General features: G+C 71.6%; 41 protein-coding genes and 5 pseudogenes (1 of these 46 running past the window's edge). 33 read left to right on the forward strand and 13 right to left on the reverse strand.

Features of this window, described 5'->3' with window-relative positions; genetic code table 11:
• From AB0937_RS31285 to AB0937_RS31330, 10 genes and pseudogenes are all read left to right on the forward strand, one after another.
• Positions 1-2,938 (forward strand): amino acid adenylation domain-containing protein (locus tag AB0937_RS31285; RefSeq protein ID WP_366716402.1); only part of this gene is annotated, 2,938 nt, incomplete at its 5' end.
• On the forward strand, positions 2,931-4,382 hold the full coding sequence (locus tag AB0937_RS31290) for a methylmalonyl-CoA mutase family protein (protein ID WP_366716404.1): 1,452 nt from the start codon (positions 2,931-2,933) through the stop codon (positions 4,380-4,382). The genes AB0937_RS31285 and AB0937_RS31290, both read left to right, overlap by 8 nt.
• A gap of 84 nt (positions 4,383-4,466) precedes the next feature.
• Entirely contained in the window at positions 4,467-4,727 is a 261-nt protein-coding gene (locus AB0937_RS31295) for an acyl carrier protein (RefSeq protein ID WP_366716406.1), read from the forward strand.
• Positions 4,724-6,304, forward strand: a complete 1,581-nt coding sequence (locus tag AB0937_RS31300; protein ID WP_366716408.1) for an amino acid adenylation domain-containing protein — start codon at positions 4,724-4,726, stop codon at positions 6,302-6,304. The genes AB0937_RS31295 and AB0937_RS31300 overlap by 4 nt, the downstream gene beginning before the upstream one ends.
• Complete coding sequence (locus AB0937_RS31305; RefSeq protein WP_366716410.1) at positions 6,301-8,142, forward strand: condensation domain-containing protein; 1,842 nt, start codon at positions 6,301-6,303, stop codon at positions 8,140-8,142. The genes AB0937_RS31300 and AB0937_RS31305 overlap by 4 nt, the downstream gene beginning before the upstream one ends.
• Before the next feature lie 2 nt (positions 8,143-8,144).
• The gene (ccrA, locus tag AB0937_RS31310; protein ID WP_366716412.1) at positions 8,145-9,467 is read left to right on the forward strand and encodes a crotonyl-CoA carboxylase/reductase; all 1,323 of its coding nucleotides are present in this window, start codon (positions 8,145-8,147) and stop codon (positions 9,465-9,467) included.
• Between the two features lie 44 nt (positions 9,468-9,511).
• On the forward strand, positions 9,512-9,919 hold the full coding sequence (locus tag AB0937_RS31315) for a cobalamin B12-binding domain-containing protein (protein ID WP_366716414.1): 408 nt from the start codon (positions 9,512-9,514) through the stop codon (positions 9,917-9,919).
• Positions 9,920-10,071: 152 nt separating this feature from the next.
• A pseudogene (locus AB0937_RS31320) lies at positions 10,072-10,463 on the forward strand (methylmalonyl Co-A mutase-associated GTPase MeaB); the annotation flags it as partial.
• A 396-nt stretch (positions 10,464-10,859) separates the two neighbouring features.
• On the forward strand, positions 10,860-11,519 hold the full coding sequence (def, locus tag AB0937_RS31325; protein WP_366716416.1) for a peptide deformylase: 660 nt from the start codon (positions 10,860-10,862) through the stop codon (positions 11,517-11,519).
• Between the two features lie 111 nt (positions 11,520-11,630).
• Positions 11,631-11,917 (forward strand): annotated as a pseudogene (locus AB0937_RS31330) (VOC family protein); the annotation flags it as partial.
• Between the two features lie 87 nt (positions 11,918-12,004).
• On the opposite strand, the pseudogene AB0937_RS31335 reads toward AB0937_RS31330, so the two are convergent.
• Positions 12,005-12,167 (reverse strand): annotated as a pseudogene (locus AB0937_RS31335) (transposase); the annotation flags it as partial.
• A 780-nt stretch (positions 12,168-12,947) separates the two neighbouring features.
• On the opposite strand from AB0937_RS31335, the pseudogene AB0937_RS31340 reads away from it, so the two are divergent.
• The 4 genes and pseudogenes from AB0937_RS31340 to AB0937_RS31355 form a co-directional block, all read left to right on the forward strand.
• Positions 12,948-13,055 (forward strand): annotated as a pseudogene (locus tag AB0937_RS31340) (IS110 family transposase); the annotation flags it as partial.
• Between the two features lie 85 nt (positions 13,056-13,140).
• The gene (locus AB0937_RS31345; RefSeq protein WP_366716418.1) at positions 13,141-14,448 is read left to right on the forward strand and encodes an alpha/beta fold hydrolase; all 1,308 of its coding nucleotides are present in this window, start codon (positions 13,141-13,143) and stop codon (positions 14,446-14,448) included.
• A gap of 32 nt (positions 14,449-14,480) precedes the next feature.
• Complete coding sequence (locus tag AB0937_RS31350) at positions 14,481-15,116, forward strand: MBL fold metallo-hydrolase (protein ID WP_366716420.1); 636 nt, start codon at positions 14,481-14,483, stop codon at positions 15,114-15,116.
• A 45-nt stretch (positions 15,117-15,161) separates the two neighbouring features.
• The gene (locus AB0937_RS31355) at positions 15,162-15,941 is read left to right on the forward strand and encodes an exodeoxyribonuclease III (protein WP_366716422.1); all 780 of its coding nucleotides are present in this window, start codon (positions 15,162-15,164) and stop codon (positions 15,939-15,941) included.
• Here the strand turns inward: AB0937_RS31355 and AB0937_RS31360 are convergent.
• A complete protein-coding gene (locus AB0937_RS31360) occupies positions 15,938-17,824 on the reverse strand; it encodes an SGNH/GDSL hydrolase family protein (protein WP_366716424.1) in 1,887 nt (628 codons plus the stop codon). The genes AB0937_RS31355 and AB0937_RS31360 overlap by 4 nt on opposite strands.
• A gap of 221 nt (positions 17,825-18,045) precedes the next feature.
• On the opposite strand from AB0937_RS31360, the gene AB0937_RS31365 reads away from it, so the two are divergent.
• A complete protein-coding gene (locus tag AB0937_RS31365) occupies positions 18,046-18,453 on the forward strand; it encodes a DUF6278 family protein (RefSeq protein WP_366716426.1) in 408 nt (135 codons plus the stop codon).
• Between the two features lie 140 nt (positions 18,454-18,593).
• Entirely contained in the window at positions 18,594-19,337 is a 744-nt protein-coding gene (locus AB0937_RS31370; protein ID WP_366716428.1) for an amino acid ABC transporter ATP-binding protein, read from the forward strand.
• A 221-nt stretch (positions 19,338-19,558) separates the two neighbouring features.
• Here the strand turns inward: AB0937_RS31370 and AB0937_RS31375 are convergent, their stop codons facing one another.
• On the reverse strand, positions 19,559-21,127 hold the full coding sequence (locus tag AB0937_RS31375; RefSeq protein WP_366716430.1) for a CocE/NonD family hydrolase: 1,569 nt from the start codon (positions 21,125-21,127) through the stop codon (positions 19,559-19,561).
• A gap of 116 nt (positions 21,128-21,243) precedes the next feature.
• Positions 21,244-22,011 carry a hypothetical protein gene (locus tag AB0937_RS31380; RefSeq protein WP_366716432.1) on the reverse strand — a complete coding sequence of 256 codons (768 nt, stop codon included), beginning with the start codon at positions 22,009-22,011 and terminating at the stop codon, positions 21,244-21,246.
• A 104-nt stretch (positions 22,012-22,115) separates the two neighbouring features.
• On the opposite strand from AB0937_RS31380, the gene ggt reads away from it, so the two are divergent.
• Entirely contained in the window at positions 22,116-23,918 is a 1,803-nt protein-coding gene (gene ggt / locus AB0937_RS31385; RefSeq protein ID WP_366716434.1) for a gamma-glutamyltransferase, read from the forward strand.
• Between the two features lie 73 nt (positions 23,919-23,991).
• Here ggt and AB0937_RS31390 read toward each other — a convergent pair whose 3' ends face one another.
• Positions 23,992-26,526 carry an ATP-dependent Clp protease ATP-binding subunit gene (locus tag AB0937_RS31390; RefSeq protein WP_366716436.1) on the reverse strand — a complete coding sequence of 845 codons (2,535 nt, stop codon included), beginning with the start codon at positions 26,524-26,526 and terminating at the stop codon, positions 23,992-23,994.
• Positions 26,527-26,705: 179 nt separating this feature from the next.
• The gene (gene map / locus AB0937_RS31395; RefSeq protein ID WP_366716439.1) at positions 26,706-27,473 is read right to left on the reverse strand and encodes a type I methionyl aminopeptidase; all 768 of its coding nucleotides are present in this window, start codon (positions 27,471-27,473) and stop codon (positions 26,706-26,708) included.
• A 32-nt stretch (positions 27,474-27,505) separates the two neighbouring features.
• Between map and AB0937_RS31400 the strand changes: the two genes are divergently transcribed.
• The 9 genes from AB0937_RS31400 to AB0937_RS31440 all read left to right on the forward strand — a co-directional run bounded on the left by AB0937_RS31400 (position 27,506) and on the right by AB0937_RS31440 (position 38,355).
• Complete coding sequence (locus AB0937_RS31400; protein ID WP_366716441.1) at positions 27,506-27,757, forward strand: helix-turn-helix transcriptional regulator; 252 nt, start codon at positions 27,506-27,508, stop codon at positions 27,755-27,757.
• Between the two features lie 98 nt (positions 27,758-27,855).
• Positions 27,856-29,277 carry a hypothetical protein gene (locus AB0937_RS31405; protein WP_366716443.1) on the forward strand — a complete coding sequence of 474 codons (1,422 nt, stop codon included), beginning with the start codon at positions 27,856-27,858 and terminating at the stop codon, positions 29,275-29,277.
• 169 nt (positions 29,278-29,446) lie between these two features.
• Positions 29,447-30,289, forward strand: a complete 843-nt coding sequence (locus AB0937_RS31410) for a nitrilase-related carbon-nitrogen hydrolase (RefSeq protein ID WP_366716445.1) — start codon at positions 29,447-29,449, stop codon at positions 30,287-30,289.
• On the forward strand, positions 30,286-31,572 hold the full coding sequence (locus tag AB0937_RS31415; protein ID WP_366716447.1) for an aspartate aminotransferase family protein: 1,287 nt from the start codon (positions 30,286-30,288) through the stop codon (positions 31,570-31,572). The genes AB0937_RS31410 and AB0937_RS31415 overlap by 4 nt, the downstream gene beginning before the upstream one ends.
• Before the next feature lie 25 nt (positions 31,573-31,597).
• Positions 31,598-33,163 carry a PucR family transcriptional regulator gene (locus AB0937_RS31420; protein ID WP_366716449.1) on the forward strand — a complete coding sequence of 522 codons (1,566 nt, stop codon included), beginning with the start codon at positions 31,598-31,600 and terminating at the stop codon, positions 33,161-33,163.
• A 155-nt stretch (positions 33,164-33,318) separates the two neighbouring features.
• A complete protein-coding gene (locus tag AB0937_RS31425) occupies positions 33,319-34,161 on the forward strand; it encodes a nitrilase-related carbon-nitrogen hydrolase (protein ID WP_366716451.1) in 843 nt (280 codons plus the stop codon).
• A 94-nt stretch (positions 34,162-34,255) separates the two neighbouring features.
• A complete protein-coding gene (hydA, locus tag AB0937_RS31430) occupies positions 34,256-35,659 on the forward strand; it encodes a dihydropyrimidinase (RefSeq protein WP_366716453.1) in 1,404 nt (467 codons plus the stop codon).
• A gap of 11 nt (positions 35,660-35,670) precedes the next feature.
• The gene (locus AB0937_RS31435; RefSeq protein WP_366716455.1) at positions 35,671-36,693 is read left to right on the forward strand and encodes a TIGR03842 family LLM class F420-dependent oxidoreductase; all 1,023 of its coding nucleotides are present in this window, start codon (positions 35,671-35,673) and stop codon (positions 36,691-36,693) included.
• A gap of 135 nt (positions 36,694-36,828) precedes the next feature.
• Positions 36,829-38,355, forward strand: coding sequence for an NCS1 family nucleobase:cation symporter-1 (locus AB0937_RS31440; protein WP_366716457.1), 1,527 nt, complete (start codon positions 36,829-36,831; stop codon positions 38,353-38,355).
• Positions 38,356-38,382: 27 nt separating this feature from the next.
• Here the strand turns inward: AB0937_RS31440 and AB0937_RS31445 are convergent, their stop codons facing one another.
• The 3 genes from AB0937_RS31445 to AB0937_RS31455 form a co-directional block, all read right to left on the reverse strand.
• The gene (locus tag AB0937_RS31445; protein ID WP_366716459.1) at positions 38,383-39,051 is read right to left on the reverse strand and encodes a hypothetical protein; all 669 of its coding nucleotides are present in this window, start codon (positions 39,049-39,051) and stop codon (positions 38,383-38,385) included.
• A gap of 220 nt (positions 39,052-39,271) precedes the next feature.
• On the reverse strand, positions 39,272-40,159 hold the full coding sequence (locus tag AB0937_RS31450) for a LysR family transcriptional regulator (RefSeq protein ID WP_366716461.1): 888 nt from the start codon (positions 40,157-40,159) through the stop codon (positions 39,272-39,274).
• A gap of 81 nt (positions 40,160-40,240) precedes the next feature.
• Positions 40,241-41,896: an FUSC family protein gene (locus tag AB0937_RS31455; protein ID WP_366716463.1), complete on the reverse strand. Its 1,656-nt coding sequence runs from the start codon at positions 41,894-41,896 to the stop codon at positions 40,241-40,243.
• Between the two features lie 415 nt (positions 41,897-42,311).
• On the opposite strand from AB0937_RS31455, the gene AB0937_RS31460 reads away from it, so the two are divergent.
• The 4 genes from AB0937_RS31460 (at position 42,312) to AB0937_RS31475 (ending at position 47,223) form a co-directional block, all read left to right on the forward strand.
• Positions 42,312-44,138 carry a gamma-glutamyltransferase gene (locus AB0937_RS31460; RefSeq protein ID WP_366716464.1) on the forward strand — a complete coding sequence of 609 codons (1,827 nt, stop codon included), beginning with the start codon at positions 42,312-42,314 and terminating at the stop codon, positions 44,136-44,138.
• Between the two features lie 144 nt (positions 44,139-44,282).
• Complete coding sequence (locus tag AB0937_RS31465) at positions 44,283-45,128, forward strand: inositol monophosphatase family protein (RefSeq protein WP_366716466.1); 846 nt, start codon at positions 44,283-44,285, stop codon at positions 45,126-45,128.
• A 179-nt stretch (positions 45,129-45,307) separates the two neighbouring features.
• Positions 45,308-46,717, forward strand: a complete 1,410-nt coding sequence (locus AB0937_RS31470) for an NAD(P)/FAD-dependent oxidoreductase (RefSeq protein WP_366716468.1) — start codon at positions 45,308-45,310, stop codon at positions 46,715-46,717.
• A complete protein-coding gene (locus AB0937_RS31475; protein WP_366716470.1) occupies positions 46,714-47,223 on the forward strand; it encodes an O-acetyl-ADP-ribose deacetylase in 510 nt (169 codons plus the stop codon). The genes AB0937_RS31470 and AB0937_RS31475 overlap by 4 nt, the downstream gene beginning before the upstream one ends.
• A 13-nt stretch (positions 47,224-47,236) precedes the next feature.
• Here AB0937_RS31475 and AB0937_RS31480 read toward each other — a convergent pair whose 3' ends face one another.
• From AB0937_RS31480 to AB0937_RS31490, 3 genes are all read right to left on the reverse strand, one after another.
• Complete coding sequence (locus AB0937_RS31480) at positions 47,237-48,070, reverse strand: class II glutamine amidotransferase (protein WP_366716472.1); 834 nt, start codon at positions 48,068-48,070, stop codon at positions 47,237-47,239.
• Between the two features lie 174 nt (positions 48,071-48,244).
• Entirely contained in the window at positions 48,245-49,651 is a 1,407-nt protein-coding gene (locus AB0937_RS31485) for a DUF2252 domain-containing protein (protein ID WP_366716474.1), read from the reverse strand.
• Between the two features lie 3 nt (positions 49,652-49,654).
• A complete protein-coding gene (locus tag AB0937_RS31490; protein WP_366716475.1) occupies positions 49,655-50,233 on the reverse strand; it encodes a potassium channel family protein in 579 nt (192 codons plus the stop codon).
• Positions 50,234-50,543: 310 nt separating this feature from the next.
• Here AB0937_RS31490 and AB0937_RS31495 point away from each other — a divergent pair, with 310 nt between their 5' ends.
• Positions 50,544-50,960, forward strand: coding sequence for a hypothetical protein (locus AB0937_RS31495; protein ID WP_366716477.1), 417 nt, complete (start codon positions 50,544-50,546; stop codon positions 50,958-50,960).
• 12 nt (positions 50,961-50,972) lie between these two features.
• Here AB0937_RS31495 and AB0937_RS31500 read toward each other — a convergent pair whose 3' ends face one another.
• Positions 50,973-53,018, reverse strand: a complete 2,046-nt coding sequence (locus tag AB0937_RS31500; protein WP_366716479.1) for a SpoIIE family protein phosphatase — start codon at positions 53,016-53,018, stop codon at positions 50,973-50,975.
• Between the two features lie 152 nt (positions 53,019-53,170).
• Between AB0937_RS31500 and AB0937_RS31505 the strand changes: the two are divergent.
• Positions 53,171-54,001, forward strand: a pseudogene (locus AB0937_RS31505) (alpha/beta hydrolase).
• Positions 54,002-54,209: 208 nt separating this feature from the next.
• Positions 54,210-57,671 carry the 5' portion of a glycoside hydrolase family 2 TIM barrel-domain containing protein gene (locus AB0937_RS31510; RefSeq protein ID WP_366716481.1) on the forward strand. It continues 432 nt past the right edge of the window, so 3,462 of the gene's 3,894 nt are visible here — the first part of the coding sequence; its start codon is at positions 54,210-54,212; its stop codon lies beyond the right edge, outside the window.

Raw genomic sequence — 57,671 nt, forward strand, 5'->3', positions numbered from 1 at the left:
GTTCGCGCACCAGGACGTGCCCTTCGACGCGATCGTGGACCGGCTCAACCCTGTCCGTACCCAGGCCCATCACCCGCTGGTCCAAGTGCTGTTCGCCTGGCAGAACATCACCCTGCCCGACCTGCGCCTGCCCGGTCTGGACATCTCCCCGTTGCGCGCGGACACGCTGACCGCCCGCATGGACCTGACCTTCAGCCTCCGTGAGCGGGTCGACGACGCCGGACGCCCTGCGGGCATCGGCGGTGTGGTCGAGTACCGCACCGACGTCTACGACGCCGGGACCGTCGAACGCCTCATGGACCGCTGGCAGCGGCTGCTCATCACGCTGCTCGCCGACACGGCCCGCCCGGTGCTGTGGGCCGACCTGCTCGACGAGCGGGAGCAGGTGCGGCTGGACGTGCTGGGTCATCGGTCGGTGCTGTCCGAGGCGGCCGACGACCCCTCGATTCCGCAGCTGTTCGCGCAGCAGGTGCGTCGGCGGCCCGACGATGCCGCGCTGACCTTCGAGGGCCGGTCGTGGACGTACAACGAGCTGGACGAGGTCTCGACGAGGCTGGCGCACCTGCTGGCCGACCAGGGCGTGGGCGCCGGTGACCTCGTCGCGCTGCTCCTGCCGCGCTCGGAGCACACCGTGATCGCGATCCTGGCGCTTCTCAAGCTGGGCGCCGCATATCTGCCGATCGACGTCAAGCACCCCGACGAGCGCGTGACGTTCGTCCTCGGTGACGCCCGGCCCGTCCTCGTCCTGACCACGGCCGGCCTGGCCCGTCGCGTCGAGGCGTCCGGGCTGCCGATCGTGGACGTCGAGGACCCGGGGACGGCCGCGCAGCCCACCACGGCGCTGCCGCTGCCGGACTCCCGCCTCCTCGCCTATGTCACGTACACCTCCGGAACGACCGGCGTTCCCAAGGGGGTTGGCATCACGCACGCGAACGTTACCCAGATGTACGCGCCCGCGGAGCGGTCCTACGTGCCATCCCCGGACCAAGTGTGGTCGCTGTTCCACTCCTATGTGTTCGACGTGTCGGTCTGGGAGATGTGGGGCGCCCTGCTGCACGGCGGACGCCTGGTCGTCGTACCCGAGCACGCCGTCCACTCAGCCGACGACTTCCACCGGTTGCTCGTCGATGAACAGGTCACCACGCTCAACCAGACCCCGTCGGCACTGGAAATGCTCGCGCCCGAGGGGCTGGACCGGATCCGCACCATCTTTGTGGGCGGCGAGGCGTGCTCCGCCGCACTCGTCGAACGGTGGGCCCCCGGCCGGTCCGTGATCAACGGATATGGGGAGACGGAGACGTTCTACGCGTCGATGAGCGGACCCCTGCGTCCAGGTCATGGCGCCCCCATCGGTACGCCGGTGCCGGGTGACGCGCTGTTCGTGCTGGACGCGGGTCTGCGCCGGGTGCCGGTGGGCGTCGTCGGCGAGCTGTACGTGGCCGGGCGCAGCGTCGGCCGGGGCTATGTCAACCGGCCCGCGCTGACGGCGTCGCGGTTCGTGGCGTGTCCGTTCGGTCCGGCGGGTTCGCGGATGTACCGCACCGGTGATCTGGTGCGCTGGAACCAGGATGGTGAGCTGGAGTACGTCGGGCGCTCGGACGACCAGGTGAAGATCCGTGGCTTCCGCGTGGAACCGGGCGAAGTGGAGGCGGCGCTGGCCGCCGTGCCCGGGGTGGAGCGTGCCGCGGTGGTGGTGCGGGACACCGATGCCGGCAAGCAGCTGGTGGGCTATGCCGTACCCGCCGACGCGGCCGCGGGGCTCGACGGCGGAGCGGTGCGCGGGGAGGTCGCGGTGCGGCTGCCCGAGTACATGGTCCCGGCCGCGGTCGTGGTCATCGACGCGCTGCCGCTGACCGTCAACGGCAAGCTGGACAAACGGGCGCTTCCGGAGCCCGAGTTCTCCGGCGGCGTCTACCGGGCGCCGGCCTCGCCCACGGAGGAGGTCCTGGCGGGGATCTTCGCGCGGGTCCTCGGCCTGCCGAGGGTCGGCGTGGACGATTCCTTCTTCGACCTCGGCGGCAACTCGCTCTCCGCGATGCGGGTCGTCGCGGCCGTGCGCGAGTCCTTCGACTCCGAGGTCGGCGTGCGTGCCCTGATGGAGGCGCCGACCGTGCGCCGTCTCGGTCTGCAGCTCCACAGCTGGTCCGCCGCAGACGAGATGCCCCAGATCGTGAGGGTGTGCCAGGGCACTGGAGACCCGCTCTTCTGCGTCCACCCCGGTGGCGGCGTCAGCTGGGCCTACCGGGCCCTGGGGAGCCTCTTGAAGCGCCCGGTCATCGGCATCCAGCAGACCGTCGACGACGGTGAACGCCCCCGCAGCGTGCGCGAGATGGCCGAGCAGTACGCCGACCTCGTGCAGTCGATCAAGCCCGAGGGCCCCTACGACCTGCTCGGCTGGTCCTTCGGCGGGGTCGTCGCGCACCAGATGGCGACCGTGCTGGAGCGCCGGGGTGCGGAGGTGCGGCGACTGGTGCTGCTGGACGCGGCGGTGGTGGAGTCCGGCACGACCCGCACACCGGAGGAGGAGTTCGACGAGATCGACGTCCTGCGGTACTTCGTCTCCAAGAACGTCGACCTGCCCGACCCTCCCGAACTGGCCTCCCAGGAGCAGATGGTGGAGTGGATCGAAAGCCAGTCGGCCCTCGGCGCCATGATTCCACCGGCCTGGTTGATCGGCCACGTCGTGCGCAACCTCCGGTACAACTCGGAACTCTGGCACCGCCATACGCCGGACGTGTTCGGCGGCAGCGCCGTGGTGTTCCGGGCCGCCTACGAGAAATCCCGTACGAGCCATTCGCGCGACTGGACGCGTTATGTCGCCGGTCCGGTCACCGAATACGCCGTGGAATGCGGACACAACGACATCCTGAGCACCGATGTGGTGGACGCCTATGGCGACCGACTGCACGCAGAACTGGAAGGTGACGCCGATGACTAGGCCGGGCGAATTTCCCTACGAGGCCGGAATTCATCCGAAGGGGTATACGTCGCGGCCGTGGACGATCAGGCAGCTCGCGGGCCTCGGCGACGGACTGGACACCAACAAGCGCTTCCGCTACCTCCTGGACCGCGGCGAGACCGGGCTGTCCCTGGCCTTCGACCTGCCCACGCAGTTGGGCCTGGACCCGGACGATCCGGCTGCCGTGGGCGAGGTCGGCCGCGCCGGAGTCTCGGTGGCGACCGTCGACGACCTGGCGGCCGTGTTCGACGGGATTCCGCTGGACCAGGTGTCGGTCTCGTTCACCATCAACGCGACTGCGCCGATGATTCTCGCCCTGTGGATCGTCGTCGCCGAGGAATCGGGCGTCGACCCGACACTGCTGCGCGGCACGCTGCAGAACGAGATGCTCAAGGAGCACGCCGCCCGCAAGGCATTCGTGTTCGACCTGGACGACAGCTTCCGCTTCTCCCTGGACGTCATCGAGTACTGCGTACGCCACCTGCCCAAGGTCAACCCCGTGTCGATCTCGGGCGGTCACGCCCGCGAAGCCGGCGCGAGCCGGGCCATGGAAGTGGCACTTGGCATCGCCGACGCGGAGACGTACCTCCAGGGCATGCTGGAGCGCGGATTCACCGTCGACGAGGTCGCGCCGCGGCTGAGCTTCATATTCGGCACCCACATGGAAGTCCTCGCCGAGGCAGCGAAGTTTCGTGTGCTGCGCAGGATGTACGCCACGCGCATGGTGGACCTCTTCGGTGCCACCGAGGAGAAGTCGACCCGCATGCGCATCCAGGTCAACACCTTCGGTTCCGCTCTGGCCGCCAGCGAACCACTCAACAACATCGCGCGCACCACCGTCCAGGCCATGGCGGCCGTCCTCGGCGGAGTGCAGTCGCTGCACGTGTGCGGTTTCGACGAGGCCGCGCAGACCCCCGGGCAGCTGTCGGCACGCGTCGCGCTGCGCGTCCAGCAGATCCTCCTGAAGGAAACCGATCTCGCCCGGCACATCGACCCGCTCGGCGGCTCCGACGCGATCGCCCACATCTCCGACGAGATCGAGGCGGAGGCCGCAGGCTTGCTCGACGACATCGCGGCCCGCGGCGGACTGCTGAACTGCCTGCGCAGCGGCTGGTTGGAGGAGCAGATCGACGACATGGCCTACAACGGCGGCGGCCCCACGGTCGGCGTCGTCGACGCTGAGGAGTCCGAGGAGGAGGACTGGCTCACCGAACGGCAACTGCGCTCCGGCGTCGTTCCAGGGCGCCGCCGGCCCTTCCGGCGGGGGACCTGCGAGGCGGAACTGCGCGCTCTGACCCACGACGTCGCGGCGGGCCGCAACGTCATGGACTCGGTGATCGCGGCAGCGCGGGCGCGGGCCAGCATCGGCCAGATGCAGCGTGCCCTCGCGGAAGGACTCGGCGCGCGGACACCGTGTGCATGACGGTCCGTTGACACCCGTTTTTCCCTTCGAGCCCGCACACACGGACGTGTCGGCGCTCGCCATCCGAGTCGATAGTGAAGAGATATGAACAAGCAGCAGCTGACCGACACCATCATCGCGATCTGGGAGCGGGCCATCGGCGAGGACGGCCTCACACCCGAGGACAACTTCTTCGACCTGGGCGCCGATTCACTGACTGCCGCGAAGATCGTCGCTCTCATCGAGCGCGAATACGGTCTCGAAGCGGAACTGCACCTGATATTCAACAACCCCACCATCGAGGAATTCGTGGACGCCGTCGACGAGGCGCTGGCCGCGATGGCACAGCCGGGAGCCGGCGCATGACCGCGCACAGCATGCGGTCGCTGTGGGGCGGCCCCGTGACGCCGGACTGCTTTCTCACGACGTTCGTCCGCCGCGTCGCCGAGGACCCGCACCGTGAGGCGGTGGCCGACGGCGGACGCTCCTACAGCTACGCCGAGTTGGCGGCCTGGGCCCAGGCGGTGGCGGACGACCTGGAAGCGGCCGGTGTGCGCACCGGCGACCGGGTCGCCGTGACCCTGCCCCGCGGCGCGAGTGCCGTCGCCGCGCTGCTGGGGGTGATGCTGCGCGGCGCCGCCTATGTGCCGCTGGACCCCGAATACCCCGCTGACCGGCTCCAGTTCATGATCGACGACTGTGCGCCGCGTGCCGTCATCGCAGCCGACCACACGCCCGTGCACGCCAGCGGCCCGACGGTGCGCATCCCCCCGGCGCCCAAGGTGCCCGAACCGCTGGACCTGCGCCCGGTCGCCTGCGACCCCGGCCTGCCGGTCTACATCATCTACACCTCCGGATCGACCGGCTGGCCCAAGGGCGTCGCCTTGAGCCACCGCTGCATCGACACCATGGCCGACTGGCAGGCGTCCCACTCGCCGCGCCCCGACCTGCGCACCGCCCAGTTCGCGCCGCTGAACTTCGACGTCGCGTTCCAGGAGATCCTCGGCACGCTCTGCGGCGGCGGCACGGTGGTGATCATGCCCGAGAAGCTGCGGCGCGAGCCGGCCCGGCTACTGCGCTGGCTGGCCGACCAGCGGGTCGAGCGACTGTTCATCCCGTTTGTCGCCCTGCAGATGCTGGCGGTGACGGCGCGGCCCGACACCCTGGAAACGCTGCACCTGGTCGAAGTGAACACCGCCGGTGAGCAGGTCGTCTGCTCGGAGGACATCCGGTCGATGTTCGCTGCCATGCCTGGCTGCCGACTGGTGAATCACTACGGGCAGAGCGAGTCCGCCATGGTCACCTCCCACATCCTGGGACCCGACTCGTATGCCTGGCCCCACCTGCCGCCGATCGGTGTCCCCCTGCCCGGGTGCGAGCTCCTCGTCGACCCGGAGGACCCGGAGACGCCCCACATCGGCGAACTCCTGGTGGCCGGGCATCCGTTGTCGGACGGATACCTGGGGCGGCCGGAGCTTACGGCCGAGCGGTACATCACCATCCCGCCCTCGCCGGCCGGCCACACCCGGGCCTTCCGCACCGGTGATCTGGTGGAGCTCACCGACGAGGGCCTGCGCTTCCTGTCGCGCAAGGACAGCCAGACCAAGATCCGCGGCATCCGCGTGGACCTTCTGGAGGTCGACGCGCAACTGCTGGCCGACCCCGACATCGCCACCGCCGCGACGGCCCTGGTGACGACCCGGTCCGGCCACGCCAGCCTGCGCGCCGCGGTCGTCCTCCGCGCGGGCCGCGCCGGGCCGGTCGAGGCGACCGCGCTGGCGCGGCTGCGCACGGTACTGCCGGAGGTCGCGGTCCCCGTCTCCGTGACGGAACTGCCCGAGCTGCCGAGAACGCCCAGCGGGAAGATCGACCGGGAGGCCGTGGTGACGCTGATCACCGACGATCTCGGCAGGCGCCGGCGCGACCGGGTCGGCCGCGCATGACGACTGTTCTGCACGAACGGCTCGCGGATGCGGGCCAGTACGCCCTGTGGGCGGAAGCCACCATCGATCCGTCCATCAGCGGCGGCGGATACTTCGCCGTGACCTTCCACGGCGCCGTCGACGAACGCCATCTACGTGCCGCCGCGCAGGCGGTGCTGCGGCGGCACGAGCCGCTGCGGTCGGTGCTGCGCCTTGTCGACGGGCGTTTGCACCAGTGCGTCCTGTCGGCGGAGGACACCTGCTCTTTCGCGCGCAGTGACCTCCCCTGTGCGGACGGCGCAGAGAGGGCCGCGGTCCGTGCCTGGCGCGAGCAGCCCGAGCAGCACCGCCGCTGGGACCTGGCCACCGAGGCACCCATCCGCTTCCAACTCCTCACCCATGCCCCCGGCCGCTGCTCCGTTGTGTTCGAGGCCCATCACGCCGGATTCGACGGGCGCAGCAAGTTCATCGTGGCCCGCGACTTCTCGCGCTACCTGGCGGACGCCAGAGCGGGCCTTCCGGTGGACCCTGCGCCACTGGCTGCGCCCGTGACACCGGTGGTTCCCAACGACGTGACCGAGAAGGCCATCGCGTTCTGGCGCGGGGCCGTCGACCGGGCAGCGCCGGTCGCCTTGCCCGAGGGCGGACGCCTGGGACAGCGGACGATCACCTCCTCGCCGACCTTGGAGTTGGATCCGTCCGCGGTCGCCACCCTGCGTACGACGGCCCAGGCGCTGAAGGTGAGCACCTTCACGATGCTCCTGGCGGCGCTGACCCGCCAACTGGCGGTCTACGGCAACAGCACCCCACTGCTGGCCCTGGCCTGCGACGTGAGCGACGAGCACACCCGCCATGTGGCCGGCCTCCAGATCAATGTGGTCCCCCTGGCCCTCGAAATCGTCCGGAATGCGTCGGTCGAACAGTCCGTGGCCACCGCACGCCGGGCGCTCGACCATCTGGCGCGCTACCGCCGGGTGCCGTTCGTCGACCTGGTCGCCGGCGTGCCCGGCAAGCCGCTCGCCCGGCTCGGCACCGAGCTCGGCCTCTCCTTTCCCCGGCCGCCGGCCGGACTGGAGGCGACCGTCCCGGGCCTGCGCACCGCGTGGGACTTCTTCACGCCGAACACCAACGCCACCCTGGCCAGGACGCTGCAGATCCGGGCGGACTGGCCCCGGTGCCGGGTCCGTCTCGACTACCGCCAGGACCTCATGGGAGCGGCGGAGGCCGAACAACTCCTGGCCGACTTCCGCACCGCCGTCTCGGATTTCGCCGCACAGCGCACGGCCTCCTCGGTCGGCCCGGCACGCGCGGACCGCCCGGAGACGGCCACCGACGGAACGCCGTACCTGTGCGCCGGCGTCCGCGCGGGAACCATACGGGACGACGACGCCCCCCATCCGCCGCGCGTGGTGCCCGCGGCAGGCGTCGCCTTCACGGTGCACGGCCGGTCGGGGCAACCGCTCCCGCGCTCGATCGCGGGAACGCTCCACGCCCGGCTGCCCGACGGCCGCGACATACCGACCGACGACTGCGGATACGTCGCCGCCGACGGCCATGTGCGGCTCCTCGGTCCGCGGGACGGCCGGTGGATCCGCACCCGTGGCCTCATCGACGCCTCCGCCGTCGCCCGCGTCGCCCGAACCCACCCCTGGGTCCGGGAAGCGGTCGTACGGCTGGAGAAGGCCCGGACCGAGACCGCGGTCCTCACCGTGACCGGCACCGGCCCGGACGCCCCGAGCGCGCGCGAACTCCGCGCCTACCTGCGCACCTGGCTGCACGGCAACGACCTGCCCGGACGCATCAGAATCCGCCACTCCGACACCCCCGCCACATCAGCCACCCCCACCGAAGAAGGTTGATCATGGACGAGCTTTCCGAAGCAGTGATCGCGGGTGCCTCCCCCGACACACTGGAGCGCCTCCCCGTTCCGGCCGACTACAACGCGGCCTATCTCAGCGCCGAGGACGTGGGCATATTCGCCGGCGTGGAGGACAAAGACGTTCGCAAGTCGATACACCTTGGCCGGGTCCCGATGCCCGAACTCGCTCCCGACGAGGTGCTGATCGCCGTCATGGCCGCGGCGATGAACTACAACACCATCTGGTCCGCGACCTTCGAGCCGCTGCCCACCTTCAACTTCCTGCGCTACTACGGGAAGCAGGGCGGCTGGGCAGCCCGGCACGACCAGCCCTACCACGTGCTGGGTTCGGACGCCGCCGGAGTGATCGTGCGCGTCGGCGACGGCGTGCGGAACTGGAAGGTCGGTGACCACGTCGCCGTGGCGACGGCGCACGTCGACGACCAGGAACCGCTTACCCACCACGACGGCATGCTGGGCGACGAGCAGCGGGCCTGGGGCTTCGAGACGAACTTCGGCGGCCTCGCCGACTACGCGGTCGTCCGGGCCAGCCAGCTGCTGCCCAAGGCGGCCCACCTCACCTGGGAGGAGGCGGCAAGCAACCCCCTGTGCGCGGGGACGGCCTACCGGATGCTCGTCAGCGAGCGCGGCGCCAACATGCGCCAGGGCGATGTGGTGCTCGTGTGGGGCGCGGCGGGCGGGCTGGGCGGCTACGCCGTGCAGTTCGTCCGCAACGGAGGCGGCATCCCGATCGGCATCGTCAGTTCGGACGAGAAGGCCGCGATCGCCCGCAAACTCGGCTGCGAGCTCGTCATCGACCGTCGCGAGATCGGGGAGATCTCCGCCGACCCGGACGTCACCGTGGCAACCGGGAAGCGCCTCGGCAAGATCATCAGGCGGGAGATCGGCGAGGACCCGAACATCGTCTTCGAGCACGTGGGCCGCAAGACCTTCGGCATCTCGGTGTTCGTCGCCCGGCGCGGCGGCACCATCGTGACCTGCGGGTCGAGCACGGGCTACCAGCACACCTTCGACAACCGCTACCTCTGGATGCGCCTGAAGAAGATCGTCGGCAGCCATGGGGCGAATCTGTACGAGCAGTGGCAGGCGAACCGCCTCATCCAGCGCGGCCGGGTGATGCCGATGCTGTCCATGATCCACCCGTTCCACGAAGCGGGCGAGGCCGCTCGCGCGATTCAGCTGAACGAACACCTCGGCAAGGTCGGTGTGCTCTGTCTGGCCCCCTCGCCGGGCCTCGGTGTCACCGATGCCGCGCTGCGCTCACGGATCGGCGAGGACCGGGTCGCCCCGCTGATGTCGGCATGACCGCGTCGGTTGCGCGCTCGGACACGGGAAGGGCGGGGGAACAGATGCATCGAGTCCGCGTGGTGGTCGCCAAGCCGGGGCTGGACGGCCACGACCGGGGGGCCAAGGTGGTGGCGCGGGCCTTGCGCGACGCCGGCATGGAGGTCATCTACACCGGATTACGGCAGACGCCCGAGCAGATCGTCCACACCGCACTGGAAGAAGGTGCCGACGCCGTCGGCCTGTCCCTGCTGTCAGGCGCCCACATGGAGTTGGTGCCCCGCGTGCTGAAGCTGCTCGCCGAGAACGATGCGGCGGACATACCGGTCTTCTGCGGCGGCATCATCCCGCCGGCGGACGCACGCCGGCTCGTCGAGATGGGCGTGCGTCGCATCTTCTCCTCCCGGGACTCCCTCCCTGTGATCATCGAATGGGCACACGCCAACCTGCGTCCGCTCGAGGTGGTGGGGTGACCGGCAGCCCCCGCACGAGGCGCTGGAATCCGCACGGCGCGGTGACATGGAGGCGTCGGCCCGGATGATGGCCCACGCGGAGAATCACGGCCTCACCGAGGCCGACCTCGGCACTCCGGGGGCCCCGGATCACACCGGCACGGTCGTCGCATACCGGTCCGCCAGGGGTCGGCAAATCGACGTTCTTCTCCTGCCTCGTCGCCGAGTACCGGCGGCTAGGGAAGCGCGTGGCGGTGCTCTGCTTCGACCCGTCATCACCGCTGACCGGCGGCGCGCTGCTCGGCGACCGCATGCGGACGCAGGACGACGCGGACGACCCTGGGGTGTTTGTCCGGTCAGTGTCCAGCCGGGGCCACCTCGGCGGGCTCTCGGCCACCGACCGGCCCGTGATCGCGCTCCACTCTGCGGTCGGATACGACGTTGTCCTGGCCGAGACCGTGGGGCCGGGCAGTCGGAGGTCGAGATCGCGTCGGTCGCGCACCGGACGATCGTCGTCCTTGCGCCCGGAACGGGTGACAGCATTCAGACGGCCAAGGCTGGTGTCCGACCGCCGGCCGGCGCGAAAGGGCCGCAGAGGTCGTCGCGGCCCTGGGTGTCGACCACCCAGTTGATCACCTTGTGACGGAACGGCGATGACGTCGATGGCAATCCATCTCCTCGCCCTGACCTCGGGCATACACCAAGAGGTTGCCCGAGAGCTGCTCTCGAAGCGGGAAGTCCTATCCACGGCGGCAAGACTTGGCGTGAGTTGAGTGGTGTCGACTGTGCGAACAGAAGTACCTTCCCAGGTGCACAACTTCCGCCACATTGAACTAGTCTGATTATTCGTCAGACCCACGCCAATAGTGATATTTTGGCAAGTGTTCGCTAAGGCTGGGACCACAGTTGGCCGGGGTGCTGCCCCGGGCGGCTCGCGCACATGTGAAAGGCGTTGATACTCATGACTGTTGGGTACCGTGACACCTCGCAGGACCTCCGAGTGCGAGTGCAGGGTGAACCCGTCGATTCGTACCCGGAGCTCCCACCGGAGGTCGCACGGGGTGCGGTGCACCGCATCACCCTCGTCGGAGAGGAAGTTCTGCACCAGAGGTGTCGTCCGGTCACCGAATTCGGCACCCCCGAGCTTTCGGGACTAATCGACGACATGTTCGCCACGAACGAGGTGGCGGATGGCGCGGGGCTCGCCGCCAACCAGATCGGCCTCGACCTGCAGTTGTTTGTGTGGGATATCACTGACGAGTGGGGGGTGCGCCACGTCGGGCACATCGCCAACCCGGTCCTGGACGAGATCCCGAGCGAGGATCGCGTGCTGATCGAAGAATCCGAGGGCTGCCTTTCCGTTCCCGGCCCCTACCGTATGGTGCCGCGCCCTGACCGCGCCGTCGTGCGGGGGCTTGACAAGGACGGCAAGCCCCTGGTCATCGAGGGCAGAGGCTACTTCGCCAGGTGCCTGCAGCATGAGACGGATCACCTGCACGGTCACCTGTATCTGGACCGGCTTACCCAGAAGGAACGGAAAACGGCGCTACGTGAGATGGCTGAGTCTAAGGACAAGATGTTCGCTCGGCGGGCGGCTAGGGCCAAAAAGTTGGGAAAGTGACCACTCGGAGGCGCGAACGCGAGGGAATCCCTTGAGTTCGCGGTGCCCCGAAAAAATCAACGACGTTGGCCCACGGGAAACGTATGATCGGGAATATGTTGCGTAACCAACGCCTCCTGCCTCCAATTGCTCGAGCCAACCCGGCAGGACTCCGTCATCGGTAAGTGGCTGGCGAAAATGGGGAAGGGGTGCACCACATAGCGTTCGGTACGGCGGATGTGGGCGCGGCTTCTGAGGCCGTCCGGGACAAGGGCGTGCAGGTGCTCCACGATGAGCCACGGCCAGGTTCCATGGGGTCGCGGGTCAACTTCTCGCACCCGAAGGACTGCCACGGTGTGCTGACCGAATTCGTCACCACCGCTTCTCCGGACTCGGATGAGGCGCGGGGCGTGACTTGATGTCCGTGTCTTCTGGGAGAAGTCGGCCCGGCTGTCGCCGCACCTTTGTCGGTCGCCGGCCCTGCCCTCATCAGCCGGCCCGCGGCGGAATTCGGCGGGCATCGCCCGCCACTTGACGCCGTTGTCCACGAGACAGCGGATCGCGTCCAGCACCGCGCGGTGGCAGTATCCCTCCGGCCGCCCCGCCCGCGCATCCAGCCCGGCGTCGGCAGCAGCGGCCGGACCTCAGTCCACTCCGCGCGTCGGTCATGTCCGTTGGGTACCGGCGCTGCCGTTCGGGCCGGTCAGCCGCGTCGCCATACACCTGCGCGGGGTAATCACACGATGGAGCAGCCGAGTTGGACTGCCCGGCCATCGACACGGAAGACTGCGGCACCGGCCCCTCCTGCTGCTCTATGGATTCGACACCCATGAGCTGGTCAGGATGCCCTGTCCTCCTGCCCCGGCCACGGCCAGATCTACAGACGCCTTCGTGGGGCGATCCGCAGTCGAAGCAGATCCACAGGTCCCGTTCCGGTGAGTTGGCCATCTGGGTGCTGATCACGGGGGAGGGGCCGCAGCTACCGCAGCCGGTGAGGCCACCACCTCCTTGCTTGACGCCTCCCCGTCAATACCGGTCATGGGTGGACGCAAGTCAACGTCTTGTCAGACCGCCCAGTCAGGTTGAGCATCGATTCGGCCGAAGCCATCCGGTAATGATCGAGTCAGGTTGTTGTGGCGGGATCGATGGGACGGTTGTGCAGTGCCATCCCGGACGGGGTCTGACTCGTGAGATCTATGACCGCAGCGTCCAGTCACAGACCTGTCGACTGCCGTTGCGGGATGTCGCCTGCCACCGAGCCACAGGGCGTGTCCCCATGGGGGCCTCGCCGAGTTTCAGGCGCCATCACGGTTCAGACCGCCCGAGCAGGCCGGTGCCACTCACCCTGGCCGGCACGTCACCAGTGGGAGGCGAACCATCATGACGGCCAGACAGCACAGCACCACCGCCAGCACGGATCCTCCCGTTCGGCGCGAGGTCGTCCTGGGCGTGGACACGCACGGCGAGGTCCATGTCGCCGCCGTGGTCTCCCTGCTGGGGAAGGTCCTGGGCACCGAGTCCCTTCCAGCGACGGCCGCCGGCTACCGGCGGCTGCTGCTCGCGAGGTCTTCAACCTGGTCAGGCCGGTTTCCCGCACCCCTGCGTTGTTGGGGCGTCCGTGAGACGTGAGAGGGTCTGAGGCGTGAGTGAGACACCGTCGAACACCCTGCAATACCGCTTTGACGGGCCAGACGAGGCTCCCGTCCTGATCCTGGGTCCCTCCCTGGGTACCACATGGCACATGTGGGACCGCCAGATCCCCGAGCTGACCAAGCAGTGGCGCGTCTTCCGCTTCGACCTGCCCGGCCATGGCGGAGCCCCCGCGTACCCGGCGGGCTCGGTGGGTGAGCTCACCACGCGGCTGCTGGCCACCCTCGACGAGCTCGGCGTGCAGCGCTTCGGTTACGCGGGCTGCGCGCTGGGCGGCGCCGTCGGCATCGAACTGGCCCTGCGCCACCCCGAGCGGCTCGCCTCGCTCGCACTGATCGCCGCCTCGCCCCGTTTCGGCACGGCCGACGAGTTCCGGCAGAGAGGCGTGATCGTCCGCACCAACGGCCTCGACCCGATCGCCCGTACCGCGCCCGAGCGCTGGTTCACCGGCGGGTTCGCCGCCGCGCAGCCCGCGATCACCGAGTGGGCCGTGCAGATGGTGCGCACCACCGACCCCGGCTGCTACATCGCCTCCTGTGAGGCGCTCGCCTCGTTCGACGTCCGCCCCGAACTCGGGCGGGTCGGCGTGCCCACCCTGGTCCTGGTCGGATCGGACGACCAGGTCACCGGCCCCGCCGAGGCCCGCACCCTGGTCGCCGGCATCCCGGACGCCCGTCTCGCCGTCGTCCCCGGCGCCTCCCACCTGGTGCCGGTGGAGCAGCCCGCGGCGGTCACCGACCTGCTGGTGCGGCACTTCTCCACCGCCTGGCAGCCGGCCTACGAGACCTCCACCGGCCACAATGCCCTGCCCCAGGCCGTCCTCAAGCCCGTCCTGTCTCCCGCCCCGCCGCAGCCCCCGCAGGCCGGGCCGGTCGCCGAGATCGCGCCCGTCGCCGTACCGCCGCAGGCCCAGGGGCGGCCCGACCCGTACGACGCCGGGATCAAGGTCCGCCGTGAGGTCCTGGGCGACGCGCATGTCGACCGGGTGCTCGCCCAGGCCGACGAGTTCTCCGGAGACTTCCAGGAGCTGCTCACCCGGTACGCCTGGGGCGAGATCTGGGACCGCCCCGGCCTGGACCGGCGCACCCGCAGTTGCGTCAGCCTCACCGCCCTGGTGGCAGGCGGCCACCTCGACGAGCTGGCCTCCCACACCAGAGCCGCCCTGCGCAACGGCCTCACCCCGGGCGAGATCAAGGAAGTGCTGCTCCAGGCCGCCGTCTACTGCGGTGTCCCTGCCGCGAACAGCGCGTTCAAAGTGGCCCAGCAGGTCATTCGCGAGGAGACCACGCCCCAGGAGTGAGCCGGCGGGAAGCGCGGAGGCAGGATGGACTCATGAAGCTCACGAAGATGTCGCACGCCTGCGTCCGCCTGGAGAAGGACGGCCGGACCCTCGTCCTCGACCCCGGCGCCTTCAGCGAGGGGGACGCCGCGCTCGGCGCGGACGCGATCCTCGTCACCCACGAGCACCCCGACCACTTCGACGAGTCGCGGCTGCGCGCCGCGATGGCGCACAACCCGGCCGCCGAGATCTGGACCCTGAAGGCGGTCGCGGAGAAGATCTCGGCGGCCTTCCCGGGCCGCGTGCACACCGTCGGCCACGGGGACACCTTCACCGCGGCCGGTTTCGACGTCCAGGTCCACGGCGAGCTCCACGCGGTGATCCACCCGGACATCCCGCGCATCACCAACGTCGGCTACCTCGTCGACGGCGGCAAGGTCTTCCACCCCGGCGACGCCCTCACCGTCCCGGACCACCCGGTGGAGACGCTGATGCTCCCGGTCATGGCCCCCTGGAGCAAGATCTCCGAGGTCATCGACTACGTGCGCGAGCTCTCCCCGCAGCGCGCCTACGACATCCACGACGCCCTCCTGACCGACCTGGCCCGCCCGATCTACGACCGCCAGATCGGGCAGCTCGGCGGCTCGGAGCACCTGCGGCTCACCCCCGGGGAGTCCGCCGAGGTCTGACCGGGCCGGGCGGCGTTGTCGGACCCGCCGGGTAGGTTGTGGGGCATGCGCATCGCGACCTGGAACGTGAACTCGATCACCGCCCGCCTGCCGAGGCTCCTGGCCTGGCTGGAGAGCAGTGGCACGGACGTGCTGTGCCTCCAGGAGGCCAAGGTCGCCGAGGAGCAGTTCCCCGCGGAGCAACTGCGCGAGCTGGGCTACGAGTCGGCGGTCCACGCGACCGGCCGGTGGAACGGCGTGGCGGTGCTCTCCCGCGTCGGCATCGAGGACGTCGTCAAGGGCCTGCCCGGCGACCCCGGGTTCGACGGCTCGGTGGAGCCCCGCGCCATCTCCGCGACCTGCGGCCCGCTCCGCGTCTGGTCGGTCTACGTGCCGAACGGCCGTGAGGTGGACCACCCCCACTACGCCTACAAGCTCCAGTGGTTCGAGGCGCTCAAGGCCGCCGTCGCCGGTGACGCGGCGGGCAGCCGCCCGTTCGCGGTGATGGGCGACTACAACGTGGCGCCGACGGACGACGACGTCTTCGACCCGGCCTTCTTCGAGGGCTCCACCCACGTCACCGCCGCCGAGCGCGCCGCCCTGGCCTCGCTGCGCGAGGCCGGCCTGTCGGACGTGGTCCCGCGTCCCCTGAAGTACGAGCACCCGTTCACGTACTGGGACTACCGCCAGCTCTGCTTCCCGAAGAACCGCGGCATGCGCATCGACCTGGTGTACGGCAACGCGCCCTTCGCGAAGGCGGTCAGTGACGCGTACGTGGACCGTGAGGAGCGCAAGGGCAAGGGCGCGTCGGACCACGCGCCCGTCGTCGTGGACCTGGATGTCTAGGGGGCATCCGCAACGTCGCGTCGTTCGCCCGGAGGGCGGGCCCCGCGGCGTTCGGTGCGTGCTCTTGGGGGAGCGTGCCGGGCGTCGCGGGGCAGGCGGGACTTCGCGGACACCCCCTGAGGCCGCAGCAGCCCGAGGCGGACCGAGTCCGCCAGGGCCGCCAGCCCCGTGTCGCCCGGGTGCAGGTGGTCCCCGCTGTCGTAGGCGGGGAGCATCCGGGCGGGCCGCTGCGGGTCGCGGACCACGGCGTCGAAGTCGAGCACCCCGTCGAAGACCCGGCCGTCGCGGATCCACTCGTTCACCGCGACCCGCTCGGTGTCGACGGCGGCGGTGCACCGCGCCTCGCCCTCGCAGGGCAGGATCGTGGCCGCGAGCATCCGCAGGCCCCGGGCACGCCCGCGCGCCGCGAGTTCACGCAGCCCCGCGATCAGCTGCTCTGCGGAGGTCCCCCACCTCAGATCGTTCACCCCTTCGAAGACGACGGCGGTACGCGCCGTCGGCTGGGCGAGGACGTCCCGGTCGAAGCGGTGCAGGGCGCTGACCCCGGCCGTGTCCGTGGACACCCCGTCGCCCGGGTACCGGTCGGTGACGACGCGGTTGCCCGAGACGCCGAGGTTCAGCACGCCGTAGCGCGGGACGGTGTCCTGCCTCAGCAGCCGGCCGGCCAGCACGTCCGGCCAGCGCCGGTTGGCGTCCACCGTCGACTTGTCGCCGTCGGTGATCGAGTCCCCGAGCAGCACCACCGACCCGGGCCCGCCGCTCACGTCGACTGCGGCGAGCAGCGGCCAGCGGGTGATCACCGAGGTGTACGCCCCGGCGGAGCCGTCCGCCGCGTGATCACCCGGCTTGCTGACGTAGGAGCGCTGCTGGGCGAGGCCGTGCACGGGCGCCGCAGCCACCGTGCCGGGCAGATGGAAGCTCACCAGCAGGTTGGCGTCCGCCGGGACGTAGAAGCCGAGCGGATCGCTGTACGCCTGCGCTCCGGCCGGGATCGTCACGCCCGCCGCACCGCCGAACGACAGTGTCACCGGCGTGCCCCGCGGGGCAGCGCCCGTCGCCTGCACCGCGACCGTGGCGCTCCCGATCCGCACCGGAGCCGAGGCGAAGGTGTTGTCGAACCGCACCCGTACCCGGGGTCCGCCGGCCGAGGTGTGCACGACCAGCCGCAGTGTCCGCTCCGTCCAGGGCCCCACGGCGGCGTAGCCGCCCACGGCCGTGGTCCAGCTGCCCGTCCAGCCCCGCGTGGCGGTCCGTACCGACACCGCGAAGACGTGCAGCCCGGCCGCCTTCGGCAGCCGGACGGAGGTGACCGCGCGGCCCGGGACCAGCGGCACCGTCACGACGTACAGGCGGGCCCGCTCGGCGAGTTGGCCTTCGGGCGTGTTGACGTGCGGCAGGCTCACCGCCTTGGTCGCGAGCGGCCCGGTGCGCCAGTCGGGGGCGGTCAGCCGGTACCCGGAGCGGGAGCCGTCCGTGTACATGACCGTCCCCGGTCCCCCCACCTCGGTGCCGGCGGTGCCTGCGACCAGGAAGGCCAGGGCGTCCCCGCGCCCCGCGACCCGGACGTGCTGCCCGGCGGCGCGCACGTTGTCCGGCTCGCCCGGCCGCCGCTTCGGCCACGTCAGCCGGGCGCCCTGGACCGTGAGGCCGCGGCCGGGCGTCCAGCCCGCCGCGGCGAGGTCCTGCGCGGACAGGGAGGCGCCGGAACCGCCGAAGTCGGCCTGGCCGGGGGAGCTGTCGTCGCTGACGGCCACGTCGTCGAACAGCCGCTCCAGCGGCACCGCGGCGGCTGGTCTCTCCCCGGCGGCCCGGGCCGACACCGCCGGGACCAGCGATCCGCACAGGGCCAGGACGATCAGGATCCCCCGGACACATCGGCGCACGGCCGACTCCTCCCGCTCAGCGACACACGACGCGACAACACGAAACGCAAGGACGGAACTGACGAGGTAACGACGGCCGGGACACAAGACGCACGGTGAAGTTAGAGAGACAGGAGTGACCCGTCAACGCGCGTCGCGTGAACTCGGCCTGAACATGACCGGGATCGGCGGGTCCGCGCGCCCTGTGGTGCGTACGGCGGTGCGAATGACACGCTGGACGTATGAACATCCCTTTCCTGGGCCACCGGCGCCAGAAGGTCGGGATCCCCGACCCCGCGGGCATCGCGGAACTCCTCGCCGAGTGTGAACTGCTGCGCTCCCAGGCGTCCCGGGCGGGTGTCCGGCTGGACGACACGGCGGCCTCGCTGGAGGCGCTGGACCAGCTGCTGCCGCGCTGGCGGGACGACGAGGAGACCCTGACCTGGCTCGGCAACGACGCCGGTCTCTACCTGGGCAGCGTCATCGTGCGCACCGTACCCGGGGCCGCCTGGGAGATCCGCTCCGACGGTCAGCCCGTCGTACGACTGGACTCCGGCCGCCAGTTCGACGTCGTCGACTCCGGCCACGAATGGGCCGCGTTCGGGGTGCCCGAGCTGTCGCAGCTGTACGCGGAGGTCGCGGAATCATGAGCCCCCTGGCCAGAACCTTTGGCCCAAAGTCCGACGTAAATACGGCTAATGATCGAAAAGTGCGTGTCGCCCGCCACGTTCGATCTTGCCTGGATACGTTGCGGCCACCACCACACAGCTGAGAGTGAGTAGGGCTGAGCATGGCCGTCGAGCCGCTGATCGAGCTGCGTGACGTCAACAAGCACTTCGGGGAGCTGCATGTCCTCCAGGGCATCGACCTCACCGTCGGCCGGGGGGAGGTGGTCGTGGTCATCGGCCCGTCGGGGTCGGGCAAATCGACCCTCTGCCGGGCGATCAACCGGCTGGAGACCATCGAGTCCGGGCAGATCGTCCTCGACGGGCAGCCGCTGCCGGAAGAGGGCAAGCCCCTGGCCCGGCTGCGCGCGGACGTCGGCATGGTCTTCCAGTCGTTCAACCTCTTCGCCCACAAGACCGTGCTGCAGAACATCTCCCTGGGGCAGGTCAAGGTCCGCGGGCGCAGCAAGGACGACGCCGACCGGCGCTCGAGGGAACTCCTCGACCGGGTCGGCGTCGCCGACCAGGCGGACAAGTACCCTGCGCAGCTCTCCGGTGGTCAGCAGCAGCGCGTGGCCATCGCCCGCGCCCTGGCCATGGAGCCCAAGGTGATGCTCTTCGACGAGCCCACCTCGGCCCTCGACCCGGAGATGATCAATGAGGTGCTGGAGGTCATGAAGCAACTCGCCCGTGAAGGCATGACCATGATCGTCGTCACGCACGAGATGGGCTTCGCCCGCTCGGCCGCCAACCGCGTCGTCTTCATGGCCGACGGCAGGATCGTCGAGGACCGCACGCCCGACGAGTTCTTCACCCATCCGAGCAGCGACCGCGCCAAGGACTTCCTCTCCAAGATCCTCAAGCACTGAACGGGCGGGCACCGGACGGCTCATCGCACCGGACCTCGACTACGATGTGCCCTTCATCCCTGTCGGAGAGGGGGACTTCGCCGAAGGCCGCCGATCCCGTCGGGGTGAGCAGACCGCACGCCCGGTCCGCGGGGCATTCCCACCGGGTGTCGCCCCCATGACCCGAAGGCCACGGGGGCGGCGGTTCACATCGGCCAGGCCCGTCCGGCGGCAGCCGGAGATCACTGCTCGCGCAGCGGAACCGACACGTATGACGGGTCGTTCGCCGGCGAGGAGAAGGTCAGCTGCGCGCCGGACGGGTTGTGCTCGATGTAGAGCGGGTCGACCGTGTCGACGACCAGGGCGAGGCGATGCCCGGCCGGGACGTCGTAGGCCGTGGAGTACAGCTCCAGGTCGACGCCGAACGGCTTCCCGGGGGTGCGCCCGTGGAAGGTGTACGGCGCGTGGGTGACCAGCTTGCCGAGGCCGAGCGGCCCCACGTCGTACAGGTAGGCGACGAGGGTGCCGCTCTCCTTGGTCGGGGTGAGGGTCGTGTGCAACGTGGCCGTGCCGCGCACCTGCTGGGCCGTGGCGGACCTCTCCGCCTGCCAGACGGCGGCCCAGCGGCGGGGGAGCAGCGGGATCGAGGCCATGGGCGGCAGCTGGGCCACCTGGTCGAGGATGCTGGACAGGAAGACGACACCGCCGTCCGCCCCGGAGTTCACGTTCGCGCGGATCGTCCTCGTGTCCCCGAGGGTGATCTTCCGGTCGTCCGTGCCGGCCGACTTCCAGTCCGGGTAGCCCTCGTAGCCGCCCGCGGAACGGGACTTGAGCTGGACGGGCTGCTCACGGTCGATGCCGTTGTCCACGCCCCTGAGGTAGTGGTCGAACCAGCGCGCGGTGTCCTTCCAGACGTCGTTGGGCAGCCCGAACAGACCGGTCAGCTCGGGGGTGGCGTGGTCCCCGGACCGCATCTCCAGCCGCTTCGGGCCGGTCAGCTTCTCGTAGAAGTCGACGTACTGGTTGGGCGGGAAGACGCTGTCACCCCAGGCGTTGGCGAGCATGATCGCCGCGCCGTTGTCGTTGATCCGGTCGACGTAGGTCGCAGCGGAACGTTTCTTCCCCCAGGCGACGAGCTCGGGCTCCTTTGCCAGGTTGGACCGGTAGAAGTCGTTGAAGGTCTGCCGCACTTCCGGGCTCTGGCGGCCCGTCACCACGCTCGCGCCGTCCAGCACGGCCGCGGCCTGGAGGTGCTGGGTGCGCCCGGAGTAGATCGAGCCGATCAGGTCGGCCCAGCCGCTGAGCGAGGCGACCGCCTTGACCCGCTTGTCGTGTGCGGCGGTGAGCAGGCTGATGCCCGCGCCGTAGGAGACGCCCGCCATGCCGATGTGGCCGGCGTCGGCGGGGGTGTGGGCGAGCGCCCAGTCGATGACCTTCGACGCGTCGGCGACGTCGGGCGGGCCCGCCACTTCTATCTCGCCGCCCGACTGCCAGAATCCGCGCACGTTGTAGGTGACGACGACGTACCCGGTGTCGGCGAGTTTCTGCGCCTGGGCCAGGTACTCGACCTGGGGCAGGCCCCAGCTCGTGGGCATGACGAGCAGTGGGTGGCGGTCGGTGGCGCGGGAACCGGCCGGGGTGACGACGTTGGCCTTGAGGACGGTGCCGCCGTCGCCGGCGATGTCGACGAAGCGGACGGGGTTCGGTGCCGCCTGGGCGGTGGGGGCGAAGCCGAGGGCGGTGCCGGCGACCAGGGTCGCCGAGACGGCGCCTACGGCGGTGGTGCGCAGGGCCTTGCGGTGGTGTCCCACGGGTCACTCCTCACTCGTGTCAGTGCAAAGTGACCGAACGGTAACCGCGGCCTCTTACCAGGGGTAACCCATCGGTAAGTTACGTGCCAGTAACGATTGTTGAGCAGTGGAGGAGTCTAGGAGGCACGGTGTGTGTTGCGTGGAGCCGTGGTCGTCGCCGCGGCGGGCACCGGGGTCTGCGCCGCCCGCGTCACGTCCTCCACCAGTTCGACCACGTCCGGGCCGTACGCCTGCGAGTTGATCACCTTGAGCAGCAGCACGAAGGAGCTGTTGCCGTACTTGCGGGTCAGGCGCTCGTGGTTGCGGGCGAGGTAGCGGGTGGTGGCCTGGTTGGTGATCGACGTCTGGCCGCAGAACAGGAAGACCGGGCGGGTGTTCTGGCTGCGGTCCGCGGTGAGCCGGGCGAGCAGCGCGTACTCCTCCCTGCCGTTGTCCACGCGATAGCGCTCGGTGCCGACCTGGAACGCGCCACGGTCCGGGCCCGGTTCGGCGTCCATGTTCACCCGCACACCCGGCAGCAGGGACGACAGGTGGGCCGCCATCCTCCGGTTGGACGCCGGGCCGCCCACGCAGAACTCCGTGCGCTCCCCGAAACCCTGGCGCGCGGTGTCGTGCGGAAGTATCTGGGCGTGGGCGTTGCAGTCCTTGATCAGTGCGGCCAGTTCGAGCAGCGCGAACACGTCGTACCGCATCACCGCGAACTCGGGTCCGGCCGCACCGCGGTTCACCACCAGCAGGGACTCCGAGTTGTCGGGCAGCCCGAAGAACGTCTGCTTCCTGCGGAGCTTGCGCTTCCACAGATAGGTGCGGGCCACCCAGCCCAGCGCGGCACTGATGCCCGCCGCGACCACTCCCAGGACGATGTTGCGCAGGTCGTCATTCATGGGCGCGCATGCTAGCGGGCCCGACGCACCGGTGTTCGACGCCTGCCTGACGCGGCCATGGCGATGAATTAAGCTGCGCGGACGGCCTTTGACTGGAGGTGCGGATGCGTCGCCCTGTCGCACGGAATCTGACGGTCCTGGCGGTTTCGGCCGCCGTGGTGGTGTCGGTGGGAGCGGCGGCGCCGCCATCCGCGCCGCCGGGTGCGGGCGGTGGGAAAACCCCGCTGGCCGTCGGTTACGGGGGCGCCGTCTCCAGCGTCGACCCGGACGCCTCCGCCGCCGGGATCGAGGTCCTGAAGAAGGGCGGCAACGCCGTCGACGCCGCCGTCGCCACGGCCGCCGCGCTCGGCGTCACCGAGCCCTACTCCGCCGGCGTCGGCGGGGGCGGCTACTTCGTGTACTACGACGCCAAGTCCCGCACGGTACGCACCATCGACGGCCGCGAGACCGCGCCGCTGAGCGCCGACGAGAACCTGTTCGTCGAGAACGGCAAGCCCCTCGCCTTCGCCGACGCCGTCAGCAGCGGCCTGAGCGTCGGCACCCCGGGGACGCCGGCCACCTGGCAGACCGCACTCGACCAGTGGGGCAGCAAGCGGCTCGCGAGCGTCCTGAAGCCGGCCGAGCGGCTGGCGCGCGACGGTTTCACCGTCGACGAGACCTTCCGTTCGCAGACGGCGTCCAACGAGACCCGCTTCCGCTACTTCCCGGACACCGCCGAGCTGTTCCTGCCGGGCGGGCGGCTCCCCGTCGTCGGTTCCACCTTCAAGAACCCCGACCTCGCCCGCACCTATGCGGAGCTGGGGCGCGAGGGGGTCGACGCGCTGTACCACGGCCGGATCGGCCGGGACGTCGTCGACACCGTCAACAAGCCGCCGGTGGACCCCGGCTCGGGCTGGAACGCCCGGCCCGGCGACCTGACCGCCAAGGACCTCGCCCGCTACCGCACCAAGGTCCAGGCGCCCACGAAGACCTCCTACCGCGGCCTCGGCGTCTACTCCATGGCGCCGTCCTCCTCCGGGGGCACGACCGTCGGGGAGGCGCTCAACATCCTGGAGCGGACCGACCTCTCCAAGGCGAGCAAGGCGCGCTATCTGCACCGCTTCATCGAGGCCAGCCGGATCGCGTTCGCCGACCGTGGCCGGTGGGTGGGCGACCCCGCCTTCGAGGACGTGCCGACGAAGGAACTGCTGTCGCAGAAGTTCGCCGACTCGCGCGAGTGCCTCATCAAGGACGACGCCGTGCTGACCAGCCCGGTGCCGCCCGGCGATCCGCGCCATCCGCAGCGGTGCGGCTCCGGTGGGACGGCGGCTCCCACGACGTACGAGGGTGACAGCACCACGCATCTGACGGTGGCCGACAAGTGGGGCAACGTCGTCGCCTACACCCTCACCATCGAGCAGACCGGCGGCAGCGGCATCACCGTCCCCGGCCGGGGGTTCATCCTCAACAACGAGCTGACGGACTTCTCCTTCGCCCCGGCGAACCCGGCCGTGCACGACCCGAACCTGCCGGGGCCGGGCAAGCGGCCCCGGTCGTCGATCTCGCCGACCATCGTGCTGGACCGGCACCACCAGCCGGTGGTGGCACTGGGGTCGCCGGGTGGCGCGACGATCATCACGACCGTTCTGCAGACGCTCACCGGGTTCGTCGACCGGGGGCTGCCGCTGGTCGACGCGATCGCGGCACCCCGGGCGAGTCAGCGCAACGCCGCGCAGACCGAGGTGGAGCCCGGTCTCGACAGTGATGTCAGGAAGCAGCTGGAGGCGATCGGGCACTCCTTCAAGGTGAACCCCGAGATCGGCGCGGCTACGGGTGTGCAGCGCCTGCCCGGTGGGAAGTGGCTGGCAGCCGCTGAGACCGTGCGGCGGGGTGGAGGGTCGGCCATGGTGGTACGACCCGCGGGCTGAGCCGCCGGGCGCGGGTGCGCGGGGGCTGGTCGCCACACGCGGCGGAGCCGCACATCGGCACTGCCCCGCGCCCCTAACCTGGCGCCGCAGGACTCTGCGTCTGGAACATGAGTGTCCCGTCCTCCACGTCCACCGTCACCCCGCCGCCCTTGTCGACCCTGCCGTCCAGCAGCAGGCGTGACAGCTCGTTGTCCACCTCGCGCTGGATCGTGCGGCGGAGCGGGCGGGCGCCGTACTCCGGCTGGTAGCCGCGGTCGGCCAGCCACTCCACCGCCCGGTCGGTGAAGGTCACGGTGATGCCCTTGTCCCGCACCAGGGACCGGGTGCGGTCCAGCAGGAGGTCGGTGATCCGGCGCAGCTGCTCGGTGCTGAGCTGGCGGAAGACGACGATCTCGTCGATGCGGTTCAGGAACTCGGGGCGGAAGTGTTCCCGCAGCGGGCGCAGGATCTGCTCGCGGCGGGCCTCCTCGTCCGCGTCGGCGCCGCCCGCCGCGAAGCCCGTCGTGGCGCCGCGGCGGGTGATCACCTCCGAGCCGAGGTTGCTCGTCATCACGATGACCGTGTTGCTGAAGTCCACGGTGCGGCCCTGGGAGTCGGTCAGCCGGCCGTCGTCGAGGACCTGGAGCAGGATGTTGAAGACGTCCGGGTGGGCCTTCTCCACCTCGTCCAGCAGGAGCAGCGAGTACGGGTGGCGGCGCACGACCTCGGTGAGCTGGCCCGCCTCCTCGTGGCCGACGTAGCCGGGCGGGGCGCCGACCAGGCGGCTGACGGTGTGGCGCTCCTGGTACTCGCTCATGTCGAGCCGCACCATGCGGTCCTCGCTGCCGAACAGGGCCTCGGCGAGCGCCCGGGCCAGTTCGGTCTTGCCCACACCCGTCGGGCCGAGGAAGAGGAAGCTGCCGATCGGGCGGTCGGGGGCGGCGAGCCCGGCGCGGGAGCGCAGCACCGCGTCCGACACCACCCGCACCGCCTCGTCCTGGCCGATCACCCGCTGGCGCAGATGCTCCTCAAGGCCCAGCAGACGGTCCTTCTCCTCCTGGGTGAGGCTGCTGACCGGGATGCCGGTCTGCCGGGACACCACCTCGGCGATCGACTCGGCCCCGACCACCAGGTCCTGGCCCTCGTCGACCTCGCTGTCGCCTCCGGCCTCGGTGATCCGCTGCTTCACGTCCACGATGCGGTCACGCAACTGGGTGGCCTGCTCGTACTGCTCGTCCGCGACGGCCTGGTCCTTGTCCCGGGTCAGCTGCTCCAGCTCCCGCTCCAGGGCCCGTACGTCCGTGCCCTTGGTCCGCGCCCGCAGCCGCACCCGGGCACCGGCCTGGTCGATGAGGTCGATCGCCTTGTCGGGCAGACGGCGGTCGGTCACGTAGCGGTCCGACAGCTCCACGGCCGCGACCAGCGCCTCGTCGGTGTAACGGACCTGGTGGTGGGCCTCGTAGCGGTCCTGGAGGCCGCGCAGGATCTCGATGGCGTCCGCGGCGGTGGGCTCGGGCACCATGATCGGCTGGAAGCGGCGGGCCAGCGCCGCGTCCTTCTCGATCCGGCGGTACTCCTCCAGCGTGGTGGCGCCCACGATGTGCAGCTCGCCCCGGGCGAGGGCGGGCTTGAGGATGTTGCCGGCGTCCATCGAGCTGCCGTCGCCGCCCCCGGAACCAGCCCCCACGACCGTGTGCAGCTCGTCGATGAAGATGATCAGCTGGTCGGAGTGGGCGCGGATCTCCCCCACGATGTTGTTCATCCGCTCCTCGAAGTCACCCCGGTAGCGGGTCCCCGCGACCACACCCGTGAGGTCCAGGGCGACCACGCGGCGCCCGATCAGCACATCGGGCACGTCCGCCTCGGAGATGCGCTGCGCCAGGCCCTCCACGATGGCCGTCTTGCCGACGCCCGCGTCACCGATCAGCACCGGGTTGTTCTTGCCGCGCCGGGAGAGGACCTCGACGGTCTGCTCGATCTCCTGGTCCCGGCCGATCACCGGGTCGATCCGGCCCTGGCGGGCCAGCTCGGTGAGGTCGCGGCCGTATTTGTCGAGGGTCGGTGTGTTCGTCGGGCGCGGGCGCTCGGACTGCGGGACCTCGGGCGCCTCGGGCGGCTCCGACGGGGCGAAGCGGGCCGCGTTGAGGATGTGCCCGGCGGCCGAGTCGGGGTTGGAGGCCAGGGCGCTCAGGACGTGCTCGGGGCCGATGTAGCCGTAGCCGCGGGCCCGAGCCATGTCGTGCGCGTCCAGCAGCGCGCGCTTGGCGGCCGGGGTGAGGGACAGCGCGGTCGGCGGCGGGGCGTCCTCCCGGCTGTGCTGGGCCGGCCCCGACCGGTCGTCGATCTGCGACGCCAGCGAGTCGGGGTTCGCACCGGCCTTGCTGAGCAGGGTGCGGGTGGGCTCGGTGGCGAGCGCCGCCCGCAGCAGATGCTGGGTGTCGAGGTCCCGGCTGCCGTGCTCGGCGGCGTACTGGGCCGCGCCGCGGACGAGCTCCCGGGCCGGCTGGCTGAGCAGCCGTCCGAGATCGATCTGCCGGGGACCGGGACGCGGTCCGCCGAAGAAGCGTGCGAGGAATTCTCCGAAGGGATCCGAGCCGTAGCCCTCCGGGCTGGTGAAGCCGCTGCTCATGGGCCTTCCGTTCCCGGCGTCCCCGGCGCGCGGGCGGGGGACGCCCTCGCTTGTCGACGTGCCGGGGTCGGGTAACCCGGGTGGCAGCCGGTTACACCTGGGGCGCGCTCGTAGAACACCTTCGCACGATCGTCGGCGAGGGGCACCTTTGGGAAGTGCCCGGGCAATTCCGGCGGATGTCAGCGTGCGGTCAGGATCCTCGGCCCCGCGTCCGTGATCGCCACCGTGTGCTCCGCGTGAGCGGCCCGAGTGCCGTCGTTCGTCCTCAGGGTCCAGCCGTCGGGCGCCGCGTGATAGCCGTCCGTGCCGCCCTCGATGACCATGGGCTCGATCGCCAGCACCATGCCGTGCCGCAGCCGCATGCCGCGCCCCGGGCGGCCCTCGTTCGGCACCCCGGGATCCTCGTGCATACGGCGGCCGATGCCGTGCCCGCCGAAGCCGTCGGGGATGCCGTAGCCGGCCTCTCGGCAGACGGTGCCGATCGCGTGGGCGATGTCGCCGATGCGGTTGCCCACGACGGCCGCCCCGATGCCGGCCGCGAGGGCCCGCTCGGCGGTCCCGATCAGCCGGAGGTCCGCCGCGCGCGGCGTGCCCACGACGAAGCTGAGCGCGGAGTCGCCGACCCAGCCGCCCAGTTCGGCGCCGAAGTCGATGGAGACCAGGTCGCCGTCGCGCAGGCGGTAGCGGCCCGGGACGCCGTGCACGATCGCGTCGTTCACCGAGACGCACAGGACGGCGGGGAAGGGGCTGGGCGCGAAGGACGGCCGGTATCCCAGGAAGGGCGAGGACGCGCCCGCCTCGCGCAGCACGCCGTGCGCCACCTCGTCCAGTTCCAGGAGGGAAACACCCACGCCGGCGGCCTTCCGCACGGCCGTCAGGGCCCGGGCGACGACCTGGCCCGCCGCGTGCATCGCGTCGATAGAAGTGTCTGTCTTCAGCTCCACCATGCCAATTACTATACCGGTATTAGAATGGGGGCATGGTGCGCACCCCTCTCACCCCAGAAGAGCGCGAACGCGGCGAGCGGCTCGGCCGGCTGCTGCGCGAGGCGCGTGGTGGCCGGAGCATGACGGAGATCGCGGCGGACGCGGGCATCTCCGCGGAGACCCTCCGGAAGATCGAGACCGGGCGGGCCCCGACCCCGGCCTTCTTCACGGTGGCCGCGCTGGCCGGAGTCCTCGGGCTGTCCATGGACGAACTGGCCGGGCAATGCGCGCCGGTGGCCCTCTGAGTCTCTTGAGCCGCGCGTGAAAACTCCCCGTAGCACTCCCGTAACACGACTCGTGTTGCCTACGGGGCGGAGTGCTCCGGTCTCACGGGAGTTGAGTGATGGCGGCGGATCAACTCCCGGCTGCAGTCGGGGAGTTCACGACCTACCTGGACGGTCTGCTGGCGCGCCTCGACCCGTCCGGCGGTTGGTGCGCCGTGTTCTGGCGGCGCGACCCGGACGGCATGCGGGCCTGCCTGGAGGGCCGAGAGATGCCGCCCTGGGACGTGGTCGAGTCCCTGCTGCAGGACCTCGCCGGGCAGTACGGCCCCGGGGGAGCCGGCCCGGAGACGGACCGTGCCCGCGCCCTGCACACCGCCGCGCTCGCCGCGTACGACACCCGGCCCGGGGGGCGTGACGCCCTCGGCGACCGTCTCGACGTCATGCTCCGCGAACAGCGGTACGCCGCCGAACGCCAGGCCGCCCTCGCCCGCCACCTGACCTCCGCCACGACCCGCGAACAGGCGGAGGCCCTGCGCCTGGACCTGGCCTGGGCCCGGGACGACCACGAACGGGCCGGCGCGCGGTGTGCGGAACTGCGGGCACGGATGGCCTACGTGGACCGGCGTGAGCGGGGGGCGCCCCCGGTTGCGTGGGGTGCCACCGAGGCCCCGGCCCCGGCCTCAGCACCGGCCGCGGCACCCGGCCCGGCCGCTCACGCTCCCGTGCCCCCAGCCCCAGCCCCGGCGCCCGCACCTCACCCGGCCACCCTCGAACCCCAGGCCCCGCCCCCTGCCACCGCCAAGCAGCGCAAACGCCGTCGTGGCAGTGCCCGCTTCGCCGGGATGGCGGACGAGGAGGCCGGGCCCGACGCCGTACCGCCTGCCGCCGTGCCGACCCTGCCCGCACCCGCCCCCGCAGCCACCGGCCGCACCCTCCGCGGCGCGCGCTTCGCCGGGGCCGCCGAGGAGGCCGTGGTGGAGCGCCCGGCGCGGGAGGCCGGTGCCGTCGCGGCCGCGGACCTGGCGGAGGTCGGACGGACCGTCGACGCGCTGGCCCGCCTGCGGAGCGAGGGGCGCAGCGGGGAGGCCCACGCGCTGCTGGCCGAGGCCGCCGCCTGGGAGCCCGGCCGGTTTCCGCTCCTCGCGGCGCGGCTGCACCAGGCAGGGCTGGACGCCGACTGGCAGACCCTCCTGTGGGAGGCCGCCTCGCTGCCCGCCGGGCGTCTGGTCGCCGCCGCCGACGCGCTGGTCGCGGCCGGGCGGGCGGACGACGGCCGGCAGATGCTGCGGCAGGGGGTCGCACGACCGGCGGGCGAGATCGGCCCGGCCGTCCTCGGCCTGGTCGCCGAGGGGTGCCACCGCGAGGTGCGCGTGCTGCTCGACGCCTACGTCAGGGCCCGTACCCCCGAGGAGGCCGCGCGCAGCGCCGAGCCCGATCCGCGGCGCCTCGTGCCGCTCCTGCTGGAAGCCGCGCGGGGTGTCTCGGACGAGCGGCACTGGGACCTCGTGCACGCCCTGCGGGTCGCCGGATTCGCCGCCTGACCGGCGAGACCGCACGCCGGGCGACTCACCCACAGGAGTGCGAATCGCGCAATGCCCCGCGGGTTGGCGACGATGGTCTTGGCAACCCCGTGCCGGAGGCTTACGTTCGTGGCTCTACGGCCGCTTCTACGGGCGTAGAGGCGCAGACGTCGCGTCGAAGGAGCAGCTCATGGCCAACGTCGTACGTGCCGCCCTGGTCCAGGCCACCTGGACCGGCGACACCGAGTCCATGGTGGCGAAACACGAGGAGCACGCCCGCGAGGCGGCCCGTCGGGGCGCGAAGATCATCGGATTCCAGGAAGTCTTCAACAGCCCCTACTTCTGTCAGGTCGAGGAGCCGGAGCACTACCGCTGGGCCGAGCCCGTCCCCGACGGGCCGACCGTGCGACGGATGCGGGCGCTCGCGCGCGAGACCGGCATGGTGATCGTCGCGCCGGTGTTCGAGGCGGAACAGCCCGGCTTCTACTACAACACCGCGGCCGTGATCGACGCCGACGGCACCTACCTCGGCAAGTACCGCAAGCACCACATCCCGCAGCTCAAGGGCTTCCGGGAGAAGTTCTACTTCAAGCCCGGGAACCTCGGCTGGCCCGTCTTCGACACCGCGGCGGGCAGGGTCGGCGTGTACATCTGCTACGACCGCCACTTCCCGGAGGGCTGGCGCCAGCTCGGCCTCGCCGGGGCCCAGCTGGTCTACAACCCCTCGGCCACCCACCGGAGCCTGTCCTCCCACCTGTGGCGGCTGGAGCAGCCCGCCGCCGCCGTCGCCAACGGGTACTACATCGCCGCGATCAACCGCGTCGGGCAGGAGGAGTACGGGGACAACGACTTCTACGGCACGAGCTACTTCGTCGACCCGCGCGGGCAGTTCGTGGGGGACGTCGCCAGCGACAGCGAGGAGGAGCTCGTGGTCCGGGACATCGACCTCGACCTCATCGAAGAGGTGCGGCAGACGTGGGCCTTCTACCGCGACCGCCGCCCCGACGCCTACGAAGGGCTGGTGCAGCCGTGACCAACGACCTCCTGGGCCGCCACCGGGCCGTGCTCCCCGACTGGCTCGCCCTCTACTACGAGGAGCCCCTCGAGATCACCCACGGCGAGGGCCGCCACGTCTGGGACGCCCAGGGCAACCGGTACCTCGACTTCTTCGGCGGCATCCTCACCACCATGACGGCGCACGCGCTGCCCGAGGTGACCAAGGCGGTGAGCGACCAGGCCGGGCGAATCATCCACTCCTCGACCCTCTACCTCAACCGCCCGATGGTCGAACTCGCTGAACGCATCGCCCAGTTGAGCGGCATCCCGGACGCCCGCGTCTTCTTCACCACGTCCGGCACCGAGGCCAACGACACCGCCCTGCTGCTCGCCACCGCCTACCGGCGCAGCAACACGATCCTGGCCATGCGCAACAGTTACCACGGCCGCTCCTTCAGCGCCGTCGGCATCACCGGCAACAGCGGCTGGTCGCCGACCTCGCTGTCCCCGCTGCAGACGCTGTACGTCCACGGCGGTGTGCGCACCCGCGGCCCGTTCGCCTCCCTCAGCGACGAGGCCTACATCGCGGCCTGCGTCGACGACCTCAAGGACCTGCTCGGCCACACCCGCGCGCCGGCCGCGCTGATCGCCGAACCCGTCCAGGGCGTCGGCGGGTTCACGGCACCGCCGGACGGCCTGTACGCCGCCTTCCGTGAGGTGCTGCACGAGCGCGGCATCCTGTGGATCGCCGACGAGGTGCAGACCGGCTGGGGCCGCACCGGTGAGCACTTCTGGGGCTGGCAGGCCCACGGCCGCAACGGGCCGCCCGACATCATGACCTTCGCCAAGGGCATCGGCAACGGCATGTCCATCGGCGGGGTCGTCGCCCGCGCCGAGATCATGAACTGCCTGGACTCCAACAGCATCTCCACCTTCGGCGGCACCCAGATCACCATGGCCGCGGGCCTCGCCAACCTCAACTACCTGCTGGAACACGACCTCCAGGGCAACGCCCGGCGCGTCGGCGGCCTGCTCATCGAGCGGCTGCGGGCCGTCGCCGCGCAGGTGCCGGCCGTGCGGGAAGTACGCGGCCGCGGGCTGATGATCGGCATCGAGATCACGAAACCGGGGACGGACGACGCCGATCCGCGCACCGCCGCGGCCGTCCTGGAGGCGGCCCGCGAGGGCGGCCTGCTGATCGGCAAGGGCGGCGGCCACAACACCAGTGCGCTGCGCGTCGCACCGCCGCTGTCCCTCAACGTCGCGGAGGCCGAGGAGGGCGCCGCGATCCTCGAGAACGCTCTGCGGAGCATCCCGTAGCAGTGCACTGAGCAAGGGGCCCGCCATGACCATCACCCTGGATTCCCTGGAGCCCGCGCTGTCGGTGCGGCGGGTCCTCACCCTGGAGCGGGTACTCGCCGGGGAACCCGAGGTGGTGGCCGGGGCGAGCCATCTCGACCGGCTCGTGCGCTGGGTGCACGTCGCCGAGGCGGCCGACGTCGGTGTGATGCTCAGCGGCGGCGAGATGGTCCTCACCACCGGTGTGCTGCTCGCCGGCGACGAGGACAAGCAGGCCGAGTACGTCCGGTCCCTGCACCGCGCCGAGGCCGCCGCCGTCGTCCTCGGACTCGGCCGCGCCTTCCCCACCGCCCCGGAGGTGATGCGCCGGGCCGCCGAGCGGTGCGGACTGCCCTTGGTCGTCCTGCACCGGCCGTTCCCCTTCGCCGAACTGACCGAGGAGGTCCAGTCGCGGCTGGTGCGGCGCAAGTTCGCCGCCGTCAGCCTCTCCGAGGCCGTGCGCACCGAACTCACCGCCCTCATCACCGCCGGCGCCCCGCTGCAACGCCTGCTCGACGAGGTCGCCCGGCACAGCGCCTGCCCGGTCGTCGTGACCAACCTCGCCCACCGCGTCCTCGGCACGGCGGGGGAGCGGCCCGCGGTCGACGACGTGCTGCGTGACTGGGAGCGCATCGCCCGGCAGGCCGGCGGCACCGAGGGCGACGGCTGGATCCGGGCCGAACTGGGAGGGCGCGGGGAACGCTGGGGCCGGATCGTGCTGTGCGGCTACCGCGGCGACACCGCCACCGGACGGCTGCTGGCCGACCGCGCCGCCGAGGCCCTCGTCCTGCACCGCATGCTCGGCGGCGGTGCCGCGTGCTCCTGGGAGGAGCAGTCCGCGCAGAGCCTGCTCACCGACCTGGTCAGCGGGGTCGTACCGGCACGGCAACTGCTGCCCCGGGCGCGTGCGGCCGGGCTGCCCGTCAACCGGCGCACCTTCGTGCCGGTGGTCGTCCGCGACGGCGACCCCGCCCGGCTCGAACGCCTGCTGCGGCTGCTGGGCCTGCCCGGGCTGGTCGCCGAACTCGCCGACGGGGCGACCGCCGTGCTGCTGAGCGTCCCCCGGGACCAGGACGCGGGCGCCCTCACCGCGCATTTCGCCACCCGGCTGCGCACCGAGTCCGGCCCGGACCACACGGTTGTCGCCGCGGCCGAACCCCGCGCCGCCTGGGACGACGTACCCACCGGACTGCGCGAGGCCCAGCACGTCGCGGACGCCGTGGCCGACTCCTGCGCCGTCCTCGACCTCCCGCCGGTCGTGCGCCTGAAGGACGTCCACCTGCGGGGCCTGATCCGGCTGCTGCGCGACGACCCGCACGTGCAGTCCTTCGCGGAGCGGGAGCTGGACGGGCTGCTGCGCGAGACCGACGAGGACCTGCTGCCGGTGCTGCGCACCTACCTGGCCACCGGGCGCAACAAGTCCCGCACCGCCCAGCTCCACCACGTCTCGCGGCCCGCCCTCTACCGCCGTCTGGAGGCCATACAGGTCCGCCTCGGGGTGGACCTCGACGACTTCGAACAGGCCGCCTCGGTGCACATCGCACTCCTCGCGCACGACGCGCAACAGCAGTGAAACATGCAACCACCTGGGAAAACGGCGGTGAAACATGAATCCACGAACGAGTGACACGGTGGCACGCCGCACGCCCCCAGACGTGACACGGTGCAACTCAAAGACGGCCGCGCGACTTCCTAGGCTCACGGCACACCGAGCGACCGGAGGTCCCGATGAGCCAAGTGATCCGTGCCGCCGTCTTCCAGACCGCCTGGACGGGCGACAAGGAATCGATGATCCAGGTCCACGAGCAGGCGGTCCGCGACGCTGCCGCTCAGGGTGCGCAAGTCCTGTGCTTCCAGGAGCTGTTCTACGGACCGTACTTCTGCCAGGTGCAGGACCCGGCCTTCTACGAGTACGCCGAGCAGATCCCCGAGGGTCCCGTCGTCCGGCGCTTCCAGGCCCTCGCGAAGGAACACGGCATCGTCCTGGTACTGCCGATGTACGAGGAGGAACAGCCCGGCGTCCTCTACAACACCGCCGCCGTGATCGACGCGGACGGCTCCTACCTCGGCAAGTACCGCAAGACGCACATCCCCCAGGTCAGGGGCTTCTGGGAGAAGTTCTACTTCCGCCCGGGCAACTCCGGCTGGCCCGTCTTCGACACCAAGGCCGGCCGTATCGGCGTCTACATCTGCTACGACCGCCACTTCCCGGAGGGCTGGCGCGCCCTCGGTCTCGCGGGTGCCGAGATCGTCTTCAACCCCTCGGCGACCTCCCGCGGCCTGTCCGGCTACCTCTGGCAGCTGGAGCAGCCGGCGGCGGCCGTGGCCAACGAGTACTTCGTCGGCGCGATCAACCGGGTCGGCGTCGAGGAGTACGGCGACAACGACTTCTACGGCACGTCGTACTTCGTGGACCCGGAGGCACAGTTCGTCGGCGAGGTGGCGAGCGACAAGGAGCCCGAACTGGTGGTGAGGGACCTGGACATGGCCAAACTCCGCGAGGTCCGCGACCGCTGGCAGTTCTACAGGGACCGCGCGCCGGGAGCGTACGGACCACTGACGGCACCTTAGAACGCCGCCAAGGGGCACGCCCTTCAGGGGCGCGGGGAACTGCGCGACCAGCCACACACAACCCGCACGTTCACACCGCGAGGAGCGACACAGCATGACCAGCCGTACAGTCATCCGCGGCGGCCTCGTCATCACAGCCTCCGACGAGATCCACGCCGACGTCCTGATCGAGGACGGCCGAATCGCCGCCCTCGCGACCTCCCACACCCCCGCCGCAGAGGCCTTCACGGCCGACCGGACCATCGACGCCGGCGGAAAGTACGTCATCCCCGGCGGCGTCGACGCCCACACGCACATGGAGCTGCCCTTCGGCGGCACCTTCGCCTCCGACACCTTCGAGACCGGCACCCGCGCCGCCGCCTGGGGCGGCACGACGACAATCATCGACTTCGCGGTGCAGAGCGTCGGACACAGCCTGCGCGAGGGCCTCGACGCCTGGCACGCCAAAGCCGAGGGCAACTGCGCCGTCGACTACGGCTTCCACATGATCGTCTCCGACGTCAACGACCACACCCTCAAGGAGATGGACCACCTCGTGGAGGAGGGCATCACCTCCTTCAAGCAGTTCATGGCCTACCCGGGCGTCTTCTACAGCGACGACGGCCAGATCCTGCGCGCCATGCAGCGCTCCGCCGAGAACGGCGGCCTGATCATGATGCACGCCGAGAACGGCATCGCGATCGACGTTCTCGTCGAACAGGCCCTGGCCCGCGGCGAGACCGACCCGCGCCACCACGGCGAGGTCCGCAAGGCGCTGCTGGAGGCCGAGGCCACCCACCGCGCCATCAAACTCGCGCAGGTGGCCGGCGCGCCCCTGTACGTCGTGCACGTCTCGGCGACGGAGGCGGTCGCCGAGCTGGCCCGGGCCCGCGACGAGGGACTGAACGTGTTCGGCGAGACCTGCCCGCAGTACCTGTTCCTGTCCACCGACAACCTCGCCGAGCCGGACTTCGAGGGCGCGAAGTACGTGTGCAGCACCCCGCTGAGGCCGAAGGAGCACCAGGCCGCCCTGTGGCGGGGGCTGCGCACGAACGACCTCCAGGTCGTCTCCACCGACCACTGCCCCTTCTGTTTCGTGGGGCAGAAGGAGCTCGGCCGCGGCGACTTCTCCAAGATCCCCAACGGTCTGCCGGGCGTGGAGAACCGCATGGACCTGCTCCACCAGGCGGTCCTCGACGGCCACATCTCGCGCCGCCGCTGGATCGAGATCGCCTGCGCGACCCCGGCCCGGATGTTCGGCCTCTACCCGAAGAAGGGCACCATCGCGCCGGGCGCCGACGCCGACGTCGTCATCTACGACCCGCACGCCGAGCAGGTCATGTCCGCGGAGACGCACCACATGAACGTCGACTACTCGGCCTACGAGGGCAAACGCACCACCGGCCGGGTCGAGACGGTCCTCTCGCGCGGCGAACCCGTCATCACCGAGCGGGAGTACACCGGGCGCGCCGGGCACGGCGTGTTCACCCCGCGTTCCACCTGTCAGTACCTCAACTAGGAGTGGCGCAGATGGACTTCGGACTCGTCCTGCAGACCGACCCGCCGGCCTCGCGGGTGATCAGCCTGATGAAACGCGCGGAACGGAACGGTTTCTCGTACGGCTGGACCTTCGACTCCGCCGTGCTGTGGCAGGAACCCTTTGTGATCTACAGCCAGATCCTGGCCAACACCACGACCCTGAAGGTCGGGCCGATGGTGACCAACCCGGGCACCCGCACCTGGGAGGTCACCGCCTCCACCTTCGCCACCCTCAACGACATGTTCGGCAACCGCACGGTCTGCGGCATCGGCCGCGGCGACTCCGCGATGCGGGTCGCCGGCCGCAAGCCCAACACCCTGGCCCGGATCAGCGAGGCCATGAAGGTCATCCGGGACCTGGCCGGCGGACGGGAGGCCGACCTCGGCGGCGGCACCGTCGTCCGCTTCCCGTGGATCAAGCCGGGTGCCGAACTGCCCGTGTGGATGGCCGCGTACGGCCCCAAGGCCCTGAAGATGACCGGCGAGGAGGCCGACGGGTTCATCCTCCAGCTCGCCGACCTCTATCTCGCCGAGTACATGGTCAAGGCCGTGAAGGACGCGGCCGTAGCGGCCGGGCGGGACCCCGCCGAGGTGACCGTCTGCGTGGCCGCACCGGCGTACGTCACCGAGGACGACTCGCCCGAGGCACTCGCCCACGCCCGCGAGCAGTGCCGCTGGTTCGGCGGCATGGTCGGCAACCACGTCGCCGACCTCGTCTCCAAGTACGGCGAGCACTCCGCCGCCGTCCCCGACGAACTCACCGACTACATCAAGGCCCGCGAGGGCTACGACTACTCCCACCACGGCCGCGCCGGCAACCCGGACACCCAGTTCGTGCCCGACGAGATCGTCGACCGGTTCTGCCTGATCGGCCCCGTGGAGAAGCACATCGAGAAGCTGGACGCGCTGCGCGCGCTCGGCGTCGACCAGTTCGCCGTCTACGACATGCACGACGCGCAGGAGGCCGTGATCGAGGCCTACGGATCCCGGGTGATCCCGGCCGTCAACGGCTGACCTCCGCCGCCCCACCCCCTGTGAACTCCCCCTTCCCAGCGGCTCGGGAAGGGGGCCCAGGACGCTCCCGAGCGCACCCCCCATCGGCTCACCGCACGGCCTTTCCCGTCCCACCTCCCCTGATTGGCCCGGCCCATGACCGATACCGCTCCCACGGCGCCACCGCCGACCACCCAAGTCACGCTCGCCGACGGCCGGGTGGAGATCGCCCCGGGCGCCCCCGCGCCCACCGGCCCCTACGCCAACGAGGACCTGCTGCCGGTCCCGGTCGACAAGCGCACCTGGACCACCTACAACTTCTCCGCGCTGTGGGTCGGCATGGCCCACAACACGGCCTCCTGGACCCTGGCCTCCGGGCTCATCGCCGTCGGCATGGACTGGAAGCAGGCGGTGCTCACCATCGCCCTGGCCAACGTCATCGTGCTGATACCGATGCTGCTCACCGGGCACGCCGGACCCAAGTACGGCATTCCCTTCCCGGTCTTCGCCCGGGCCTCCTTCGGCATCCGCGGCGCCAACCTGCCCGCCGTCGTACGGGCGCTGGTGGCGTGCGGCTGGTTCGGCATCCAGACCTGGATCGGCGGCGAGGCCATCTACTTCCTGGCCGGCAAGCTCATCGGCACCGGCTGGACGGACGCCGCGAAGGTCGGCGGCTACGCCTGGACGATGTGGCTGTCGTTCGCGATCTTCTGGGCGCTCCAGGTCGTCATCATCTACCGGGGCATGGAGACCATCCGCCGCTTCGAGAACTGGGCGGCGCCCTTCGTGCTCATCGGCGCGTTCGTGATGCTGTGGTGGATGAGCGACAAGGCGGGAGGCTTCGGCCCGCTCTTCGACCAGCCCTCCAAGCTCGGCTGGGGCGCCGACTTCTGGAAACTGTTCGCCCCCGCCCTGATGGGCATGATCGGCTTCTGGTCGACGCTGTCGCTGAACATCCCCGACTTCACCCGCTACGGCAGGAGCCAGAAGGCACAGACCCGGGGCCAGGCCCTCGGCCTGCCCACCACCATGACCCTGTTCGCCTTCCTGTCGGTGATGGTCACCTCGGGCTCGCAGGCCGTCTACGGCGAGGCCATCTGGGACCCCGTACAGCTCGCCGCCAAGACCGACAACACGGCGGGCCTGCTCTTCGCGCTGGTCACCGTCCTGGTGGCGACGCTCTCCGTCAACGTCGCGGCCAACCTGGTCTCACCGGCGTTCGACTTCTCCAACATCGCGCCCCGCCGCATCAGCTTCCGGGCCGGCGCCCTCGCCACCTGCGTCCTCGGTGTGCTGATCTTCCCCTGGAAGCTGTACTCCGACCCGCAGGGCTACATCTTCACCTGGCTCGGCCTGGTCGGCGGCCTGCTCGGCACCGTCGCCGGCATCCTCATCGCCGACTACTGGATCCTGCGCCGCTCCCGGCTCGACCTCGCCGACCTGTACCGCCCGGGCGGCCGCTACTGGTACGAGGGCGGCTGGAACTGGCGGGCCGTCGTCGCCTTCGCGGTCGGCGGTGTCCTCGCCGTCGGCGGCGCGAGCTTCAAACCGCTGATCGACGGCCGCCCGATCCCCGCGCTGGCCGATCTGGCCGACTACGGCTGGGCCGTGGGCCTCGGCACGTCCATGGTCCTGTACCTGGCGCTGATGGCCCTGCGGGGCCGTGACCGCGCATCCGCCTGACACGGACCTGCGCTGGAGGGCGGCGGCTCAGCCCTTGTCGCTCTCCAGCGCGGCCACCGCTTCCTTCGCGGCCTTGATGGCGCCCTTGTTGATCGTGTCCGTGCTGGGCGCCTTCTTCGACTCGAAGTCACTGCCGTTGTAGGTGATCGTCACCAGCGCGTTGGAGGCGCGGGCGATCACGACGCCCTCGCGGGTCTCCTGCTTGTCCTCGGTCGTGAGGTTCACGACCGAGTACGCGCTGTCCCCCAGACCGGGGACGGCCCCGCCGCCGCTCTTCTTCTCGACTCCGGCCGCGTACGACTTCCGCGCGGCCTCGTCCGACTGCATGATCTCGTAGGACACGTCGAGCCAGCGGTAGTCGTACCCCTTGAGCGCGTTCCAGGAGCAGGTGCGGCGCAGCTCGGCGTCCGTGGACGGTATCTCCTTGCCGGCCGTCTTGGCACCCGGCACCAGCGACCCGACCGTCTTCTCGGCGACGCTCTCGCACGGGGCGGGAGCGGCCGAGTACGCCTTCGGCACCGTCGACGTCGACGGGGCGGACGCGGACCGGCTCTCGGTCTTCTGCTCGGCCGGCTGGTGCTCGGCGGCCTGTGGCGCGGCGAGCGGACCGGACGACAGCGCCCAGCCCGCCGCGGCGAGCACCACCACCGGGGACAGACGGGCGGTCAGGGCCAGGGGCAGGGATACGGAACGCACGGCGCCCTTCAGGTGGGGACGGACGGTGCGGAGCGGGTCCGCACGGCGGACGGGGACGACAGTGTCACATGCGTCCCCGTGGTGCGGAAGTGCCGCCTCCCACCCAAGTCCCCGGAGACACTGTGCGTCCCGGTCCGGTCGCGCTGCGCGCAGCGCGACGCCCCGCCGGCCGCCCGGACAAGGCCGGACATGCCTCGACTTCCCGCGACAGGAGGGACATTCACTCCCCGGTCGGCACCCGCAGCGCGTGGTCGCGGAAGCGCCGGGCGATCGGCGGCACAGCGCGGGAGCTCAGCCAGGCGATGCCGATGTCCCGCGCGCCCCGTACGTCGGTGATCTCCAGATAGCGGATCGGGGACTCGGCGGCCGTGGCGTCCGGCGACGACGGGATCAGGGACACCCCGAGCCCCGCGGCGACCAGACCGCGCAGGGTCTCCACCTCCTCGCCCTCGAAGGCGATGACCGGCGTGAAGCCGGCCTCGCGGCACAGCTCCGCGGTGATGTCGCGCAGCCCGTATCCCCGCTTGAGCAGGATGAACCGCTCGTCGGCCACTTCGGCCAGGCGGATCCGGCGGCGCCCGGCCAGCCGGTGCCGGGACGGCACGGCCAGGAGCAACGGCTCGACGAGCAGCCGCCGCCACGTGATGAGGGGGTGGCCGGGGTCGCTGCTGGTGATGACCAGATCCGCGGTCGCCTCGAGGAGGTGCCGGGTCAGCCCCATCTCGCCGTCCTGGTGCAGCTCGAACTGCGCCTTCGGGAAGGTCCGCCGGAAGTCGGTGAGGAGCCGGGGAACGAGCCAGGTTCCCAGGGTGTGCAGGAAGGCCAGCGACACCACGCCCGAGTCGGGGTGAACCATCTCGGTCACGGCCCGCCGGCCCCGGTCGTAGTTGTCGAGCACCCCGTCGACGTACTCCTTGAACACCCGGCCCGCCGGAGTGAGGCGCAGCACGCGCCCGACGCGCTGCAGGAGCTCGGCGCCGACCTCGCCCTCCAGCCGGGCCAGGGCCCGGGACAGGGCGGGCTGGGTGACACCGGCGTCCGCCGCGGCGTCGGTCACCGTCGTCCCCTCCGCGACGGCCTGGAAGGAACGCAGCACCTGGAGATCCATGCTCCCATTCTTCCCCGTCATGGGTCGCCGGCGACCCAGGCGGAGGCGGCATGGGTCACACCCGAGCCGGGCCGGGAGCCGCTACCGGACCGGATGCGCCGTACCCGCCACCACGTGCCCGGTCACCTGGTCACAGAGCTGTTCGGCCGCCGTGATCGCGCTCTCCCAGTCGGGCAGCGGCCGCCCGCGGCGGGCCGGTTCGCGCCGCGCGTGAGCGACCGTCCGGCGCGCCTCGGCCAGCCGGTGGTAGGCCGCACGGCGCAGCGACTGCCGCTGGACCGGGCCCGCTTCCGGCGCGGCGTCGCGGTAGCGCCGGGCGGCGGCGATGGCGGCCTCGGTCTGCGCCTCGGCGCGGCGGGCGGCGGAGTCCGGCCACACCGCGAAGTGCGCGACGAGCACCAGCGCGGACGCCAGCGCTGTGTCCACCACCCGCGTGCCGTACAGCGGACGATGGTCGCCCAGCAGGTCCAGCAGCACGAACACCACGGCGGTCAGGCCCAGCGTGGCGAGCGCGTAGTGGTGCCGCACGCCGATGGCCATGAGCGCGCCGAACACGGCCACGACACCCACCACGGCGTAGGTACCCGTGGCCGCCGCGGACACCGCCCCGATGGCGGCCACCCCGACGATCGTGCCGACGCACCGGTGCAGGGCCCGGGGCAACAGCGGACCGAAGTCCGGCTTGTAGACGAAGGCCACCGTCATGGGCAGCCAGTAGCCGCGCGGCCGGTGCAGCACCTCCGCGAGCACATGGGCGGCGAGCACGCACCCGGCCAGCAGCAGCGCGTACCGTACGCGTGCCGCCCGCCCGGGCCCCTCGTGCACCGGCAGGCGCAACTCCAGGTCGAGCCCCTCCGGTTCCCCGTCGACGGCGGAGACCAGTTCGGCCAGGGCGCGCCCGCCCGGCGAGCCGGACACCGGCGCCGGCAGCACCGGGCGGTCCTCCGGGGCCGCGAGGTGCCCCGGCAGCAGGCGTCCGGCCAGGTGCCGCGGTACGCGGGTGAGACCGGGCGGCAGCGAACGGCCCTCCCACACCAGGGCCGTCACGGCCTCGCCCAGGCGCACGGCGTGGTGGAACGCCCGGACCAGGTCCCCGGCCCCGGCCTGCCGCCGCCCGCGCGGGGCGAGATGAGGGGCCATCACCTCGTGGGCGTGGTTCAGGGCCAGCGTCATCCGCAGGCGGGCTTCCTCGGCGGCATCGGTACCCGCCGCGGCCAGGGCCTCGCCCGCGCTCCGGTACACCGCGAGCACGGCGGCCCGTTCGACGTGGTGCCGGCGCCACAGCCACGGGGCCGCGGACAGCACCAGGACGAGGACGACACCGGCGAGCAGCGCCAGCGGCGGCTGCCACCACGGCCCCGGCACCGGGATGCCGCTGCCGATCGTGACGCCGAGCAGCAGGTGCATGCCCGACACGGACGCGATCCGCCCGCGCAGGCCGACACCGCCCGCCACGAGCGCGGCCGCCACCAGGCACCCCGCCACCGCCGCCGGCTCCCCGCTGCGCAGGGCGAGTTCACCGGCGAGCAGACCGAGCGCGCTGGACACCCCGGTCCAGCCCAGCCGCCGCACCCGGACCCGGTACGGGTCGGAACCGTCCTGGCTCACCCCCCACAGGGCGCCGATGGCGGCGATCGCCGAGAGCACGACCCACCCGGTGGCCAGCCCGACGAGCAGGGGCAGCGCGAGCGCGACGGCCCCTCGCGCCGCCGCGGCCAGGGGCAGCGACCCGGGCACGCGGACGCGAAGGGGGCGCCGCGGCCACGGGAATGACGTGCGCCGCGGACGGCCCGGTCGCGTGTCCGCGGCCGGTGTCGTACGGCCGTGTCCAGGACGGCGTTGCCGCGCGCGCGTCCGGAGGACGCCGTCGGCGGTACTGCTCCCTGTGCCCATGACTCCTCCTCCTGCATCGCGACCCGGGGCTCGCTCCCCAGCCTGGGACGATGCCTGGCATGCGTCCAATGCCTGGTCCGACAGAGATCCATAACCTCAGGGCATTCGAGCTGTGACCTGCGGGTTTCCGGAGGTGCGAAGACCGCCGCGCCGCCGCCTGTGATTGACGTCGCCCGGGCGGGGGCAGCGAAGGGGAGGGAGTTCCGGACCCGACGGCTCCGGCCTCGCTCCCGCGTCCCGAGGCCCGGTGAGAGGTCAGATGTTCACCACCCGCCCCACCCTCCAGGGCACCTTCGGCATGGTGTCCTCCACCCACTGGCTCGCCGCGCAGTCGGCGATGGCGGTCCTGGAGAGCGGCGGGAACGCCTGCGACGCCGCCGTCGCGGGCGCCTTCGTGCTGCACGTCGTCGAGCCGCACCTCAACGGCCCGGCCGGCGAGGTGCCGATCCTGCTGGCCCCGGCCGGCGGCGAGGCACGGGTGCTGTGCGGGCAGGGCGTAGCACCGGCGGGCGCGACCGTCGCCCACTACGCGGGCCTCGGCCTGGACCTCGTCCCCGGCACCGGCCCGCTCGCCGCCGCCGTACCGGGCGCGTTCGACGCCTGGATGCTGCTGCTGCGCGACCACGGCACCAAGTCCCTCGACGACGTCCTCGCGTACGCCATCGGCTACGCCGAGCACGGGCACGCGCCCGTGGAGCGGGTCGGCGAGACCGTCGAGACCGTGCGCGAGCTGTTCGAGACGGAGTGGACCTCGTCGGCCGACGTCTACCTGCCCGGCGGCAAGGCGCCACGCCCCGGCGAACTCTTCGCCAACCCGGCGCTCGCCGCCACCTGGCAGCGCCTGCTCGCCGAGACCGCCGGGGCGGGGGACAGGGAGGCGCGGATCGACGCCGCGCGGGAGGTGTGGCGCACCGGGTTCATCGCCGAGGCCCTCGTCCGCCAGGCCGCCCGCCCCACGAAGGACACCAGCGGCGAACGCCACACCGGCACCCTCACGGCCGCCGACCTCGCCGCCTGGTCCGCGACCTACGAGACACCGGCGACGTACGACTGGAACGGCTGGACCGTGTGCAAGCCGGGCCCCTGGAGCCAGGGCCCGGTACTTCTCCAGCAACTCGCCCTGCTCCCGCCCGAACTGCCCCCGTACGGCTCGGCCGACCACGTCCACCTTCTGGTGGAGAACTGCAAGCTCGCCATGGCCGACCGGGAGGCCTGGTACGGGGACGCCGCCGACGTGCCACTGGAGGACCTGCTGTCCGGCGCGTACAACACCGCCCGCCGTGCCCTCGTCGGCGAGCGGGCCGAGAACGATCTGCGGCCCGGCAGCCCCGGTGGACGCACCCCGCGGCTGTGCGCGCACGCGCGCGTGGCGGCCGCCGCACACGATGGCTTCGAGGCCCTGGGCGTCGGCGAACCGACCGTCGCCAAGGGCACGGCGTCCCCCGTGGCCGGCGAACCGGAGATCCTCGCCGACGGCACCACCCGCGGCGACACCTGCCACCTCGACGTCGTCGACCGCTGGGGCAACATGATCTCGGCCACGCCCAGCGGCGGGTGGCTCCAGTCCAACCCGGTCGTGCCCGAACTCGGCTTCCCGCTCGGCACCCGGCTCCAGATGACCTGGCTGGAGGAGGGGCTGCCGAACTCCCTCACGCCCGGCCGCCGCCCCCGCACCACGCTGACGCCCTCGATCGCCCTGCGCGACGGCGTGCCCGTCATGGCGTTCGGCACGCCCGGCGGGGACCAGCAGGACCAGTGGCAGCTGCACTTCCTCCTCGCGGTCGCCCTGCGCGGCCCCGTACGCGGCGGCCTCGACCTCCAGGGCGCGATCGACGCCCCGAACTGGCACAACGACAGCTTCCCCGGCTCCTTCTACCCGCGCGGCATGCGCCCGGGCAGTGTGACCGTGGAGTCCCGCACCGACCCCGCCGTCGTCGCGGAACTGCGGCGCCGCGGCCATGACGTGACCGTGGGCGGACCCTGGTCGGAGGGCCGATTGTGCGTGGTCGCGCGGGACCCGGAGACGGGTGTGCTGTCTGCGGCGGCGAACCCGCGCGGGATGCAGGGGTACGCGGTGGGCCGGTGAGCCGGCGGCGACCAGCCGGCACGCGCGTGGGCGGCGCGCGGCGCCGTCCGACCGTGCCCGGGCGCGCCCGGCTGTTCACCGCGATGCCACCCGGAGTGCACCCGGCGGGCGGGTCCTGTCAGTGGCGCGTGGTGTCATGGAGGGGTGATCGACAGCATCGAAACCATCGAAGAGTTTCTCGCACAGCACTCCTCCGACGTCGAAGAGGCGGTCCGCAAGGCGGCCGCCGCCGAGATCCTGCCGCGCTGGCGCCGGCTCGCCGCGCACGAGGTCGACCAGAAGAGCGGCCCGCACGACCTGGTGACCGACGCCGACCGCAAGGCCGAGCTGTACCTGACCGAGGCCCTGGTCGCCCTGCTGCCCGGCTCGGTCGTGGTCGGCGAGGAGACGGTGCACGCCAGCCCCGCGACGTACGAGGCGATACACGGCGACGCCCCGGTCTGGATCGTCGACCCGGTCGACGGGACACGCCAGTTCGTGCGCGGCGAGGCCGGGTTCTGCACCCTGGTCGCGCTGGCCCACCGCGGCACCCTGCTCGCGTCCTGGACGTACGCGCCCGCCCGCGACCGGTTCGCCACCGCCCAGCGCGGCAAGGGCGCCTGCCTCGACGGGGAGCGGCTGTTCGCCGGAGTGCCGGAGCCCGGCCGGGACCTGCGCGTGGCCACCTCCCACCCCGACTACACCACGGACGAACAGAAGGACGCCCTGCTCGGCCTGCGCGCCGACGGCGTGGCACCGCGCCCGTGCGGCTCGGCGGGGCTGGAGTACCTCGCCATCGCCCGCGGCGAGTTGGACGCGGTGGCGTTCAGCTGGGAAGCGGCCTGGGACCACGCGGCCGGTCTGCTCCTGGTCGAGGAGGCGGGCGGCGCCCACCTCACCCTCGCGGGCGAGCCGTTCCGCATCGCGGGCGGCAACACCCTGCCCTTCACCGCCGCCCGCGACGCGGCCACGGCCCGCAGGGTGGTGGGCCTGCTGTCGGGCGGGGCCTGAGCAACGGGACAGTCGCGTGTCGCACGCAGCTGATCACTCAGCGTGGGTGCGCGGGGGGTCCGGCCGTCTCGAAGCGGCCTTCCTCGGCGGAAATCACCCGCGGCCGGTGACTGTCAGTCTCCGGGCATATCCTGATCCCCAGTGGCCGTCGGCTGACGAAGGGGTCCGAGGTGCCGTCGATGCTCGATGCCGTCGTAGTGGGTGCGGGGCCGAACGGGCTGACCGCGGCCGTGGAGCTGGCCCGTCGCGGTTTCTCCGTCGCCGTCTTCGAGGCCCGGAGCACCGTGGGCGGCGGGGCCCGCACCGAGGAGCTCACCCTCCCCGGCTTCCGGCACGACCCGTGCTCCGCGGCCCATCCGCTCGCCATCAACTCACCGGCGTTCCGGGCCCTGCCGCTCCAGCGGTACGGCCTGGAGTGGCTGCACGCCGAGCTGCCCATGGCGCATCCCTTCCCGGACGGCTCGGCGGCCGTCCTGGCCCGCACGGTCGGTGAGACGGCCGCCTCCTTCGGCCCGCGCGACGCCGGCGCCTACCGCAGGCTCATCGAGCCCTTCCTGCCCAAGTGGGACACCCTCGCCCGGGACTTCATGTCACTGCCGCTGACCGCGCTGCCCCGCGACCCGGTGACCCTCGCCCGCTTCGGCCTGACCGGGCTGCCCCCGGCGACGCTGTTGATGCGCCGCTTCCGCGACGAACCGGCCAAGGCCCTGTTCTCCGGGCTCGTCGCCCACGTCATGGCACCGCTCGGCGGCTTCGCGACCGGCGCCGTCGGCCTGGTCTTCGCCCTCGCGGCGCACGCCCGCGGCTGGCCCCTCGCCCGCGGCGGCTCCCAGTCCCTCTCCGACGCCCTCGCCGCCTACCTGCGGGACCTCGGCGGCAGCGTCCACACCGACTACGAGGTCAAGCGCCTCGACGACCTGCCGCCGGCCCGGGCGTACGTCTTCGACACCTCACCCACCGCCCTGGCCCGCATCGCAGGTTTCGGCAACCACTACGGCGGATACCGCTACGGGCCGGGCGTCTTCAAGATCGACTACGCGCTGGACGGCCCCGTGCCCTGGACCGCCAAGGAGGCCCGAGCCGCCGGCACGGTGCAGGTCGGCGCGAGCAGCGCGGAGATCGGCACGGCCCTGCGCGCCGCCTCCCGCGAGGGCCGGGCCCCCGACAAGCCGTTCCTGATCACGGTCCAGCCGAGTGTCGTCGACCCCACCCGCGCCCCGGAGGGCAAGCACGTCTTCTGGGCCTACGGGCACGTCCCGCACGGCTGGACCGGTGACCTCACCGACACCATCGAGCGCCAACTGGAGCGCTTCGCCCCGGGGTTCCGCGACCGCGTCCTGGCCCGGGCCACGGCGGGCCCGCCCGAACTCGCCGCCCGCAACGCCAACTACATCGGCGGGGACATCGCCTCCGGCGCGGCCTCCGGCCTCCAGCTCCTGCTGCGCCCGAGGCCCACGCTGTTCCCGTACCGCACCCCGCACCCGGCGGTCTTCATCTGCTCGTCGGCGACCCCGCCGGGCCCCGGGGTGCACGGCATGTCGGGACACAACGCGGCGAAGGCCGTCTGGAAGCGGCTGAGGCGGATATGACGGCCATCGAACTGGTCCGGGGCGACATCACCCGCGAGAGCGTCGACGTGATCGTCAACGCGGCCAACTCCTCCCTGCTGGGCGGGGGAGGGGTCGACGGAGCGATCCACCGCCGCGGCGGACCCGCGATCCTCGAGGACTGCCGCAGGCTGCGCGCGGGCCACCTCGGCAAGGGCCTGCCCACCGGCCGGGCGGTCGCCACCATCGCCGGCGAGCTCGACGCCCGCTGGGTCGTCCACACCGTCGGCCCGGTGTTCAGCACGAGCGAGGACCGCTCCGGTCTGCTCGCCTCCTGCTATCGCGAGTCGCTCCGCGTGGCCGGTGAACTGGGCGCCCGTACCGTGGCGTTTCCCGCGATCTCCACCGGCGTCTACGGCTGGCCGATGGACGACGGCGCGCGCATCGCGATCGAGACCGTACGGGCGGCGGAGACCACGGTCGAGGAGGTCAGGTTCGTCCTCTTCGACGAGCAGGCGTACGAGGCGTTCGCCGCGCGGCTGTGCTGAACCGCGGCAGGGTTCAGACGGGCTCCGGCTCGAAGTGCTGCAGCAGGTCCCGGCCGGGCTGCACGACGCCGTAGGTGCTTTCCGGGACGGCGTTCCACACGCCAGGCAGATCGCCCAGCGGCTCCGACACGACCAGCCGGGTCTCGTCGGACACATGGTTCAGGAACCCGAGGTCGGGGTGGAGGGCACGCACGTCCTCCACCCTGCTGCTGTAGTACAGCGACCGTGACTTGCCCGCGCTGGAGTAGCGGAAGAACCACACCCGCTCCCCGTCGGTCACCGCGACGGTCATCTGCAGTGGCTGCGGCACCCCCTGCTCGCGGCCCAGCCGCTCGATCAGCCCCGTCATCCGGGCCACCGCACCCGGCGGATCCGCGTCCAGCCCGAGGGTGAGCGCCACATGGAACATCACCTCGGAGTCCGTCGTGCCCTCCATCGACGGGAACAGCCCCGGGTCCACGGACAGCATGAGGTCCCGGCGCAGTTCGCGGAAGCCGTCGATCGCCCCGTTGTGCATCCACATCCACCGTCCGTGGCGGAACGGATGGCAGTTCGTCTGCTGCACGGCCGACCCGGTGGAGGCACGTACATGGGCGAAGAACAACGGCGAGCGCACGTGGTCGGCGATCTCCCTCAGGTTGCGGTTGCTCCAGGCCGGACCGGTGTCGCGGATGACCGCGGGGGTGCGCAGGTGCCACGCGTACCAGCCGACGCCGAAGCCGTCGCCGTTGGTGGTCTCGACGCCCATCCGCGCGTGCAGGCTCTGGTCGATCAGCGAGTGCTGCGGGCGGTAGAGGACGTCGTCGAGCAGCACGGGAGTGCCCGAGTAGGCGAGCCAGCGGCACATGGCCGTACCCCTGTTCCGAGCCGCCCGGGCCGGGCCCGCGGCTCCGTAGTGGTGTGCGTGTGACTCAGGGAACCCCGGGCCAAGCCCGGGGCGCATCGCCCACGGCGGGTGAGAGCGTGCCGCCGCGCCGCGGGCCGGGACCAGGACGTGCCCCGGTCCGCTCGCGGCCGGCCGTCACTCCGCCGCGTGCACACGGCCCGAGCGGACCGCGGCGCCCAGGGCCTCGAAGTCCCGCTCGTTCCGGTCGGCGTACGCCTGGGCGAACACGGTGAGGGCGCGGTCGAAGCGGTCGCCGCCGCCCAGATAGGCCGCGATGGCGATGGGGTCGCCGGAGCGGGCGTGGGCCCGTGCCAGGCTCGCCCCGCACAGCCGCCCGAACAGCCGCAGCAGGCCTGGATCCATGGTCTCCGGCCGGGCGATGCCCTTCCAGTCCCGCAGTTGCCGCACGTAGAAGTCCCGCTCCTGCCCGTCGAGGCCCACCGCGTGCGTCCAGCCCAGCAGGATGTCGCTGGTCGTCTGGATCAGGCGCTGTCCCGCCACCACACGCCGGCCCTGGTTGTCGTAGCGGTCGCCGCCGCTGTGCGCCGCGAGCACCGACTCCTGCGCCTCCTTGGCCTGGAGCAGCAGCGGATCGTCGTCGTCCCGCCCGAGCATCAGCACGATCCAGCAGCGGGTGCCGACACTGCCGACCCCGACCACCTTGCGTGCGATGTCGACCAGGCGGTAGCGGCGCAGCAGGTGCCGGCGCTCGGACGACAGGCTCCGGGTGTAGCCCTCCAGGACCGCCAACAGCTCCTTTTCCCGCCCGTGACCCGAGGAGTCGTCCACCAGGTCCCGCAACGGGGTGATCAGCGGCGGGTCCGGTGTGATCCGCCGCCCCTGTGCCGTGTCCCGGGTGAGCTTCTCGTAGGCCTGCATGTGGGTGCGGTTCCGGGCACCGGCCGTGGCCTTCGCGGTGCGGCGCCGGGCCTCCTTGGACATCGACGCGGCCATCAGCTCCCGCATGTGGTCGGCGTCGTCCTGGGCGTACCAGATGTCCAGGGTGCGCATCCCGGCGAAGTCCCGCATCCGCCGCCGGTAGGCCCGGACGCACGTCTCGACCGCGCTGTTCTGCTCGGCCGTCCCGAAGCCGTTGGCGCGGGCCGCGATGACGAAGCTGGCGGCGAGCCGCTTGACGTCCCACTCGAACGGCCCGGCCAGTGTCTCGTCGAAGTCGTTGATGTCGAACACCAGATGGCGCTCGGGCGACGCCAGCAGCCGGAAGTTCAGCAGGTGGGCGTCCCCGCACAGTTGCACCCGCAGCCCGGTGTCCGTGCCGGACCCCAGGTCCGCCGCCATGACCGCCGCCGCGCCGCGGTAGAAGCGGAACGGGGACTCCAGCATGCGGGCGTAGCGGATCGGCACCAACTCCGGTACGCGGGTGGCCGACTGGCGCTCCAGCACGTCGACCGGATCGAACCGGTCCGGTCCCGCCTCGAACCCGGCATGGGACGACCGCGGCACGCGCCGCCGCGCCTCCCGGCCCGCGGTCGCCCGCTCGGCCGGGGACATGAAGGTCGTGAAGGGGCTCGGTACGGTCATGGTTCAGTCCTTCCGCCGCATGGGGAAGTCGTCCGAGGGCTCCCGGCCCTGCCGGCGCAGCCCCGCCTGCACGGCGCCGGCGAGGATGCGCGCCGCCACGCCCACCAGCATCAGACCGCCCGCCATCTGAATCATCGTCAGCACCCGTCCGGTCTGGGAGCGGGCCGTGATGTCGCCGTATCCGACGGTGGTGAACGTCGTGAGCGTGAAGTACAAGGAGTCCGTCTTGGTCAGCGGCTCGCTGAACGAGCCCGGCGTGGTGTGCTCCAGCAGGTAGTAGGAGCCCGCGAAGAGCAGCAGGAAGAGCGCCAGCGTGGTGGCCAGGGTCTCGACCGCCTTCAGCCGGGGGTGGGGCGAGGAGACGATGGCCCGCACCTGCCACCAGAACACCACGACCACCAGCAGCAGGCCGCAGGCCAGCAGCACGGAATCGCCGGTCGTGCCGCGTCCGTCCAGGGGCAGCAGGTAGTAGACCGTGACGAGCCCGGCCGCGACGAGCACGGCCCGTACGAGGGCCACGACCGCCGCACGCCGCCGCTGCCCCGGCCGGCGCCGGCACGGCTGCTCCACTGGATCGTCCATCGCGCGTCTCTCGGTCGCGGTCCTGCCTCCGGCACCGGGGCGCCCCACGAGGCCTGTCCCACCACCTCAGCGTCCCGGCGCCGCACGGGGATCACCCGCCGCGGGTGAGGCGGCCCGGACGGGCCCCGGGCAGGCTGGGGTCGACGGGGACGGCTGCCCGGTGCACCCGGCACGGAGGACCGCGATCAGCGCCCCTTCCGCGGGGGCGGGAGGGGCCGGCGAGAACGGCTCCGGGGTATCGGGCTCCGGCCCCAGTACACCCGACCTCCGGTCGCGGACCGCGCCGGACCCGGCAGAATCGAGGAGCAGGATGACCGCCACACACCCCACGCACGGGCGCACCACGGCGAAGCACGGCTGGGCCACCGGCATGACGGCCTTCGCGGCGATCATGCTCATGATCGCCGGGATCCTCGCCGTGATGCGCGGCATCGCGGCCATCGCCGAGGACGAGGTCTTCGTTTCGACCCGCAATTACATCTTCGAGTTCGACCTCACCGGCTGGGGCTGGACCCACCTCGCCCTGGGCGTGGTCGCCGTGCTGGTCAGCATGGGCCTGTTCCAGGGGGCGGGCTGGGCACGTGTCGTCGGCGTGGGCATCGCCGCGCTCGTCATCATCGCCAACTTCCTGTCCCTGCCGGCCTACCCGGTCTGGTCCGTGATCATGATCGCGATGTCCGCGTTCGTCATCTGGGCCCTGTGCACGCCACGCAGGAGGGACGCCTGAGCCCCTCGCGGCTCAGGCTCGCGTACGGACCAGCAGCAGGGCCACGTCGTCGTCCGGCTCGGGACTCAGCGCGCTGAGCAGACTGTCGCTCGCGCGCTGCAGACTGGGCCCCGCGTGCTGGAGCAGCCGGGTCAGCGTGCCGAGGCCGGTGTCGATCGGCTCCCCGCGGTTCTCGACCAGGCCGTCCGTGTACAGGGCGAGGAGAGACCCCGGGGCGAGTTCCACCTCGACGGTGCCGAACTCCACACCGCCGACCCCGAGCGGGACACCGCCCGGTACGTCGACGAGCTCCGCGCTGCCGTCCGCGCCGGCGAGCACCGGCGGCAGATGCCCGGCGCTGGACAGCTCGCAGGTGCCGCGCCCCAGGTCGCACACCGCGTACACGCACGTGGCGATCGCGTCCCCGAGCGAGCCGGCGATGTCGTCGAGGTGCTTCAGCAGCTCGGCGGGCGGCAGGTCCAGCCGGGCCAGCGCTCGTGTCGCCGTGCTCAGCTGCCCCATGATCGCCGCGGCCTGGACACCCTTGCCCATGACGTCCCCGACGACCAGCCCGGTGCGCCCGGGGCCCAGCGGCAGGACGTCGTACCAGTCGCCGCCGACTTCGCTGAGGGCCGGGCGGTAGCGGGCGGCGATGTCCAGCCCCTCCCGCTCGGCGGGCGTGCTCGGGAGCAGGCTGCGCTGCAGGGTCAGGGCGGTGCCGCGCTCGCGGCCGTAGAGGCGGGCGTTGTCTATGCAGATCGCGGCGCGTGCGGCCAGTTCCGAGGCGAGCACCCGGTCCCGGTCGTCGAAGGGGCGCTCGTTGACCGTGCGGTACAGCGAGAGCGTGCCGAGCACCTTGCCGCGGGCCATCAGTGGCAGCGCCAGGTAGGAATGGGCCCCGGCCTCGTGCAGTGCCTGGGCGGCGCGTGCGTCCCGGGCGAGGCGTCGCAGCATCCGGCTGTCCACCCGCTCGACCAGGACCGGACGGGCGCTGCGCACGCACTGCGTGATGATCCGCGACGAGCCGTACGTGGCGAGCTCGCCGACCGGGTCGGCGGCGTGAATGGCGTCGGTGGGGTAGCCGGCCGCCACGGCCAGCGCCCGGAACTCGGCCGGGGCGCCGCCCGACACGGGCGTGATGGTGCCCCGGGACACGACCGACTCCAGGACGTCCACGGCGGCCAGGTCCGCCAGGTGCGGCACGACCACGTCGGCCAGTTCCCGGGCGGTCTGCTGCAGGTCCAGGGTCGTGCCGATCCGCACCCCCGCGTCGGCGATCACCGACAGGTGCTGGCGTGCCTGCGCGACCTCGGCCGCGGCCTGCTGGCGCTCGGTGACGTCCAGCACGGCCATCGCAAGCCCGAGGACCCGGCCGTCGGTGTCCTCGATGCGGTGGTACGACTCCGAGTAGGCGCGGTCCTGGGTGTCCGCCGCCGTACGCCCGACGGTCTGCTGGTCGAGCAGGGGTCTGCCGGTCTCCAGGACGTGCCGCATCCGGGCCTCGATGGCCGCCACGTCCAGGTCCGGCAGCACTTCCCCGACCCGGCGCCCCAGCACCGCCTCCTCGGGCACGCCGTTGATCCGCTCCAGTGCGGGGTTGACCCCGACCCAGCGCAGGTCGTTGTCGAAGACGGCGATGCCGAGCGGGGTCTGGTTGACGAGGCTGTGGGAGAGGGCGAGGTCGCGCTCCACCTGCCGTACGGTCGTCGCGTCCGTGGCCAGTCCCAGCAGGTGCGGTTGCCCCTCGGGGTCGAGGAGGCGCATCGTACGGAACTCCACGGCCCGTTCCGTGCCGTCGCGGTGCCGCAGCGGGAAGACACCGGCCCACCGGGCGCCCGTGCTGACCTGGGCGAACAGCTCCCTGCCCCGGGGGCGGTTCTCGGGGGAGACCAGGAGGGTGTCGGCCCGCTGCCGCAGAGCCTCCTCGGCGGTCCAGCCGAGCAGCTGCTCGATCTCGGGACTCCACAGCGCGATGTGCCCGCCCGCGTCGAGGACCACGGCCGCGACCTTCAGCAGGTCCAGCAGCCCGCCGGGCGCGGTCGTGACGGCGTCGCGGTCCGAGGTCGCGTAGCCGTTCATGCGGGCCGCTCCTTCCGGCGCGGCAAAGGTACCGCCATGATCTGTTGTGCGGGCTGTCCGATGAGGTCACATTACGGTCGGAGCAGCGGCACTGTCGCGCCGAAATGACAAAAAAAGCGCGGGTCACCACCGCACCAGGAGGGAGCGGCGTCGTGTCGGACCGGAGGCTGCGGGAGAGCCTGCCCACCCCCTCGGGGACGGTGCGCTGGGACCGGCTCGGCGAGCCCGGCGGCGAGCCGGTCGTGCTGCTGCACGGGACGCCGTTCTCGTCGTACGTGTGGCACGAGATCGCAACCGCCCTCGCCGCCGTCGGCCACCACGTCCACGTCTGGGACATGGCGGGCTACGGCACCTCCGGCATGCACTCCGGCCAGGACGTCTCACTGGCCGCCCAGGGCCGGATCTTCACCGAGCTGCTGGCGCACTGGGGCCTGCGGGAGCCGTCGGTGATCGCGCACGACTTCGGCGGCTGCGTGGCCCTGCGGGCCCACCTGCTGCACGGGGCCCGCTACCGGCGGCTCGCCCTGGTCGACCCGGTGGCCCTGAAGCCCTGAGGGTCCCCCTTCTTCCGTCTGGTCGGGGAGCACAGCCGGGTGTTCGAGCAGCTCCCGGCGGCGCTGCACGAGGCCCTGGTGCGCGAGTACGTCTCCTCCGCCAGCCACGTCGGCCTGCGCCCCGCCGCGCTCGACGCGCTGGTGCGGCCCTGGACGGGGGAGGAGGGGCAGGCGGCGTTCTACCGGCAGATCGCGCAGGCCGACCAGCGCTACACCGACGAGATCCAGCCGCTCTACCCGACGGTCGACCTGCCCATCACCGTGTGCTGGGGCACCGAGGACACCTGGATCCCCTTCGCCAAGGGGGAGGAGCTCGCGGCCCTGATCCCGGGTGCGCGGCTGGTACCCGTCCCGGAGGCGGGCCATCTCGTCCCGTTGGACGCGCCCGCCCGGCTGACGAGCGAGCTGTTCGCCTTCCTCACGGCCTGAACCATCAGGACCGCACAAAGTCCGACGCGGTCATTGCTTCGTTTGTGTGCGGGTCCTAGGGTGTGCCTGCTCAGCAGTTGCTCCGTCACCGTCAGTTGCCACGCGACTCAACAGAAACACCCACTCAGGGTGTGCAGTTGAGGATCGCATCTGACGTGCCCTCAGTCCGTGCAGCACCGCACCTGTCGAACCGAGGAAGGCCACGTTCATGCCGCACCCCCCGCACCCGTCCCCCGCCGACCGGCCCGTCGTCAGCCGCCGTCGTCTGCTGGAAGGGGGTGCCGCCGTGCTCGGCGCGCTCGCCCTCGCGGCGTCGCCCACCGCGTCGCGCGCGGCCGGCCGGCGCCCGGCGGCCGACGGCCCCCCGGAGTGGAACGACGGCCTGAGCGTGTACCGGGTGGGGACCGAGCCGCCGCACACCACCCTCATGCCCTACGCGGACCTCGGACAGGCCCTGAAGGGCGACCGCGAGCGCTCGCCCTACCGGTTGAGCCTCGACGGCACCTGGAAGTTCGCCTACGCGGACCGCCCCGAGGACCGGGACAAGGACTTCTACGGCACCGACGTCGACGACTCCGGCTGGGACACCATCCCCGTGCCCGCGGCCTGGCAGATGCACGGCTACGACTTCCCGATCTACGTCAACATCACCTATCCCTGGTGGGGGCCCAACGGCGGTGGCGAGGACGCCCAGCCGCCCGCCGCCCCGACCCGCTACAACCCCGTCGGCCAGTACCGCCGCACGTTCACCGTGCCCCGCGACTGGAAGGGCCGGCGCACCTTCCTGCACTTCGAGGGCGTCAAGTCCGCCCACTACGTGTGGATCAACGGCGAGCTGGCCGGCTACCACGAGGACTCCTACACCTCCGCCGAGTACGACATCACCCCGCACCTCAAGCCGGGCACCAACCAGATCGCCGTCGAGGTGTACCGCTACTCCGACGCGGAGTGGCTGGAGGACCAGGACATGATCCGGCTGAGCGGCATCTTCCGCTCGGTCCACCTGTTCTCCACGCCCAGCGTGCACCTGCGCGACTTCCGCCTGGACACCCCCCTCGGCGACGGCTACACCACCGCCGAACTCAAGGTCACCGCGCACGTCCGCGACTACGGTGGCGAGGGCGCGGGCCGCTACACCGTCGAGACCCAGCTCTACGACGCGCGCGGCCACGCCGTCTGGTCCCGCCCCCTGAACGGGTCCGTCGACCTCCCCGACGGCGAGGAGGCCACCGCCGAGGCGGCCAGGGCCGTCCCCTCGCCCAGCCTGTGGTCGGCCGAGCACCCGAACCTCTACACCGCAGTGCTCCGCCTGCGCGACCCGGCCGGCGAGGTGGTCGAGACCCTCTCGCACCGGGTGGGCTTCCGCGAGTTCGCGCTGAAGGACGGCCTGATGCGCATCAACGGCAAGCCCGTCTCCTTCCGCGGCACCAACCGGCACGAGATGCACCCCGTCACCGGCTCGGCGCTCACCCGCGCGCAGATGGTCGAGGACATCCGGATCATCAAGCGCCTCAACATCAACAGCGTCCGCACCTCGCACTACCCCAACAATCCGCTGTGGCTCGAACTCGCCGACGAATACGGCCTGTACCTCGTCGGCGAGACCAACCTGGAGACCCACGGCATCCGCGACGAGTTCCCCGGCAGCGGGCACCCCGAGTGGACCGAGGCGTGCGTGGTGCGCGCCCGGAACATGGTCCACCGCGACAAGAACCACGCCTCGGTGGTCATCTGGTCGCTCGGCAACGAGGCCGGCGGCGGCACGACCTTCAACGCCATGCACGACTGGATCCGTTCCTACGACCCCGGCCGCGTCATCCAGTACGAGGGCGACGACCGCCCGGGCATCAGCGACATCCGCTCCGAGATGTACGACAGCCCGCAGCGGGTCGAGCAGCGCGCCAAGGACACGAGCGACACCCGCCCGTACGTGATGATCGAGTACTCCCACGCGATGGGGAACTCCAGCGGCAACTTCAAGAAGTACTGGGACATCGTCCGCCGCTACGACGTCCTCCAGGGCGGCTGGATCTGGGACTTCGTCGACCAGGCCCTGCGCTGGCCCACCCCGTCGCGCAAGCTGCTGACCGAGTCCGGCCCGGGCTCGCTGCGCGGCGAGGTCATGGCTCCTGCCGGAACCTTCGACCGGGCCAAGGGCGTCTCCGGCGGCACCGTCTTCCCGCGCGACCCCCGCCTCGACCTCACCGGCTCCCTCACGCTGGAGGCCTGGATCACCCCGCGCGTGACCGGCTTTCACCAGCCGATCATCGCCAAGGGTGACACCCAGTACGCCCTCAAGCAGAGCGACAGGAACCTGGAGTTCTTCATCCACGGCGGCGGCCAGTGGGTCACCGCGAGCTGGGCGCTGCCCGACGGCTGGACCGGCAAGGAGCACCACGTCGCCGGCGTCTTCGACGCGGAGGCCGGCACGCTCACCCTCTACGTCGACGGTCAGGTGCGCGGCACCAGGACCACCACCCGGCGCCCCGCGAACAACACCGCGTCCCTGTCGCTCGCCACCGACGTCGACAACCCGACCCGGGAGTTCAGCGGCACCATCCGCCGGGCCCGTGTGTACGCCCGTGCGCTGAGCGCCACCGAACTGGCCTCGGACGCCCGCAAGCCCGGCGACGAGGGTGTGCGCTTCTGGTTCGACGCCGCCACCGCCGGCCTCACCGAGAAGCGCCCGCGCGAGAGGACGTTCTATGCCTACGGCGGTGACTGGGGCGACAACCCCAACGACGGCGCCTTCTCCGGCGACGGCATCGTCACCGCCGACCGCGGCCTCACCGGCAAGTCCGCCGAGGTCAAGCAGATCTACCAGGCCGTCAACGCCACGTCGGCCTCCGGCGGCCCCGGCACCGTCAGGCTCACCAACGAGTACCTGTTCACCAACCTCCGCGAGTTCGACGGCCGTTGGTCCCTCGTCGCCGACGGCGAGGTCGTCCAGCGTGGCCGGCTGACCCGCGACCAGCTGGACGTGGCACCGCTGAGCAGCAAGGACGTCAAGGTCCCGGTACGGCTCCCGGCCAGGCCCGAGCCCGGCACGGAGTACTTCCTCCAGCTCTCCTTCACCACCAGGGAAGCCACCCCGTGGGCGAAGGCCGGCTTCGAGGTGGCCAAGCAGCAACTCGCCCTCGACGCGGGCAGCCCGGCCGTGCGGCCCACGCCGCTGCGGAGCGTGCCCGCCCTGAGCCACACCGACGGGGGCAAGACCGTCACCGTCAAGGGCAAGGGCTTCGCCGTCACCGTCGACAAGGGCACCGGAACCATCACCTCCTACGAGGCGGGCGGCACCCGTCTGCTCACCTCCGGCCCCGTCCCGAACTTCTGGCGGGCCCCCACCGACAACGACCGCGGCAACGGCCAGCACACCCGCAACCAGATCTGGCGCGACGCCGGAGCGCAGCGGAAGGTGTCCGGCGTACGGGTGCGGCCCCTCGGCGACCGGGCCGTCGAGGTCACCGTCACCGGCACGCTGCCCACCGGCACGGAGTCCACGTACAGCACGACGTACACGGTCTTCGGCAACGGCGAGATCAAGGTCGACAACACCCTGCACCCGGGCGCGGCGAACCTGCCGTACATCCCGGAGGTCGGCGCGCTGCTGTTCCTGCCGCGGAGCCTGGACCGGCTGCACTACTACGGCCGGGGCCCCGAGGAGAACATG

This window comes from Streptomyces sp. NPDC047880 (genome assembly GCF_040706515.1).
Taxonomy (GTDB): domain Bacteria; phylum Actinomycetota; class Actinomycetes; order Streptomycetales; family Streptomycetaceae; genus Streptomyces.

Bases quoted from the DNA above. Each gene is read 5' to 3' on its own strand.
- AB0937_RS31370 (WP_366716428.1), top strand. From the start codon at position 18,594: ATGGCCGTCGAGCCGCTGATCGAGCTGCGTGACGTCAACAAGCACTTC.
- map (WP_366716439.1), bottom strand. From the start codon at position 27,473: ATGGTGGAGCTGAAGACAGACACTTCTATCGACGCGATGCACGCGGCG.
- AB0937_RS31420 (WP_366716449.1), top strand. From the start codon at position 31,598: ATGACCATCACCCTGGATTCCCTGGAGCCCGCGCTGTCGGTGCGGCGG.
- AB0937_RS31450 (WP_366716461.1), bottom strand. From the start codon at position 40,159: ATGGATCTCCAGGTGCTGCGTTCCTTCCAGGCCGTCGCGGAGGGGACG.
- AB0937_RS31405 (WP_366716443.1), top strand. From the start codon at position 27,856: ATGGCGGCGGATCAACTCCCGGCTGCAGTCGGGGAGTTCACGACCTAC.
- AB0937_RS31490 (WP_366716475.1), bottom strand. From the start codon at position 50,233: ATGGACGATCCAGTGGAGCAGCCGTGCCGGCGCCGGCCGGGGCAGCGG.
- AB0937_RS31315 (WP_366716414.1), top strand. From the start codon at position 9,512: ATGCATCGAGTCCGCGTGGTGGTCGCCAAGCCGGGGCTGGACGGCCAC.
- AB0937_RS31305 (WP_366716410.1), top strand. From the start codon at position 6,301: ATGACGACTGTTCTGCACGAACGGCTCGCGGATGCGGGCCAGTACGCC.
- AB0937_RS31435 (WP_366716455.1), top strand. From the start codon at position 35,671: ATGGACTTCGGACTCGTCCTGCAGACCGACCCGCCGGCCTCGCGGGTG.
- AB0937_RS31440 (WP_366716457.1), top strand. From the start codon at position 36,829: ATGACCGATACCGCTCCCACGGCGCCACCGCCGACCACCCAAGTCACG.
- ggt (WP_366716434.1), top strand. From the start codon at position 22,116: ATGCGTCGCCCTGTCGCACGGAATCTGACGGTCCTGGCGGTTTCGGCC.
- AB0937_RS31480 (WP_366716472.1), bottom strand. From the start codon at position 48,070: ATGTGCCGCTGGCTCGCCTACTCGGGCACTCCCGTGCTGCTCGACGAC.
- AB0937_RS31295 (WP_366716406.1), top strand. From the start codon at position 4,467: ATGAACAAGCAGCAGCTGACCGACACCATCATCGCGATCTGGGAGCGG.
- AB0937_RS31290 (WP_366716404.1), top strand. From the start codon at position 2,931: ATGACTAGGCCGGGCGAATTTCCCTACGAGGCCGGAATTCATCCGAAG.
- AB0937_RS31410 (WP_366716445.1), top strand. From the start codon at position 29,447: ATGGCCAACGTCGTACGTGCCGCCCTGGTCCAGGCCACCTGGACCGGC.
- AB0937_RS31365 (WP_366716426.1), top strand. From the start codon at position 18,046: ATGAACATCCCTTTCCTGGGCCACCGGCGCCAGAAGGTCGGGATCCCC.
- AB0937_RS31425 (WP_366716451.1), top strand. From the start codon at position 33,319: ATGAGCCAAGTGATCCGTGCCGCCGTCTTCCAGACCGCCTGGACGGGC.
- def (WP_366716416.1), top strand. From the start codon at position 10,860: ATGACTGTTGGGTACCGTGACACCTCGCAGGACCTCCGAGTGCGAGTG.
- AB0937_RS31460 (WP_366716464.1), top strand. From the start codon at position 42,312: ATGTTCACCACCCGCCCCACCCTCCAGGGCACCTTCGGCATGGTGTCC.
- ccrA (WP_366716412.1), top strand. From the start codon at position 8,145: ATGGACGAGCTTTCCGAAGCAGTGATCGCGGGTGCCTCCCCCGACACA.
- AB0937_RS31390 (WP_366716436.1), bottom strand. From the start codon at position 26,526: ATGAGCAGCGGCTTCACCAGCCCGGAGGGCTACGGCTCGGATCCCTTC.
- AB0937_RS31350 (WP_366716420.1), top strand. From the start codon at position 14,481: ATGAAGCTCACGAAGATGTCGCACGCCTGCGTCCGCCTGGAGAAGGAC.
- hydA (WP_366716453.1), top strand. From the start codon at position 34,256: ATGACCAGCCGTACAGTCATCCGCGGCGGCCTCGTCATCACAGCCTCC.
- AB0937_RS31475 (WP_366716470.1), top strand. From the start codon at position 46,714: ATGACGGCCATCGAACTGGTCCGGGGCGACATCACCCGCGAGAGCGTC.
- AB0937_RS31380 (WP_366716432.1), bottom strand. From the start codon at position 22,011: ATGAATGACGACCTGCGCAACATCGTCCTGGGAGTGGTCGCGGCGGGC.
- AB0937_RS31500 (WP_366716479.1), bottom strand. From the start codon at position 53,018: ATGAACGGCTACGCGACCTCGGACCGCGACGCCGTCACGACCGCGCCC.
- AB0937_RS31470 (WP_366716468.1), top strand. From the start codon at position 45,308: ATGCTCGATGCCGTCGTAGTGGGTGCGGGGCCGAACGGGCTGACCGCG.
- AB0937_RS31300 (WP_366716408.1), top strand. From the start codon at position 4,724: ATGACCGCGCACAGCATGCGGTCGCTGTGGGGCGGCCCCGTGACGCCG.
- AB0937_RS31495 (WP_366716477.1), top strand. From the start codon at position 50,544: ATGACCGCCACACACCCCACGCACGGGCGCACCACGGCGAAGCACGGC.
- AB0937_RS31485 (WP_366716474.1), bottom strand. From the start codon at position 49,651: ATGACCGTACCGAGCCCCTTCACGACCTTCATGTCCCCGGCCGAGCGG.
- AB0937_RS31355 (WP_366716422.1), top strand. From the start codon at position 15,162: ATGCGCATCGCGACCTGGAACGTGAACTCGATCACCGCCCGCCTGCCG.
- AB0937_RS31400 (WP_366716441.1), top strand. From the start codon at position 27,506: ATGGTGCGCACCCCTCTCACCCCAGAAGAGCGCGAACGCGGCGAGCGG.